Annotated in this window: 51 protein-coding genes and 1 pseudogene; 30 read left to right on the plus strand and 22 right to left on the minus strand. The window is 73.0% G+C overall.

Translation table 11 applies throughout. The features are described from left to right. Positions 1-81 precede the first annotated feature (81 nt). Positions 82-1,296, minus strand: a pseudogene (locus ACFWVC_RS23070) (PP2C family protein-serine/threonine phosphatase). Between the two features lie 452 nt (positions 1,297-1,748). Here ACFWVC_RS23070 and ACFWVC_RS23075 point away from each other — a divergent pair. The 4 genes from ACFWVC_RS23075 (at position 1,749) to lexA (ending at position 5,446) form a co-directional block, all read left to right on the plus strand. After that, positions 1,749-2,144, plus strand: a complete 396-nt coding sequence (locus ACFWVC_RS23075; RefSeq protein ID WP_384289074.1) for a DUF2267 domain-containing protein — start codon at positions 1,749-1,751, stop codon at positions 2,142-2,144. Positions 2,145-2,312: 168 nt separating this feature from the next. After that, complete coding sequence (locus tag ACFWVC_RS23080) at positions 2,313-3,437, plus strand: MFS transporter (RefSeq protein WP_384289323.1); 1,125 nt, start codon at positions 2,313-2,315, stop codon at positions 3,435-3,437. Between the two features lie 122 nt (positions 3,438-3,559). Then, entirely contained in the window at positions 3,560-4,591 is a 1,032-nt protein-coding gene (locus ACFWVC_RS23085) for a questin oxidase family protein (protein ID WP_384289080.1), read from the plus strand. A 168-nt stretch (positions 4,592-4,759) separates the two neighbouring features. After that, entirely contained in the window at positions 4,760-5,446 is a 687-nt protein-coding gene (gene lexA / locus ACFWVC_RS23090; RefSeq protein WP_384289083.1) for a transcriptional repressor LexA, read from the plus strand. A gap of 13 nt (positions 5,447-5,459) precedes the next feature. On the opposite strand, the gene ACFWVC_RS23095 is transcribed toward lexA, so the two are convergent. Then, positions 5,460-6,266 carry a DUF427 domain-containing protein gene (locus ACFWVC_RS23095; RefSeq protein WP_384289088.1) on the minus strand — a complete coding sequence of 269 codons (807 nt, stop codon included), beginning with the start codon at positions 6,264-6,266 and terminating at the stop codon, positions 5,460-5,462. A 187-nt stretch (positions 6,267-6,453) separates the two neighbouring features. Here ACFWVC_RS23095 and ACFWVC_RS23100 point away from each other — a divergent pair, with 187 nt between their 5' ends. Then, positions 6,454-7,281, plus strand: a complete 828-nt coding sequence (locus tag ACFWVC_RS23100; RefSeq protein WP_384289090.1) for an aldo/keto reductase — start codon at positions 6,454-6,456, stop codon at positions 7,279-7,281. 46 nt (positions 7,282-7,327) lie between these two features. Here ACFWVC_RS23100 and ACFWVC_RS23105 read toward each other — a convergent pair whose 3' ends face one another. Further along, positions 7,328-7,909: a TetR/AcrR family transcriptional regulator gene (locus tag ACFWVC_RS23105; protein WP_384289092.1), complete on the minus strand. Its 582-nt coding sequence runs from the start codon at positions 7,907-7,909 to the stop codon at positions 7,328-7,330. 56 nt (positions 7,910-7,965) lie between these two features. After that, positions 7,966-8,454: a lipocalin-like domain-containing protein gene (locus ACFWVC_RS23110; RefSeq protein WP_384289094.1), complete on the minus strand. Its 489-nt coding sequence runs from the start codon at positions 8,452-8,454 to the stop codon at positions 7,966-7,968. Positions 8,455-8,595: 141 nt separating this feature from the next. Between ACFWVC_RS23110 and ACFWVC_RS23115 the strand changes: the two genes are divergently transcribed. The 4 genes from ACFWVC_RS23115 (at position 8,596) to ACFWVC_RS23130 (ending at position 12,584) form a co-directional block, all read left to right on the plus strand. Further along, on the plus strand, positions 8,596-9,234 hold the full coding sequence (locus ACFWVC_RS23115; protein WP_384289097.1) for an isochorismatase family cysteine hydrolase: 639 nt from the start codon (positions 8,596-8,598) through the stop codon (positions 9,232-9,234). Further along, entirely contained in the window at positions 9,227-10,840 is a 1,614-nt protein-coding gene (locus ACFWVC_RS23120; RefSeq protein WP_384289099.1) for an aldehyde dehydrogenase (NADP(+)), read from the plus strand. The genes ACFWVC_RS23115 and ACFWVC_RS23120 overlap by 8 nt, the downstream gene beginning before the upstream one ends. A gap of 99 nt (positions 10,841-10,939) precedes the next feature. Then, on the plus strand, positions 10,940-11,731 hold the full coding sequence (locus tag ACFWVC_RS23125) for a MerR family transcriptional regulator (protein ID WP_384289102.1): 792 nt from the start codon (positions 10,940-10,942) through the stop codon (positions 11,729-11,731). Positions 11,732-11,840: 109 nt separating this feature from the next. Continuing rightward, positions 11,841-12,584 (plus strand): hypothetical protein, encoded by a 744-nt coding sequence (locus ACFWVC_RS23130; protein WP_384289104.1) that lies wholly within the window; start codon positions 11,841-11,843, stop codon positions 12,582-12,584. Here the strand turns inward: ACFWVC_RS23130 and ACFWVC_RS23135 are convergent. The 6 genes from ACFWVC_RS23135 to ACFWVC_RS23160 all read right to left on the minus strand — a co-directional run bounded on the left by ACFWVC_RS23135 (position 12,574) and on the right by ACFWVC_RS23160 (position 19,028). Further along, positions 12,574-13,200 (minus strand): hypothetical protein, encoded by a 627-nt coding sequence (locus ACFWVC_RS23135; protein ID WP_384289106.1) that lies wholly within the window; start codon positions 13,198-13,200, stop codon positions 12,574-12,576. The two genes, ACFWVC_RS23130 and ACFWVC_RS23135, sit on opposite strands and share 11 nt — an antisense overlap. A 180-nt stretch (positions 13,201-13,380) precedes the next feature. Continuing rightward, complete coding sequence (locus ACFWVC_RS23140) at positions 13,381-14,184, minus strand: HEAT repeat domain-containing protein (protein ID WP_384289109.1); 804 nt, start codon at positions 14,182-14,184, stop codon at positions 13,381-13,383. A gap of 152 nt (positions 14,185-14,336) precedes the next feature. Next, a complete protein-coding gene (locus ACFWVC_RS23145) occupies positions 14,337-14,930 on the minus strand; it encodes a DinB family protein (RefSeq protein WP_384289112.1) in 594 nt (197 codons plus the stop codon). Positions 14,931-15,056: 126 nt separating this feature from the next. Then, entirely contained in the window at positions 15,057-15,659 is a 603-nt protein-coding gene (locus ACFWVC_RS23150; protein WP_384289114.1) for an HD domain-containing protein, read from the minus strand. Between the two features lie 140 nt (positions 15,660-15,799). Beyond that, positions 15,800-17,422: a flavin monoamine oxidase family protein gene (locus ACFWVC_RS23155; RefSeq protein WP_384289116.1), complete on the minus strand. Its 1,623-nt coding sequence runs from the start codon at positions 17,420-17,422 to the stop codon at positions 15,800-15,802. A gap of 376 nt (positions 17,423-17,798) precedes the next feature. After that, the gene (locus tag ACFWVC_RS23160) at positions 17,799-19,028 is read right to left on the minus strand and encodes a serine hydrolase domain-containing protein (RefSeq protein ID WP_384289119.1); all 1,230 of its coding nucleotides are present in this window, start codon (positions 19,026-19,028) and stop codon (positions 17,799-17,801) included. A 242-nt stretch (positions 19,029-19,270) separates the two neighbouring features. On the opposite strand from ACFWVC_RS23160, the gene ACFWVC_RS23165 reads away from it, so the two are divergent. Continuing rightward, positions 19,271-20,218: a LysR family transcriptional regulator gene (locus ACFWVC_RS23165; protein WP_384289121.1), complete on the plus strand. Its 948-nt coding sequence runs from the start codon at positions 19,271-19,273 to the stop codon at positions 20,216-20,218. Positions 20,219-20,417: 199 nt separating this feature from the next. Here ACFWVC_RS23165 and ACFWVC_RS23170 read toward each other — a convergent pair whose 3' ends face one another. Beyond that, positions 20,418-20,861, minus strand: a complete 444-nt coding sequence (locus ACFWVC_RS23170) for an ArsI/CadI family heavy metal resistance metalloenzyme (protein WP_384289123.1) — start codon at positions 20,859-20,861, stop codon at positions 20,418-20,420. Between the two features lie 96 nt (positions 20,862-20,957). Between ACFWVC_RS23170 and ACFWVC_RS23175 the strand changes: the two genes are divergently transcribed. The 6 genes from ACFWVC_RS23175 to ACFWVC_RS23200 all read left to right on the plus strand — a co-directional run bounded on the left by ACFWVC_RS23175 (position 20,958) and on the right by ACFWVC_RS23200 (position 24,968). Further along, positions 20,958-21,356 carry an ArsR/SmtB family transcription factor gene (locus tag ACFWVC_RS23175; protein ID WP_384289125.1) on the plus strand — a complete coding sequence of 133 codons (399 nt, stop codon included), beginning with the start codon at positions 20,958-20,960 and terminating at the stop codon, positions 21,354-21,356. Further along, a complete protein-coding gene (locus ACFWVC_RS23180) occupies positions 21,353-22,099 on the plus strand; it encodes an aquaporin (RefSeq protein ID WP_384289127.1) in 747 nt (248 codons plus the stop codon). The genes ACFWVC_RS23175 and ACFWVC_RS23180 overlap by 4 nt, the downstream gene beginning before the upstream one ends. Before the next feature lie 13 nt (positions 22,100-22,112). Beyond that, on the plus strand, positions 22,113-22,571 hold the full coding sequence (locus ACFWVC_RS23185) for an arsenate reductase ArsC (protein WP_384289129.1): 459 nt from the start codon (positions 22,113-22,115) through the stop codon (positions 22,569-22,571). A 169-nt stretch (positions 22,572-22,740) separates the two neighbouring features. Beyond that, the gene (locus ACFWVC_RS23190; RefSeq protein WP_384289131.1) at positions 22,741-23,436 is read left to right on the plus strand and encodes a TetR/AcrR family transcriptional regulator; all 696 of its coding nucleotides are present in this window, start codon (positions 22,741-22,743) and stop codon (positions 23,434-23,436) included. Positions 23,437-23,477: 41 nt separating this feature from the next. After that, positions 23,478-24,689, plus strand: a complete 1,212-nt coding sequence (locus tag ACFWVC_RS23195; protein ID WP_384289133.1) for a cytochrome P450 — start codon at positions 23,478-23,480, stop codon at positions 24,687-24,689. A gap of 57 nt (positions 24,690-24,746) precedes the next feature. After that, on the plus strand, positions 24,747-24,968 hold the full coding sequence (locus ACFWVC_RS23200) for a ferredoxin (RefSeq protein ID WP_384289136.1): 222 nt from the start codon (positions 24,747-24,749) through the stop codon (positions 24,966-24,968). On the opposite strand, the gene ACFWVC_RS23205 is transcribed toward ACFWVC_RS23200, so the two are convergent. The 6 genes from ACFWVC_RS23205 to ACFWVC_RS23230 form a co-directional block, all read right to left on the minus strand. Then, positions 24,937-25,488 (minus strand): hypothetical protein, encoded by a 552-nt coding sequence (locus ACFWVC_RS23205; RefSeq protein WP_384289138.1) that lies wholly within the window; start codon positions 25,486-25,488, stop codon positions 24,937-24,939. The genes ACFWVC_RS23200 and ACFWVC_RS23205 overlap by 32 nt on opposite strands. Positions 25,489-25,536: 48 nt before the next feature. Beyond that, a complete protein-coding gene (locus ACFWVC_RS23210; RefSeq protein ID WP_384289140.1) occupies positions 25,537-26,034 on the minus strand; it encodes a hypothetical protein in 498 nt (165 codons plus the stop codon). A gap of 159 nt (positions 26,035-26,193) precedes the next feature. Then, positions 26,194-26,490 (minus strand): hypothetical protein, encoded by a 297-nt coding sequence (locus ACFWVC_RS23215; protein ID WP_384289142.1) that lies wholly within the window; start codon positions 26,488-26,490, stop codon positions 26,194-26,196. Positions 26,491-26,626: 136 nt separating this feature from the next. Beyond that, positions 26,627-29,026 carry a SpoIIE family protein phosphatase gene (locus ACFWVC_RS23220; RefSeq protein ID WP_384289144.1) on the minus strand — a complete coding sequence of 800 codons (2,400 nt, stop codon included), beginning with the start codon at positions 29,024-29,026 and terminating at the stop codon, positions 26,627-26,629. Positions 29,027-29,060: 34 nt separating this feature from the next. Beyond that, positions 29,061-33,134, minus strand: a complete 4,074-nt coding sequence (locus ACFWVC_RS23225) for a HAMP domain-containing protein (RefSeq protein WP_384289147.1) — start codon at positions 33,132-33,134, stop codon at positions 29,061-29,063. A 216-nt stretch (positions 33,135-33,350) separates the two neighbouring features. Beyond that, entirely contained in the window at positions 33,351-33,821 is a 471-nt protein-coding gene (locus tag ACFWVC_RS23230; protein ID WP_384289149.1) for an SPW repeat protein, read from the minus strand. Positions 33,822-34,197: 376 nt separating this feature from the next. Between ACFWVC_RS23230 and ACFWVC_RS23235 the strand changes: the two genes are divergently transcribed. Beyond that, positions 34,198-34,881, plus strand: coding sequence for a 1,4-alpha-glucan branching protein (locus tag ACFWVC_RS23235; RefSeq protein WP_384289151.1), 684 nt, complete (start codon positions 34,198-34,200; stop codon positions 34,879-34,881). A 10-nt stretch (positions 34,882-34,891) separates the two neighbouring features. Here ACFWVC_RS23235 and ACFWVC_RS23240 read toward each other — a convergent pair whose 3' ends face one another. Further along, positions 34,892-35,257, minus strand: a complete 366-nt coding sequence (locus ACFWVC_RS23240; RefSeq protein WP_384289154.1) for a membrane dipeptidase — start codon at positions 35,255-35,257, stop codon at positions 34,892-34,894. A 39-nt stretch (positions 35,258-35,296) separates the two neighbouring features. After that, positions 35,297-36,610 (minus strand): amidohydrolase family protein, encoded by a 1,314-nt coding sequence (locus ACFWVC_RS23245; protein ID WP_384289157.1) that lies wholly within the window; start codon positions 36,608-36,610, stop codon positions 35,297-35,299. Between the two features lie 129 nt (positions 36,611-36,739). On the opposite strand from ACFWVC_RS23245, the gene ACFWVC_RS23250 reads away from it, so the two are divergent. The 12 genes from ACFWVC_RS23250 (at position 36,740) to ACFWVC_RS23305 (ending at position 48,971) form a co-directional block, all read left to right on the plus strand. Next, positions 36,740-37,498, plus strand: coding sequence for an IclR family transcriptional regulator (locus ACFWVC_RS23250; protein ID WP_384289160.1), 759 nt, complete (start codon positions 36,740-36,742; stop codon positions 37,496-37,498). Further along, the gene (locus ACFWVC_RS23255; protein WP_384289163.1) at positions 37,495-38,466 is read left to right on the plus strand and encodes an ornithine cyclodeaminase family protein; all 972 of its coding nucleotides are present in this window, start codon (positions 37,495-37,497) and stop codon (positions 38,464-38,466) included. The genes ACFWVC_RS23250 and ACFWVC_RS23255 overlap by 4 nt, the downstream gene beginning before the upstream one ends. A gap of 169 nt (positions 38,467-38,635) precedes the next feature. Beyond that, positions 38,636-39,802 (plus strand): glycogen synthase, encoded by a 1,167-nt coding sequence (glgA, locus tag ACFWVC_RS23260; RefSeq protein ID WP_384289165.1) that lies wholly within the window; start codon positions 38,636-38,638, stop codon positions 39,800-39,802. A 53-nt stretch (positions 39,803-39,855) separates the two neighbouring features. Then, positions 39,856-41,073, plus strand: a complete 1,218-nt coding sequence (gene glgC / locus ACFWVC_RS23265) for a glucose-1-phosphate adenylyltransferase (RefSeq protein WP_384289167.1) — start codon at positions 39,856-39,858, stop codon at positions 41,071-41,073. Positions 41,074-41,191: 118 nt separating this feature from the next. Further along, entirely contained in the window at positions 41,192-42,148 is a 957-nt protein-coding gene (locus ACFWVC_RS23270) for a DMT family transporter (protein WP_384289169.1), read from the plus strand. Between the two features lie 96 nt (positions 42,149-42,244). Next, positions 42,245-42,742 (plus strand): hypothetical protein, encoded by a 498-nt coding sequence (locus ACFWVC_RS23275; protein ID WP_384289172.1) that lies wholly within the window; start codon positions 42,245-42,247, stop codon positions 42,740-42,742. 148 nt (positions 42,743-42,890) lie between these two features. Then, positions 42,891-43,364 (plus strand): ATP-binding protein, encoded by a 474-nt coding sequence (locus ACFWVC_RS23280; protein ID WP_384289175.1) that lies wholly within the window; start codon positions 42,891-42,893, stop codon positions 43,362-43,364. Between the two features lie 248 nt (positions 43,365-43,612). After that, the gene (locus ACFWVC_RS23285) at positions 43,613-45,721 is read left to right on the plus strand and encodes a SpoIIE family protein phosphatase (protein WP_384289180.1); all 2,109 of its coding nucleotides are present in this window, start codon (positions 43,613-43,615) and stop codon (positions 45,719-45,721) included. A 24-nt stretch (positions 45,722-45,745) separates the two neighbouring features. After that, positions 45,746-46,054: a hypothetical protein gene (locus ACFWVC_RS23290; protein ID WP_384289186.1), complete on the plus strand. Its 309-nt coding sequence runs from the start codon at positions 45,746-45,748 to the stop codon at positions 46,052-46,054. Between the two features lie 395 nt (positions 46,055-46,449). Continuing rightward, the gene (locus ACFWVC_RS23295) at positions 46,450-46,788 is read left to right on the plus strand and encodes an STAS domain-containing protein (protein ID WP_384289190.1); all 339 of its coding nucleotides are present in this window, start codon (positions 46,450-46,452) and stop codon (positions 46,786-46,788) included. Positions 46,789-47,031: 243 nt separating this feature from the next. Then, positions 47,032-47,652, plus strand: coding sequence for a D-glycero-alpha-D-manno-heptose-1,7-bisphosphate 7-phosphatase (locus ACFWVC_RS23300; RefSeq protein WP_384289195.1), 621 nt, complete (start codon positions 47,032-47,034; stop codon positions 47,650-47,652). A 56-nt stretch (positions 47,653-47,708) separates the two neighbouring features. Next, positions 47,709-48,971: a glycosyltransferase gene (locus ACFWVC_RS23305; protein ID WP_384289325.1), complete on the plus strand. Its 1,263-nt coding sequence runs from the start codon at positions 47,709-47,711 to the stop codon at positions 48,969-48,971. A gap of 67 nt (positions 48,972-49,038) precedes the next feature. Here ACFWVC_RS23305 and ACFWVC_RS23310 read toward each other — a convergent pair whose 3' ends face one another. The 3 genes from ACFWVC_RS23310 to ACFWVC_RS23320 form a co-directional block, all read right to left on the minus strand. Next, on the minus strand, positions 49,039-49,914 hold the full coding sequence (locus ACFWVC_RS23310) for an NAD-dependent epimerase/dehydratase family protein (protein WP_384289198.1): 876 nt from the start codon (positions 49,912-49,914) through the stop codon (positions 49,039-49,041). 128 nt (positions 49,915-50,042) lie between these two features. After that, a complete protein-coding gene (locus ACFWVC_RS23315) occupies positions 50,043-50,879 on the minus strand; it encodes an MIP/aquaporin family protein (RefSeq protein WP_384289204.1) in 837 nt (278 codons plus the stop codon). A 79-nt stretch (positions 50,880-50,958) separates the two neighbouring features. Next, positions 50,959-51,459, minus strand: coding sequence for a carboxymuconolactone decarboxylase family protein (locus ACFWVC_RS23320; protein ID WP_384289207.1), 501 nt, complete (start codon positions 51,457-51,459; stop codon positions 50,959-50,961). Between the two features lie 47 nt (positions 51,460-51,506). Here ACFWVC_RS23320 and ACFWVC_RS23325 point away from each other — a divergent pair, with 47 nt between their 5' ends. Continuing rightward, positions 51,507-52,961: a PLP-dependent aminotransferase family protein gene (locus ACFWVC_RS23325; protein WP_384289211.1), complete on the plus strand. Its 1,455-nt coding sequence runs from the start codon at positions 51,507-51,509 to the stop codon at positions 52,959-52,961. The last annotated feature ends 97 nt before the right edge of the window (positions 52,962-53,058 follow it).

Consider the following 53,058-nt stretch of genomic DNA (forward strand, 5'->3'; position numbering starts at 1 on the left):
CCGCCCCCTAACCTGGGCCCGCCGGGACCCGCGTCAGGGGCGCCGGTGCCTGCCGCGACCCCGTGGGAGGGGGTCGGAGATTCAGAGACGGACGACGACCACGGCGGTGTCGTCCGTGGAGGCGCTGAGCGTCATCAAGAGGTCCGCGAGATCCTCGACGTCGTCGTCGCGGTGGCGGGCGAGGCGGTCCGAGAGGCGGCCGAGACCCAGGTCGATGTCCTCGCCCCGGCGCTCGATCAGTCCGTCCGTGTACAGGACGAGGACCGCGCCCTCGCAGTACCTTCTCGTCGCCTACGAGCGGTGCCTGTGCTCGGGCGCGGCGCCCAGCGGAGGTTCCGTGGCCCGGTCCAGGAAGGCCACCGTCCCGTCCGGGTCGACCAGCGCGGGTGGCGGGTGGCCGGCGCTGCTGTAGACGAGACGGTGTTCGGCCCAGGCGACGACGATCTGCACCGCGGTCGTGGACAGGGCGCCCTCGACGCAGCGTGCGTACAGGTCGAGCCCGTCGAGCGCCGCCGCGGGCCCTCCGACCAGCCGGACGGAGGCGGTCAGGGCGCTGCGCAACTGCCCCATGACACCGGCGGCCGCGAGGCCGTGGCCGACGACGTCACCGACCGCGACGGCGTACTTGCCGTCCGGCAGCAGTGTCACGTCGTACCAGTCGCCGCAGACGTTGAGGCTGTTCACGGCGGGCCGGTAGCGCACGGCGCAGGCGTGGCGGCCGAGCGGCTGGGGCGGCGGCATCATCGCCTGCTGGAGGGCGAGCGCCACGTGCCGCTCCTGGGCGTTGGCGCGGCGCAGCCGCTCGTTGATCCGCTGGAGCTGACGGGAGCGGGAGTACAGCTCCACTTCCATCCGGCGGTGGCGCTCGTCCGTGGCGAGGCCGCCGTCGCGGACGAGATCGGTGATCTCCGCCAGGCGGTGCACGATCAGTGTCACCTCGCCGTCCGCGTCCAGGACGGGGGCGTTCACGGGGCTCCAGTAGCGCTCTGTGTACACCCCCGGACGATCGGGTTCCTCCACGTCGTAGCGGTAGGGGCCGGCGACGTCCTGCGCGCCGGTCTCCAGCACCCGGCGCAGAGACGCGCGCAGGGCCTTCAGCCCACCCCCTTCGGGATCTCCGGGATTGCCGGGGTAGACATCGAAGACGTACCTGCCGACGAGCTGGTCCAGGCGGCGGTTGAGCAGATCCCGGTAGGCCGCGTTCGCGTCCGTGATCACGAGCGCGGGGGTGAGGAGCAGCATCGCGCTGGGCGACGCCTCGAAGACGGCCGCGTAGTCGGTGTCCACGGCACTCACCCGGCTTCCCGCACACGACGGGGTGATCGGGGGTCCGTCCCGGTCCCCGTTTTCTCAGTATGCGCGCCGGGCCCCGTGGCGCCCGGCGTACGGCCCGTCGCCTGCGCCCGCCGGAATCGCGACAGCCCTTTCGGGTGAAATGTCATGAGAGCCCGGGGCCACGGCCCCTGCGACCAGACCCATGGCACAGGCGCCGGCGCGGACGGCGTCGGCTGACATCCCGCCGTTGGACACCGGGTTGTAACGCGGCGTTACCCGCCCGTGCCGTGGGCGGGGAACGATGGGGGGACGAGGTCGTCGCGTGACGTTTTTCCACCGAATGCGGCAGGGCCGTCATACTCGCCGGGATCGGGGGTAGACGCGCGCCGGAGGGCCGGACACCGGCCCACGAACGACCGCCGCGGAGGTTCCTGATGTTCCCCCAGCCTCAAACGGGACGGCCCGCTGTGGCCATGACGTTCCACCAGATGCTGGAAAGGGTGCGGTACGACGGCGCCCACCCCACCCTGGAGCGGGCCGAGCCGGCCGTACGCACCGTGCTCGCCGCCCTCGGCCGGCAGCTGACCGGTGACGAACGCGTCGACCTGGCCGCCTGCCTGCCCGTCGAGGCCGCCCTCGTCTTCGCCGCCGAGATCCCCGCCACCGTGCCGCTCACCGGGGACGGCTTCGTCCGCGACCTCGCCGCGCGCACCGACGGCACACCCGCCACCGCGCGCTGGAACACCTGCACCGTCCTCGCCGTCGTCGCCCGGCTGGCGGGCGCCGCGCTGGTCACCCGCATCCTCGAACAGCTCCCCGACGGCTACGCCTTGCTGTTCGGCCGTACCGAGCTGGCGCCGGCGGCCTGATCACGTTCCGTGACCGCCCTGGAGGAGGACACGGGAGCAGGTCTCGCCGTGCCACGCCCCGGCGCGAGCGGGTCGCCCGGCTAGATTGGCCGCGTGATCAAGCACGTCGCCGGGGCACCTCGCCGCCGGGGTTCGTACGTCGCGGCCGCCGGGGTGTTCGCGGTCGGCATGGCGGGGACGACTCTGCCCACGCCGCTGTACGGGCTCTACCGGGAACAGATCGGGTTCTCGGAGCTCATGGTCACCGTGGTTTTCGCGGTCTACGCGATCGGCGTGATCACCGCGCTGCTGGTCGCCGGCGACTTCTCTGACGTGCTGGGCCGGCGGCCGGTGCTGCTGTCCGCGCTCGGGCTGTCGCTTCTGAGCGCGGTGTGCTTCCTGTTCGAGAGCGGGCTGCCGCTGCTGTTCGTCGGACGGCTGCTCTCGGGATTCTCCGCCGGTCTGCTCAGTGGGGCCGCGACGGCCGCCGTCCTGGAACTCGCGCCTCCCCATCTGCGCGCACGGGCGGGATTCGCGGCCACCGCCGCCAACATGGGCGGCCTGGGTTGCGGACCGCTGCTCTCGGGAATCCTGGCCCAGTACGCGCCCTGGCCGCTCCGGCTGCCCTTCCTCGTGCACATCGCCCTGCTGGTGGCGGCCGTCGCCGTCACGAGCACGCTGCCCGAGACGGTGGCGCGCAGCACTCCGCACCGCCCGCTGCGCCCTCAGGGCATGGTCGTGCCGCCGGAGTCGCGCGCGGCATTCGTACCGGCCGGGCTGGCCGCGTTCGCCGGCTTCTCCATGCTCGGACTGTTCACCGCGGTGGCGCCGAGCTTCCTCGCCCAGACGCTGGCCGAGCGGAACCTGGCCGCCACCGGCGCGGTCGTCTTCTCCGTGTTCGGCTCCTCCACCATCGGTCAGTTGCTGACGGGCCGCCTGGGCGCGCGGCGCGCACTGCCGGCCGGGTGTCTGGTGCTCACCGCGGGCATGGCAGTCGTGGCGTCCTCACTGCTGGTGGAGTCCCTGCCGGTGCTGGTGGTGGGCGCCATGGTCGGCGGCCTCGGTCAGGGCATGTCCTTCCGCGCGGGCCTCGCCGACGTGAGTGCGGCGGCTCCGGAGGAGCACCGGGGCGCAACGATCTCGGCCTTCTTCGTCGTGGCCTATGTCGGAATCTCGGTGCCGGTGGTCGGAGTCGGCGCCCTCGCGCTCGCCCTGGGTCTGCGGGACGCGGGAATGCTCTTCGCCCTGTACGTCGTCCTGTTGTCCGCCGCCGTGGGCGCCTTCCTGCTGCGCAGGACCTCGCGCGCCGACTGACAGAGCCGCCGCCGCAACGTGGTTGCCTGACGGGCGAGTCGGAGCGCGCGGGGGCACGGGCCCGTGGACCTACGACCTGCGCCGGTTACGCCGCGCGGCGGCACGCCCTAATGTCGGCCCACGTGGATCGGACAGGGATACTCGACGAAGCACTCGAACGGCTGCACAGGACCGGGCCCGAGCGCCTGGGGCGGCTCAGCAACCACGCGCCGATGGCGGTGGAGGCACTGGCGTCGCACGGGCAGGCCGGCGGAGTGCACCGCTGGCTCGACCGGTACGCGCCGAAGCTGGAGGAGTTCCCCTCGGGCACCGCGCCCGTGACGGCCTCCGACTGGCGGGAGGCGCTGGGCGACCCGCGCCGGCTGGCCGACTGGATCGCCTTCTTCGGGCGGGAGGTCGCCGAACGCCCGTGGCGGGACGTGCTCGGCCAGTGGTGGCCGCGCCTGCTGCCCGGGATGTACGGCGGGTCGACACATCCGGTGATCAGGGCCGGTCACGCCGTGCGGACACTGCTCTCCGGGGAGGAGACCGGGCCGCGGCTCGGCGAACTCGCCCAGGGCCTGGGCTACTGGGCCGCACGCCACCGGCCCGTGACGGGGCTCGGGGTGCTGCCGGCCGGGACGGCCGGTGCGGCGGGAGCGGACACCGCCGATGCCGCCCTCGACGCGGTACCACCCCTCACCGAGCGCACCGGCGGCTTCCCGGACCGGCTGGCCCGTGTGACCGCCGTGCCCGCGTGGGCCGACGGCGTGACGGACCCGCAGACCGCGCGCCGGCGGCTCGCCGAACTCGTGCGGGCCGCCACCCACCGGTACGCCACCCACGGGCATGGCGAGGAGACGATGCTCGTCCACGCGGCCACCGCGCCCAACGCCGTCCTGCGCACCCTGCCCGCGCTGCCCGAGTCCCTGTGGCTGCCGAGCCTGCGCGCCGCGTGGGTGGCCTCCGCGGCGGTGACCGCGATGTACGCGCCCGACACAGCCGTCCCCTGGTCCCCGCCCGGTGACATCGCGCCGGAGGAGATCGTGCAGCGGGCGCTGGCCCACGGGGACGAGCACGTCATCAAGCTCACCGACACCGCCTTGGACGTCGGCGACGAGCGGGCCCTGGCGGCGGCACTGCGCTGCGTCGAACTGAGCGAGCCGCTGACGTAGGCGTCGCGTGCCGTCGCATGCCATCGCATGCCGTCGCATGCCGTCGCATGGCGTCGTGCCCCTCTCGTGCCGCCGCCCGGGGCAAATCCCCGCACCCCGTTCCGTCCCGGCAGGTCAGCGGGGTACGGTGGCACAACGGTCAAGATCGGCACACGTGGAGGAACCGGCATGGACGCGACCAGCGGCGCGGGGCCTGGCCGCCCGCCCGGCGACAGAGTGCGCCCGGACGGCCTGACCACCCGCCAGGCCCGCATCGTCGAGGCCGTCCTTCAGTCGGTGGCCCAGCGCGGCTACCCGCCGTCGATGCGGGAGATCGGCCAGGCCGTCGGGCTCGCCAGCACCTCGTCCGTCGCCCACCAAGTGGGCGCCTTGCAGCGCAAGGGCGTGCTGGAGCAGGACCCGCACCGGCCGCGGGCATACCGGGTGCGGTCCGAGCGGCCGGACGGGCAGGCCGGCGCCGAGACCGCGGAGCTGCCCGAGCCCGCGTACGTACCGGTGGTCGGGCGGATCGCCGCGGGCGCGCCGATCCTGGCCGAGGAGGTCGTCGAGGACGTCTTCGCCCTGCCGCGCGAAGTGGTCGGCGAGGGCGAGCTGTTCGCGCTGGAGGTGGCGGGCGACTCCATGATCGGCGCCGCGATCTGCGACGGCGACTGGGTGACGGTGCGACGGCAGCCCACCGCGGAGAACGGCGACATCGTCGCCGCCATGCTCGACGGCGAGGCGACCGTCAAGCGCCTCAAGCAGCAGGAGGACGGCCCCGTCTGGCTGCTCCCGGAGAACGCCGCGTACGCGCCGATCCCCGGGGAGAACGCGACGATCCTCGGCAAGGTCGTCGCGGTGCTCCGGACCTTGTGAGACGCCCGGCCGGTCAGTGCTGCTGCCGGCCGCGCTGCCAGGCCTCGCGCGAGACCGGGGCGGGGCGCGGCAGGAGGGAGCCGTCGACGGAGAGGTCGACGTGCTCGTTGTAGAAGGCGACCATTCCGGCGATCGCCGCGACCTGTGGCGTGGGGAAGTCGTAGGCCCAGGCGAGGTCGGTGTGGGTGGCGGCCTCCGAGGTGAACGACCAGTAGCCGGTGGTCGTCCCCTTGTAAGGGCAGGCCGTCACCGTGGCCGTGGGGCGGAGCCGGGTCCAGTCGACGTAGGGGCGTTCCACGTAGTAGCGGGTCGGCAGGCCCGTCTCGAACAGGAGCACCGCGTGCGGGGCGTCCGCCAGCACGACGCCGTCCACCTCCACGCGGACGCTGCTGGAGGAGCGAAGGGCGTCCACGCGGGTGTAGGGGCTGCGCGGGTGCACGAAGACCTGCTCGTCCTCCTCGTACCAGGCGTCGATCGCGTCCCACCGGAAGCGGGCCGTGCCGAGCAGCCGCTCAGGGGCCCCCTCGTCCCACACCCACGCCGCGCCCTCGCGGACCTGCGATCCGACGTGGAGCGCGTGCCGTCGCGCGGGCCCCGGGCTGAGCTTTCCCCTGCGGCCCTCGTCGGTGAGGGCGCCCTCGGCGACGTCCCGCACCGGAATGCTGTACTGCGGATAGCCGGGCCACTCCCACACGTACAGCGCGTTCCTGGTGTCGAGGACCGTCCGGCCGTCGACCGTGCCCCGAATGCGCCGTGGGACGGGCTCCACGTGTCCGACCGGGACGATGAGCCCCGGGTGGTTCGCTCGCGCTTCCGACATGGACGTCCTCCTCGGCCGGTGTTCCCTCTCCTCCAGCATGGGCCGCCGTCCGCGATGCCGCCGCACGCGCCGGGGCGTCGAGTTGCATCCGCCCGGCGGCGGTGGTGGCCTGAGAGTGGCCGGGTGCGCACGGGCGGGGCGCCGGCGGCCGCGGTGCCGTACTCGACGCGGGAACGGGGGCAGGGACATGCGGACCGTGCGGTTCCCCTGCCGGGACGTCCCGGCGCTCGGGCAGGGCACCTGGTACCTGGGGGACGCCCCGGACCGCCGGGACGAGGAGATCGCCGCACTGCGGCTGGGCCTGGACCTGGGCATGACGCTCGTGGACACGGCGGAGATGTACGGCGACGGCGCCGCCGAGGAGCTGGTCGGGCAGGCGATCGCCGGACGCCGCGAAGAGGTCTTCCTGGTCAGCAAGGTGCTGCCCGCCCACGCCGACCGCCGCGGCACGGTCGCCGCCTGCGAGGCGAGTCTGCGCCGGCTCGGCACGGACGTCCTCGACCTGTACCTGCTGCACTGGCGCGGCCGCCATCCCCTGGCCGAGACCGTCGCCGGATTCGCCGACCTGATGTCCGCGGGCAAGATCCGCTCCTGGGGTGTGAGCAACCTCGACGTCGACGACATGACCGAGCTGGCCGAACTGCCCGGAGGCGAGGCGGTCTCGGCGGACCAGGTGCTCTACAACCTCACGCGCCGCGGCATCGAAGGGGACCTCCTCCCCTGGTGCCGGCGCAGCGGTGTGGCCGTCATGGCCTACTCCCCCATCGAGCAGGGCCGGTTGCTGCGGTACGAGCCCTTGCGTGCCGTCGCCCGTGAACTGGGCGCCACTCCGGCCCAGGTGGCGCTGGCCTGGCTGCTGGAACAGGACGTGGCCGCGATCCCCCGCACGGGACGGCCGGAACACGTCCGGGACAACCGGGCCGCCGCGGACCTGCGCCTGCCCGAGGACGTGCTCGCGCTGCTGGACGAGGCGTTCCCGCCGCCGGGCGGGCCCGTACCGCTGGAAGTCCTCTGACGTAGAGGGACGTTGCCGGCCCCGGGGCACTGTCCGGGATTGACGGTCAGACCGTGGGGGCCGGGTGCTTGAGCCGCTCGGCGACGGTCTTCAGCAGTTCGTCGGACAGCTGCGGATCGGCGACCGCCCGCGACATCAGGATCGCGCCGACCATGGCGCTCAGCGTGACCATGGCGTCGGCCCGCGTCTCCTCGGGGTCGTCGCCCTGCCCGGCCTCGCCGATGAGGTCCAGATAGCCGCGCACCTGCTTCTCGTACGCCTCCTTCATCTCGGTGGCGCCGCGGCCCGCCGCGGAACCGAGCGTCACCAGGGCGCACCCCGTTCCGGGCGCGTCCCGGTGGCGGGCGCTGAGATAGGCGTCGATCAGGCCGGTGCGGGGCTCATCGGGGTCGCGGCGCGCGGCCTCGGCCATCTTGGCCTCGCCGTCCTCCAGCGCCAGGGCCGCGGCCTGGACCATCAGTTCGTCGCGGGACGCGAAGTGCTTGTAGAACCCTCCATGGGTGAGGCCCGCCTCTTTCATGAGGTCCGCGACACCCGGGGCGGTCATGCCTTCCTCACGGATACGGCGGGCGGCGATCCGGAGGACCCGCTCGCGTGACTCCGCCTTGGCTGCCTGGGAGTGACCCATCTGAAGACCTCCCGGATGTCGTTCAGGCTGCACCGGTCAAACGTGGATGACGGGCATCATACACCCTGCCCACGAGCCCCATAAAGGGTTCCGCCATCCGGCACGCGCTCCCAGACGAGAACGCCGTCGCGTCGCGCGCCCCAGATCGGGGCCGGCTCACGCAACGCCAGCCGGAGCCGCGGGCCGTCCCAGCCGACGGCCCTGACCTGGGGCACGCCCACCCAGTTGGGAAACAGGCTCAGCTCGACGTGGTGGACCACGAGATCGTCCTCGGGCACCTCGTAGGTCCCCCCGTAGGCCATGTAGCCGAGTGCCGCCGCCGACAGCTCCTCGGGCAGGCCCCTCTCCAGGCGCCCCTCACGGAACGCGGGGCGGCCGGGGCGCATGATCTGGGCCGACATATGGCCGCTGGGGGTGTACATGATCAACCCTTGAGGTCGCGACCCGAAGGGTTCGACGACGTCGCCGCCCTCGACGGCGGTCGCCCTGTACGACACCAGGCGCCACGCGCCGAGCAGGGCCTTGCGCAGTTCATCGGGGTTCATGTCGCTCCTCGCTCGCCTCAATGTGGATGATGTCAATCATACAGAATCCCGCGCCACATCGCTTCGGCCTTGACGTTCTGGATTACGCGAGTAATCCTGAATGTGGATGACATTAATCCTCCACATATTGGAGTGGCACCCGTGACCACCACGTACGACCCCACCCGTACCGCCGTCCTCCTTGTCGACCCCTACAACGACTTCCTCTCCGCCGGCGGCAAGGTCTGGCCCCTCCTGGAGCCCGTGGCCACCGACGTCGGCCTGCTGGACAACCTGCGCGCCGTCGTCGTCGCCGGCCGCCGGGCGGACCTGCCGGTCTTCTTCGTCCCCCACCGCCGCTGGCAGGAGGGCGACTACGAGGGCTGGGACCATCCCAACCCCACCCAGCGCATCGTGCAGGAGCGCCACACCTTCGCGCTGGGCACCTGGGGCGGGGAGTTCCACCCGGACTTCCTGCCCGCCGATGGTGACGTGGTCGTCCAGGAGCACTGGGCGCAGAGCGGGTTCGCCAACACCGACCTGGACTTCCGGCTCAAGCAGCGCGGGATCACCCACGTCGTCGTGATCGGCCTGCTCGCCAACACGTGCATCGAGTCCACCGGCCGCTATGCCATGGAGCTCGGCTACCACGTCACCCTCGTCCGCGACGCCACCGCGGCCTTCCTCCCGGAGATGATGCACGCCGCCCACGAGCTGAACGGCCCCACATTCGCCCACGCCATCACCACCACCCAGGACCTGGTCCTGGCGCTGCAGGACGGAGCCCCCCGACATGGCTGACATTGCCGACATCGCCCACAAGGCTGACGTGGCACTGACCGGAGACATGCTGATCGGCTCGGCGTCCGTACCGGCGGCCGGCGCGACGATGCGCGCGCTGAACCCCGCGACCGGCCGCGAGATCGAGCCGCCCTTCGCACTGGGCGGCGCGGCCGAGGTGGACCGTGCCGCGCGCCTCGCCGACGAGGCCTTCGACAGCTACAACCGCACCGGCCTGGACGAGCGCGCCGCTTTCCTGGAGCTGATCGCGGACCGGCTGGACGCCGTCAACGGCGAACTGGCCGAGCGGACGGCGCTGGAGACCGGCCTGCCCGCCGCCCAGCTGTCGGCGGAGGCGGCCAAGGCCGCGGGCCAGTTCCGGCAGTTCGCCGACGTGGTCCGGCAGGGCCGCTTCCGGCACGCCACCGTCGACCCGGCGCAGCCCGAGCGGCAGCCCCGGCCGCGTACGGACCACCGCATGCAGAAGATCGCGATCGGCCCGGTCGCCGTCTTCGGCGCGAGCAACTTCCCCATCTCGTACTCCGTCGCCGGCGGTGACACCGCCTCCGCGCTGGCGGCGGGCGCTCCGGTGATCCTCAAGGCCCACAACGCGCACCCGGGCTCCTCCGAGCTGCAGGCCCGCGCCATCCGGTCCGCCGTCGCCGACAGCGGACTGCACGAAGGCGTCTTCTCCATGGTCCGCGGCGCGGGCAACGAGATCGGCGAAGCGCTGGTGGACCATCCGCTGATCAAGGCGGTCACCTTCACCGGCTCCGAAGCAGGCGGCATGGCGCTGTACCGGCGGGCCCAGCTGCGCCCCGATCCGATCCCGGTCTTCGCGGAGATGACCAGCGTCAACCCGACCTTCGTCCTGCCCTCGGCGCTCGCGGCCCGAGGTGCCGAGGTCGGCGACGGCTTCGCCGAGCGCATGCTCGTCAACGTCGGCCAGGCCTGTCTGAAGCCCGCGATCCTGCTAGCGATCGACGGCCCGGGCTACGCCGGGATGCGGGAGGCCGCCGTCGCGCGTGCGGGCGCGATGGACGCGCGGACGATGCTGACGCCCGGCATCCACGACGCCTACGAGCGCGGCGCCCGGCGGCTGCGCGACGCCGGGGCCGCGAGCCTGGTGGAAGGTCCGGAGCCGCGGGGCACCTGGGAGGGCCGCTCCCGGCTGCTCGAGGTCGACGGCGACCGCTTCCTCGCCGAACCCGCGCTGGCGGGAGAGGTGTTCGGGCCGTCCGCGCTCCTGGTCCGGCTGACCGGCATGGACCAGCTCCTGGAGGTGGCCCGGAGCTTCCGCGGCCAGCTCTCGGCGGCGATGCACATCGACGAGCCCGACCACGCGGACGCCGCGCGCCTGCTGCCGATCCTGGAGCGGCGGACCGGACGGATCGTCGTGAACGCCTTCGCCCACCCGCAGGAGGTCGCGCACGCCACCATCCACGGCGGCCCGTTCCCCGCCACGACCGACAGCCGCTTCACCTCGGTCGGCATGACCGCGATCGACCGCTTCCTGCGGCCGGTCACCTACCAGGGCTTCCCTGACGCGCTGCTGCCCGAGGCGCTGAGCGCCGGCAACCCCCTCGGCCTGTGGCGGCTGACCGACGGGTACCTGTCCCGCGACTGACCCCACGTCGACCCGGCGGGGCCCTCCTCCGGGAGGGCCCCGCGGTCGGCGCCCGGAGGGCTTGCCCCTCCCGTGACGGGAGGTCGTAGCGTTGCGGACGTGATCGGGAACGACACCACCGGACCCCGGTGGAGCATCGGCGAGCTGGCCAGGGCCGGCGGCGTCACCGTACGGACGCTGTACCACTACGACGAGATCGGCCTGGTGACCGCGAGCGAGCGCAACGGCTCGGGGCACCGCCGCTACACCGGGCACGACCTGCACCGCCTGTACCGCGTGCGGGCGCTGCGCTCCCTGGGGCTGTCCCTGGAGGAGATCGCGGACGTGGTGGACGGCGCGCCGGACGACCTGCCGGCGATGCGCGCGGTGCTGTCCGCCCAGCTGGACGAGCTCGACCGGCAGGGCGAACGGATCCGGAGGATCAGCAGGCAGGTCCGCGGACTCCTGCGGCAGCTCGACGGGGAATCGACGCCCGATCCGGACCAGTTCATGACGACCTTGGAGATGATCTCCGTGCTGGACGGCTACTTCACGCAGGAGCAGCAGGACCGACTCGCCCGGCGCAGGGCCGAGCTCGGCCCGGCGGCCGTCGACGCGGCGCGCACGCGGTGGACCGGCCTCGTCGAGGAACTCCTCGCCCATGTCGACTCCGGCACCGCGGTGGACGATCCCGGGGTGCAGCGGCTCGTCCGGGACTGGGACCAACTCGGGTCCGCCTTCCACACCGGCGGAGCCCGGGGAGACCGTGGAGACCGGGGAGACGGTACCGAGGAGGCCGCTCGGCGGATGTGGCAGGACCACGGCGCAGACCTCAGCCGTGGCCTGCCCTGGTCCGCGGAGCGGATGGCCGGCCTGGTCGGCTACCTGGAGCGGGCCAGGCAGGCGCGCTGACGGCCGTACGGCGCTCCGGGACGTCACCGGCGCCGGTCGCCGAATCGCCCAATCGCCCGGAAGGGGGGTCCGCTGCGGCTTTCCGTGGTCGCGGGCCCACACTGGCTCAGTGAACGATGAGTCGAGGGCCGTGCACGAGCGGCTGGCGCGGATCGAGGAACTGCTCACCAAGTCCCCGGAGGGGGCGGCCACGGTGCCGGCCTGGCGCCGCCGCACGCAAGTGGAGGGGCGAGGGGCGGTGTCGCTGGCGGTGCTGGTCGCCATCGTCCTTCAGTTGGTGCTGCCGGACCGCCTGGCCATTCATCCGCGGTGGCTCCTGCCGGGGCTGGAGTTCCTGCTGCTGGTGGCGCTGTTGCCGGCCACCCCCTCCCGCGCCCGGGAGATGGGCCCGCTCCTGCGTGCCGGGGGGCTGTCCCTGGCCTGCGCGGTCAGCGTGGCCAACGGCTGGTCGGCGCTGCGGCTGATCCAGCACCTGGTGCGCGGGACCGCGGGGAGCGACGCACACGCGCTCCTGCTGGGCGCGGCGTCCATCTGGATCACCAATGTCATCGTCTTCGCGCTGTGGTACTGGGAGTGGGACCGGGGCGGACCCGTCGCCCGCGCCTCGGGGGAGGATGACACCCCGGACTTCCTCTTCCCGCAGATGCAGAGCCCGGACCCGGTGCACCACGAGTGGGAGCCGGACTTCGCCGACTACCTCTATGTGTCGTTCACCGACGCGACCGCCTTCAGCCCCACCGACACGATGCCGATGACCCGTTGGGCGAAGCTGCTGATGGCCTTTCAGGCCATGGTGTCGCTGCTGACCCTGGCCCTGGTGGTCGCCCGGTCGGTGAACATCCTCAAGGGGTGAGCCGCAGCCGTACGGCTTCGCACCGGCCTTGCGGTCCGCGTGCCGCGGCACTCCCGGAACGGATGCCGGGGGCAAGGCCCTTGAGGACCGCCGTCGCGACCAGCGCGTACGCGACGTGCGGGACGATGTCGGCGACCCAGTCCGACGCGGACCAGGTGCGGGGGTCGGTCACACGCAGGACGGTCATCGGGCCGTTGGTGCCGATCAGGGCCAGAACGCCCGCGGTCGCGGTCAGCGTGGCGTTGCCCGGCCGCCAGCCGGCGGCGGTGACCAGTCCCAGCGTGGCGCCCATGCCGACGCCGGCGGCGGAACCGGTGAGCGGGCCCAGGCCGGCGATACGGTTCCGGCGGGCCTCGGGTGAACCCGGGATCGGCACGTGCACGGCCTGCGACAGCCGCTCGACCGTGACCTCCGGGGTGCTGCTGGCGCCGCGGCCCCGGAAGACCATGTCCAGGTAGCCGACCGTGTTCAGAGCCGTGCACCCGGCGGCCCCCGCGGCCGCTCCCCGCAGGATGCCGCGCAGAAGCCGGCCGGCGGCCGGGGTCGCGGCGGCGCCCTGCCGTCCGCACGATCCGAATGTGCGGCGGACGAGGAACAAGGGGCAGGTGGCACGCATGTCATCCAGTAAGGCACCGAACCATGCCGCACGCCACCGGGCCCGGGCCGGGGCGGCCCGCGTTCCGCACCTGGCCTGCGATGACGCCGTGCGCGGCCCGGCGAGCCCACGCCGAAGGGTGCCGCGGCCGAAGGGCGCCGCGGCCGGAACGCGCGATCCGCGGCTCCTGACGTGCGTGGTTCAGTCGTCGTCCATGACCGCTTCCACGGCCTCGCGGACCTCCGGATGCGGGTCGCCCGCGAGGCCGTCGAGCAGTTCGGCGACCCCGGGGGTGCTCCAGCGGGCGACGGCCCACACCAGGTCCTCCCGCACCCCCGGGTCGGGGTGCGCGGCGAGCCGGCGCAGTTGGAGGAGGGGGCCGCGCCGGCGCATCCCGAACCAGTGCAGCGCCTCCCGCAGGACGGCCGGGTCACCGGGATCGCCCGCGGCCGCGACCCTGGCCAGCAGGACAGGGACCGGCGGCGCCGGGCCGTCCAGCGGGTGGGGCATCCGTTCGCGCAGGCGGCGCGACCCGTACTCGCCGCGCACCCGGCAGCCGAAACAGGTACAGGGGCGCGTCCCGTGTGCGTCCGGCCGGTAGCGCCAGCCCGTCACCTGGGGCGCGGCGCGCGTACGGTGCACCTCGCGCGGGCGGATCGCCCGGGGCACGAACACCTCCCACCCCCGCGGGTCCGCGAGCGTGGCGACCCGGCGCACCGCCTCCGCCGCAGTGACGGCGGCCTCCACGCCCCGCGCCCGGTCCGCGTAGTGCCCGACCAGTACCGGCTGGTCGTCGTCCAGGCGGATGTGGACGGCTGCCAGTCCTCCCCGGGTCCCGAACCGGGCCAGTTCCCGCAGCCATTGGTGGGTGAGGGTGTACGACGCCAGTACCGGGAAGCAGTACACCCCCCGCGCGCCGCCCCGGCCGCCGCCGGCCGCGCGGATCCCCGACCGCCGGATGCGGGGCGCGTTCGCCGCCGAGGTCAGGTGCACGAACATCGCCATGAGGGGAAATGCTAGTTCGCGGCGCACGGCGGCCGCCGTGCGCACGGTGGAGGGGGATTCAGCCGCCCGCGGCGAGGGCGCCGCCCTTGCGCGCGGGATCGCGCCGCCCACGATCCGTCAAGCGCCCCTGCCGTGGCCGATTCGTACGCCGTCTACGCCGTGCCGGATGCCTCCCGGGCGACCCGCTCCAGCCGGCTGCGGTGGTCCCGCCACCACGGCTCGTCGCCCTGCGCCATGCTGCTGTTGCCCTCGTTCATCCCCACGGCGCCGTCGATGAGTTCGCGGACGATGTCGGCGTGCCCGGCGTGCCGGTGCGTGTCGGCGATCACCCGCACCAGGACGTGGAGCAGCGTCACCTCGTCGCGGCCGGCCGGCCACCACGGCACCCTGCCGGTCGCGTCCAGCGCCAGCGCGTCGATGGTGGCGTCCGCGTGCGCCCACGCCCGGCGGTAGCCCTCGACGATCTGCTCACGGGACTCGTCGGCGGTGGCCCACATGTCCGCGTTGGGTTCGGCCCCCTCCTCCAGCCACGACGCGGGCTCGCCGGAGGGCCGCCCGAAGGTGTCGCCGAGATACCCCTGCTCGATTCCGGTCACGTGCTTCACCAGGCCGAGCAGGTTGGTGCCGGTCGGTGTCAGCGGCCGGCGGATGTCGTACTCGGAGAGCCCTTCCAGCTTCCACAGCAAGGCGTCACGGGCGAGTTGCAGATACAGGCGCAGGTCGGCCTTGGGATCCGAAGTGGTCATGGCACCAGTCTGCCGTTCCCACGCCGGCACGCCGGGCCGGGCCGCTCCGGTCCCTTCGATCAGCGGGCGCCGGTTGTCGAGGCGAACGTCGTGCGTCCTACCAAGCGGAGATGACGGGCAACACCCTCACGGCACCAGCGCCTGCCCGTACGCCACCGTGAGCGGCAGGAGATCGGGTTCGCCGAACTCGGTGCGCAGGGCGTGGAAGGCGGCCACCTTGTCCTCGCCGAACCGGCGGACCTCCCGGGCGTAGGCGGGGAAGGAGAGGAAGCACGGCGGCGACGCCTTGGTGTGGAACTTGTCCGCGTACATCACCAGCCTCTCCTCCCGCGTCACCGCCACGTAGTCCGCCGGAGGCAGGGGCAGCCCCTGTTCCAGCACGTCGGCCGAGGTGATGCCGACGCCGGTGTGGCAGGAGCAGAACCGGCACAGCACCTCGGGCATGCCTTCGGCGGCGAGGAGTTCATGGCCGAGGAGACCGTGGCGCACGTAGCCCGCGTGGCCCAGGCGGCCGGTGTCGTCGAAGAGCCGGTAGACGCCGATGTCGTGGAGCAGGCATCCCGCGCGTACCAGTTCCTCGTCGACGGCGACGCCACCCGGCGCGCGCATGAGCTGCTCGGCGATGCTCCACACGATCTCGCAGTGCGTGAACACCAGGGCGAAGGCCTCGGCGCTGGGCGCGTGCTTCTCGTGCAGGGCGCGGATCTCCGCGGGGCTGGGGATCGGCATTCCCGGAGCCTAGTGGTCGTGGGCGGCCATGATCCCGGTGGGCACGCGATCCCGGGGTGGCGGTCGGTGCGGGGGTGGCGGTGCGGGGGGGGCGGCCGGTAGCGGCCGGTACGCCCCCCGCACCGCGAAACCGCGGGCCGTCAGGCCTTCAGGGCCCGGCTGTGCAGGGCGGTGACGGCCTTGCGGGCCGAGAGGATCGCGCCGTGCTGCCAGGCGTCCATGTAGGACAGCCAGTCGCCGGCGAAGAGCACCCGTCCGGCCGGCTCGTTGAGCGGCTTGTACACGGCGGCGTCGGTGCCGCCGGGGATGCTGTGCCAGGCACCCTCGAGGTGGCGTACCCGCTTCCAGGCGATGGAGAAGGAACTGGCCAGCTCCGTGCGGTACTTCTCGCCGTGGATCTTCACGCCCTGCAGGACCGCGCGGGCCTCACGATCGGCCGGGGTCAGGGCCGCGTAGGCGTCGGCGTTGGCCCCCGTGTTGTAGTAGCCGACGATGACGCCGCGTCTGCCGTGGTGGCCGTAGGACGGGTACCAGATGTGGGAGAGGTCCAGGTCGGTCTCGGTGATACCGCCGTAGATCCGGTGATCGGTCTCCCACCAGCGGCTGCGGTACTCCAGACCGATCTTCCCTGCCGAGGAGGGACGGATGGTGGTGAGCGCGGTCTGCACGTCGGAGCCGAGGTTGTGCGGCAGCTTGGCGAGCAGGTGCGGCGGCATGGCCGCGACGCAGTAGTCCGCCTCCAACTGCTTCGGCCGGCCGTGCGGATCGGTGTAACCGACGGTCACGCCCTTGGCCGACTGGACGAGCGAGGTGGCCTGGCAGCCGTACCGGAACCGGTGGGACCCGATGGCCCGGGCAAAAGCCTTGGGTATCTGGTCCATGCCGCCGACCGGCTGGAACATCAGCATCGCCTGGTCGAACTCGAACTCGAAGGCGAAGTGCCGTCCGACGCCGGAGGCGAAGACCTCCGAGGCCGTGGGCACGCCGCCGAGCAGGGCTCCGGGGGTGCCGGCCGCGCCGGGCCAGGTGGTGTAGCCGCGGTTGGCGCCCCCGGCGTACGCCCAGCCTTCGCTCCGCCCGCCGATCTCCCCGTAGCCCTCCAGGAAGGACAGCAGGCGCTCCTTGTCGTCGGCGGTCAGCTCCTTGTCGAGCGCGCCCTGGTCGGTGGCCTTGGCGAGCAGTTCGCTGACGTACCCGTAGGTGTCGGCCTTGGCGGTGCGGTACCGCACCGGCTCGCCCGGCCGCATGCCCGCCGACTCGTGGTAGATGTACGCGTCGGCATTGGCATTGGTGAAGACCTCGATGGGCACGCCGAGTTCACGGCAGTAGTCGAGCGTCACCATCCACTGGGCCAGCCGGGCCGGTCCGGCGTTGAGGTACTGGCCCTCGGAGAACCGGGCCGTCTGCGTGCGGCCGTCGAGGTCGGTGTGGGAGTCCCCGCCGCGCACCGTGTAGTTCCGGCCGCCGGGCCGGTCGCGCGGTTCGAGGATCGTACAGTCGTAGCCGGCCTTGCCCAGTTCGTACGCGGTCGTCAGGCCGGCCAGTCCGCCGCCCAGGACGACGACCTTGCCCGCGGACCGTCCGGTGAGGTGGAAGTCGGAGGCGTTCGGCGCCCGGAAGTCGGTGCCGCGGCCGGCTGCCTCCGCGGTCGGCGCCAGCCCCATCGCGCCCATGGTGGCGAACATCGCGCCCGCACCGCCGGTGATGCCGACGGCACGCAGAAATCCCCTGCGGTCGAGTCCTGTTGGCTGCCCCTGCGTCATGAGTCGCCCTCTCTCGATCTGCTGGTGTGCACGCTGATCTTGGAGGCAGGCTGTTACGGATGGCGTGGCCGAGGCGTCACGGGGTGATTTCCGGGGCCCTGCGCATGTGAACTCATGGAAAACGCCCCGGGGTTCACGCCTTCCCCCGGCGCGTGGGTCATCGGCCCGGACCGAACCCCGTCCGGTACGGAGCGTCCCCTCGCCGGCACGGAGCCTGACAGGACGGGAACGAGACGGACCGGGTCCCGGATGGTCCCGGCCGTCCGTCCCGTCAAGCGGCGTCGAGGGTTTCGGCGGATCTTGCGGAGCGTCTCGGCCATGGCGGGGCTGTGCTCGCCCTCGCGGGCCGGGGGACAGGGCCGAACGGCCCGGAGGGTCAGTCGTCGATCGACTGGTAGGCCGTGGTCCAGAAATCGTGGATGAGCCGCGCCGAATCCGGGGTGGACATGCCGACCTGGGTGAGCAGGATCCCGGTCAGCCGGTTGTCCGGGTCGGCGTAGGTCGAGGTGCCGCTTCCGCCGTCCCAGCCGAACTGGCCGATGGGCGCGTAGTCGCCGCGGTGGGTGCGCACCGCCATCCCGAAGCCCCAACCGCCGTGCTGTCCTTGGCCGAACGACACATGGACGTTGCCGCTGGCCATGGCGTGTCGGACGGCTTGCTGCTCGGGCGTGAGGCGGTTGGTGGTCATCAGCTGGACGGCCGGCCGGGACAGGATCCGTTCGGTTCCGTGCATCCCGTGGTTCAGCAGCATCCGGAAGTAGGTGTGGTAGTCGTCGGCGGTGGCGGAAAGCCCGAAGCCGCCGCCCTGGAACGCCGGAGGCCGGCTGTGGCGTCCGCCCTGGGCCTCGTCCCACACGAGGAATTCTCCGGTCTGCGGGTCGGGGGCGTAGAGGGGCGGCAGCCGGTCGATCTTGTCGGCCGGTACGTGGAAACCGGTGTCCTTCATGCCCAGGGGGTCGAAGATGCGTTCGCGCAGGAATGTCTCGAACGACTGGCCCGTGACCCTGGCGACGAGCACGCCGAGCAGGTCGTTGCTGATGTGGTACTGCCAGCGCTCCCCGGGCTGGTGCATCAGCGGAAGCGTGCCGAGGCGGCGCATCCACTCATCCGGCTCGGGCATCGGCTCCGGCAGATCGGGCGTGAGCGCCTGCTCGAAGATCGCGCCCATGATCGGCGTGCCCAGCGACGTCATATCCATGCCGAGGCCGAACGTGGAGGTCAGCAGGTCCCGTACGGTGATCGGCCGCCGCGCCGGCACGGTGTCGTCCAGCGGGCCGTCGATCCGCTTGAGCACCCGCCGGTCGGCGAGTTCCGGCAGCCACGTCTCCACCAGGTCGTCCAGCCGCAGCCTGCACTCGTCGAGCAGGATCATCGCCGCCGCGATCGCGACCGGCTTCGACGTCGAGGCCATCCGGAAGATCGTGTCCCGTCGCACCGGCGCGCCACCGTCGTGGCGCATCGTCCCCAGCGCTTCGACGTGCGTCTCACCGTTTCGGCTGAGGAGGGCGACGAGTCCGGGAATCCTCCCGGACTCGACATGCCCTGCCAGCACGTCGCGCATTCGGTGCAGCCCAGCTTTGGAGAAGCCGCTGTTGCCTTGTCCCATCATGAATCTCCTTGCGTACGGTGCTCGATCCGCGCGCCCCGTCCGGGCGTGGCGCTCAGCGCCTCGGTGCCCCCGCGCCGGCTCACCCCACGTGAGGGCGTGGCATCAGCGTGGCCGGGCAGGGCTGCCGCGAACAACGGCGAAGTCCGCAAGACAGCGTTGCCCGGCGGGTCATCGTTGCGCCTTGTGTCAACGCAGCGATGACCGCTAGGTTCACGATCAGGAGGGGCCATGGAGGGGTCATGGAACTGCGTGAGATCGAGATCTTTCTGACCCTGGCGGAGGAACTGCACTTCGGGCGCACCGCCGAGCGGCTGCACATCACCGCCTCCCGGGTCAGCCACGCCATCAAGAAGCAGGAACGGCGCATCGGTGCACCGCTGTTCGAGCGCACCTCCCGCACCGTTCGCCTCACCCCGGTCGGCGACCGGCTGTACCAGAGCCTGCAACCGGCCTACCGGCAGATCGTCGACGGGATCGAGGAAGTGGCGGCCGCCGCCCGTACCGGCGGCGGCACCCTCACCCTCGGCACCATGGGACCCCAGGGCTGGATGATCCACGACATCATCGAGCGGTTCCAGCGCCGCCATCCCGGCGTGCAGTTGGTCCATCGCGACCTCAACCCCGTGGATCCGCTCACCCCCCTGCGTTCGGGCGAGATCGACGTGGCCCACCTGTGGCTGCCGGTGCGCGAGCCCGACATCGTCGTCGGCCCGATCACCCACACCTCGCCCGTCGTACTGGCCATGGCCGTCACCCATCCCTACGCCGGCCGCGACTCGGTCTGTCTGGAGGACTACGGCGACCTGACGTTCGTGGCGCACCGGTCGCCGCTTCCAGCGTCCATGGAGGAGGCGTTCCAGCCCTTCCGCACCCCCTCGGGGCGCCTGGTCCCGCGCGGTCCCGTGGTCGCCAACTGGGACGACGAGCTCAAGGCGGCCACCGCCGGCCAGGCCGTCATCGCCTGCCCCGCGGAGGCCGCCCGCTTCTACCCCTGGCCCAACCTCGTCTATCTCCCCGTCCGCGACGCCCCGCCCGGCCGCTGGGCCTTCGCCTGGCACACCGCCAACGACAACCCCCTGATCCGCGCCCTCACCGCCGCGACCGATCCGGAGGACGTCGGGACTGTTGCCGACCCCGCCATGCCCGACCACGTCAGGGCGCTTGGGGAGCAGGACCCGCCCGGCTGAACGACGGGGATCAACTGCCCCTGGCAACCCGTGCTGCTGAGCCGCGTCCCCGCCGGGCGCCGAAGACTCTCTCGGGCCCGGCCGGGCCGGCTTGCCTCGCGTGCAGCCTGCTGCCCGCCCCGATCACCGCAGGTGTCGTCGGGGCCGGCGCGGGCCGACGTGGGCCGGCATCGGACGGCCCCAACCGTCTCCGCCTGACCTACGGGACAGGCGTGACGTCCGCGCCGGAGGTGCAGCAGGCGGCCGGCGCGCTGTCCGTGGTCTTGCCCAGGGTGCCGGCGTCGGCCTTGACGACGTAGACCTCCCAGGCTTCCTTGCCGGGGCCGGTGACCCAGACCTTGTCCTGGAGGGCGTAGCAGCAGGAGGTGTCGTTCTCCTCGAAGGTCGCGAGACCCGCTTCCCGGAGTCGGCCGGTGGCCGCCGTGACCTGGTCGGTGGACTCGACCTCGACGCCGAGGTGGTCGAGGCGGGTGTCCTGGCCCTCCTCGCCCTCGATCAGGACGAGCTTGAGCGGGGGCTCGGCGATGGCGAAGTTGGCGTAGCCGGGGCGGAGTTTGGCGGGTTCGACGCCGAAGAGCCTGGAGTAGAACGCGATGGACCCTTCGAGGTCGGCGACGCGCAGGGCGAGCTGAACGCGGGACATGACGGTCTCCCTCATCCGGTTCTGTATCGATATCCATCGATACAGCTTGACGAACCCGAGGTTGCCACTTGAATCGAGAGGCGTCAACATAGACGCATGTCGAAATCAGAGTTGCGGGTCCTCGGGCAGGACGATCAGGACGTCGCGTGCTGCTCGCCGATGGTCCGTGAACCGCTGGGCGAGGCCGACGCCGTCGACCTGGCGCGCATGTTCAAGGCGCTGTCGGACCCCGTGCGGCTGCGGCTGCTGTCGCTGATCGCCTCATATGAGGGCGGCGAGGCGTGCGTGTGTGATCTGACCGGGCCGTTCGACGTGTCGCAGCCGACCATCTCCCATCATCTGAAGGTGCTGCGGGAGGCGGGGCTGGTCGGCTCCGAGCGGCGCGGGACCTGGGTCTACTACTGGGTGCTGCCGCCCGCACTCGCCCGGCTCTCCTCCCTCCTCCAGACGCCGGCCGAACCGGCCGAACCGGCTGCCGCCGGCGTCTGCGGATGACCGCCGCCGCCCCGCTCGGCCGTCGTGCCGCCGCAGAGTTCACCGGCACGGCCGCCCTGGTCACGGTCGTGGTCGGATCCGGCATTCAGGCCACCGAGCTGTCCCGCGACGTGGGCGTGCAATTGCTCGCCAACTCACTGGCGACGGTGTTCGGCCTGGGTGTGCTGATCGCCCTGCTCGGCCCGGTCTCCGGCGCGCACTTCAACCCGGTCGTGACCCTCGCCGCCTGGTGGACCGGCCGCCTGACCGGCGACGGACCGAGCCCGCGCGAGGTCGCGGCCTACGTCCCCGCCCAGGTCGCCGGCGCCATCGGTGGTGCGGTCCTGGCCAACGCCATGTTCGCCGAACCGCTGGTGCGATGGTCGGCGCACGACCGGTCCGCCGCGCATCTGTGGCTGGGCGAGGTCGCCGCCACCGCGGGCCTGGTCCTGCTCATCCTCGGGCTCGGCCGCACGGGGCAGCAGCGCCTCGGCCCGGTCGCGGTCGCCTCGTACATCGGCGCGGCCTACTGGTTCACCTCTTCCACCAGCTTCGCCAACCCGGCCGTGACCATCGGCCGCACCTTCTCCGACACCTTCGCCGGCATCGCTCCCGTTTCCGTGGCGCCCTTCATCGCCGCACAGCTCGTGGGCGCCGTCGTCGGCCTCGCCCTGGTCGCCGTTCTCTTCGGCCGCCCTGTCCCGGCGACCGCGACCGTCCCCGTGTCCCCCGGTGAGCCCGGACTCGCCGCCACCAGCCACTGACCAAGGAAGACCCGTGAGCACTCCCACCACTCCGTCCGTGCTGTTCGTCTGTGTCCACAACGCAGGCCGCTCCCAGATGGCCGCGGCCTTCCTCACCCACCTCGCCGGGGACCGCGTCGAGGTCCGCTCGGCAGGCTCCGCCCCCGCGGACACCGTCAACCCGGCCGTGGTCGACGCCATGAAGGAGGTGGGCATCGACATCTCCGCCGAGGTCCCCAAGGTCCTCACCACGGAGGCCGTGCAGTCCTCGGACGTGGTGATCACGATGGGCTGCGGCGACACCTGCCCCTTCTTCCCCGGCAAGCGCTACCTCGACTGGACGCTTGACGACCCCGCCGGCCAGGGCGTCGACGCCGTGCGCCCGATCCGCGACGCGATCGAGCAGCGCATCAACGGCCTGCTCACCGAACTCGGCATCGACACGGCCGCGCGCTCCGGCACGGCTTCGCGGGACGCCGTCGAGGGGAGCTAACGCATCGGGGCCCGGCACCGCTCGACAGGCGCGTGGGACAGTCCGGCCCCGACCTCGGGGGTCATGGGCCCACAGAAAGCGACGACCTCGCGGCACTCTCCCTCAGGGCCTCTCCCCGATCGGCGCTGCACAAAATGTCAAGGGTTGCGGCATTTTGTAGGCTTATCTCATGGAGCGTCGCAAGCAGGCCGCCGCCCGTTCCACGACCGCGCTGGACGCCCCGCGTCCGGGCGGCCGTGGGGCGCGGGTGAGCCTGCGCGAGCAGCAGCGGGATCTGACCCGCAACCGGGTGCTGGACGGGGCGATCGCCGTGTTCACCCGGACGTCGTTCGTGCACGCGACGATGGAGGACATCGCCGCGGCGAGCGGCGTCACGAGGGCCACGGTGTACGCGCACTTCGGCGGCAAGGCCGCGATCATCGTCGCGCTGTCCGACCGGGTGTACGCCGTAGCCGACGCGCTGTACGTGGATCTCGCCGCCGTCCCGGAGTGGACCCGCGCCGCCGTCCGGGCGTGGCTGGACCGCGCGGCGGCGGACTGGCGGGCGCTGGCACCGACGATCAGGGTGCTGTTCGCGGCCACGCCTGCGGCGGCCGGTGACGACGGAAGCGTCAAGGACCGCTACGTGGCCGCGCACGAGCGGTACATGGACCTGCTGACGGACGACGCCCGCCGGTGGCGGGGCGTGACCCGCGAGGAGGCCCGGCAGCGGGCGCTGATGGCGGCCCTCCAGACGGGGTCGTTCCTGACGACGTGGATCGCCGGCGGTCTGCCGCTGGGCACCCCCGATCCGCTGGACCTGCTCGCGGACGACCTCTGCCATCTGCTCGGCCCGGCGCTGCATCCGCCGCCCCGACTGCCGTGAGCCCCCACACACACAGCACCCCCTTCCCCTCAGGAGTCGCCATGGCCGTCACCGAACCGAGGACGTATCCCTTCACCGAGCCCGACCGGCTGACCGTGGACCCGGTCTTCGCCGAACTGCGCGACAGCGAGCCGATGGTCCGGGTCCGTTTCCCGTACGGGGAGGCGGCCTGGCTCGTCACGCGGTACGAGGACGTCAAGACCGTCCTGGGCGATCCGCGGTTCAGCCGGGCCGAGGCCGCCCGCCGCGACGAGCCGCGCCTGCGGCCAGGACGGGGCCTGCCCGGCAACATCCTGGAACTCGACCCGCCGGACCACACCCGGGTGCGCAGGGTCGTGGCGAAGGCGTTCACCGCACGCCACGTGGAGCGGCTGCGGCCCCGCACCGAGCAGATCGCCGGTGAACTGCTCGACGCGATGGTCGCCGAGGGTGCCCCCGCCGACCTCGTGGAGGACTTCGCCCTGCCGCTGCCGATCACCGTCATCTGCGAACTGCTCGGCGTGCCCTACGAGGACCGCGCCGCGTTCCGGAGGTGGTCGGACGCGCTGCTGTCCACGACGAAGTTCACCGCGGAACAGGTCGAGGACTGCACGCGGCAGCTCATGGAGTACATGGCCGGTCTCATCGCCCGGCGCCGCGGCGCGCCCGCGCCCGGGGACGACCTGCTCAGCTCGCTCGTCGCGGCCCGGGACGAGGAGGACCGGCTCTCGGAGCAGGAGTTGGTGGTCCTGGCGATCGCGCTGCTCGTCGCGGGCCACGAGACGACGGCCACGCAGATCCCCAACTTCGTCTACACCCTCCTCACCCACCCCCGGCAACTGGCGGCGCTGCGCGCGGACCTCGGCCTGGTGCCACAGGCCGTCGAGGAGCTGATGCGCTACGTCCCCCTGGGCAACGGCGCCGGCATGCCGCGCTATGCGACGGAGGACGTCGAGCTGAGCTGCGGCACCGTGCGGGCCGGGGAGGCGGTCGTCGTGGCCGCCGTCTCCGCCAACCGCGACGCGTCGGTCTACACCGACCCCGACCGGCTCGACCTCCGCCGCGACGAAGCCTCGCACGTCGGCTTCGGGCACGGACCGCACCACTGCCTCGGTGCCCAACTGGCCCGGATGGAGCTGCAGGTGGCCCTGCACTCCCTGCTGGAGCGGCTGCCCGGTCTGCGGTTCGCGGACCGGGAGGAGGCCGTCGTGTGGAAGTCCGGCGTGGCCCTGCGCGGTCCGGAGCACATGCCCGTCACCTGGGACGGTCCCTGACCAGCCCCCCCATACCCGCACCCGAACCCGCACCACGTACCGACCGAGGACCCGATCATGACCTGGCAGATCAACGTCGACGAACACACCTGCATGGGCACCGGCGCCTGCGCCGGCATCGCCCCCGAGCACTTCCGACTCCGGGACGGGGTCTCGCACCCCCTGCACCCGCAGACCGAACCGGCGAACGTCCTCATCGACGCCGCCGAGTCCTGCCCGGTCGAGGCGATCATGATCCGGGACGCCGTCACCGGCGAGGTCGTGGCGCCCGAGGAGTAGGGTCGCCGCCCCCGCGCGAGCCGGGCAGCCACGCGGCCAGCACGGCGAAGTCCCGTTCCGTCAGGCCCTGCCGTGGGTCGACGCGGTGCAGCAGGGCTCGTACGCCCTGGGCGGCGACCCAGTCCCGGTCGGCGCCGGTGATCTCGTCGTCTGCCCAGGCGAAGGGCCGTCCGGCGGCATGGGCCACCAGCGTCCGTGTCTTCCAGTGCAGGCCCGCCCGCTCGTCGCGCGCGTCGTCGGCGGCGCACGGTTCCGGCCAGGTCACCGCCGGGAGGGCCGGCAGTCCGAGGCGGGGTGCCACGGACGCGTTGGCGTCCTCGGCCGTCCAGGACGTCGCCCACACCAGCTCGCAGGGCAGCGCGGCCAGCTTCGGACCGAGCGCGGGATCGATCCGGTCCAGCAGCGGGTTCGCGGCCTCCCCCGGGGACGCGAGAACCGCGGGGAACGCCGGGTGGCCGGCCGGGGAGCCGAAGGGGATGAGCGGTCCGTCGATGTCGAGAAAGAGCAGCGGGCGGGGCATCCGGGCAGGCTAACGGCGGGCCGGCGGCCCCGTCACGCGGTCACCCCGTCACGAACACCCGGTGCCGAGCGGGGTGATGGTGAGCCGGTCGCCCTTGTCGGTGTTCGTGGCGGTGTCGTAGGTGGCGGCGTCCACCCGGTACCAGACGTCGTCGAGGCGTACGCACCAGCGCTCGGTGCGGATGACCCGGTGGTAAGTCTCCGTGCCGCGACGGACCTTGTGGCAGTCCCGGTAGTGCTCGGTGGTGTACCAGCTGCGGGTGGTCGTGCGCTTGCCGGAGTGGCTGGAGGACGTGTGCCGCACCCGGCGTGTGCGGTCGGTGCACGCGTCGACCATGCGGGCCCGCGTGGCGGGGACCGTCTTGCGGGGGTCGTGGCGGTAGGTGTCGAGCACGCCGGCGACGGTGTCGTCCGGGGCCTGTTGCGCGTCGGCGGAGCCGCCGGAGCCGCCCTGGGCGACCATCGGATCGGTGGAGCCGGAGGCGCCGGACCCCGACGGGGTGCCGGCGCACGCGCCCAGCAGGGCGGCCAGGATGAGGGCTGCCACAGCGGTGGCGCCCGGTCGGAGACGTCTGTGCACGGGTGTCGCGTGTCCTCTTCGTGACGGGCCGCCCGGCTCGGGCGGCGCCGTCATTCATACACCCTGTGCAGGCACCTCCGGCGCCGCCGAATGCCGATGACCCGTCAGACCTTGTACGGGCAGCCGTCAGTGGTCGTCCCAGTGCCCCTCGTGCGCCGCGTGGCGGTGCCCGTCGTGGACGTAGTCGGTGTGGTCGCCGTGCCGTACGGCGACATGGCCGCAGCCGTCGCCGTGCTGGTGGGAGTGCTCCCCGTGGGTGACGTGGGCGGTCGTGTCGCACTCGTCGACGTGGCCCTCGTGGGAGCGGTGGACGTGTCCGTCATGGGCGTAGTCGGTGTGGTCGCCGTGCCGGAAGGCGGCGTGGCCGCAGTTCTCGCCGTGGACGTGCTCGTGGCTGTCGTGGGGGTGGTGCGGGCTTGCCATGGTGGACTCCTGGTTCCTCTCTCTCGTCCGCCGGCCGGGCGGCGGACCGCGATCCGGCGGTGACACTAACCCGCCCCTGTTCATGTCGTTATGTCCGACACGGCCTCCTCGTCGGCCCACCCGCCCGGACGGCGCGTCAGATCACGCGGATGCCGATGACGCAGGCGTCGTCGTCGGTGTCGGACCGGCTGTCGGCGAGGAGCCGGTCGAGGCGCTGCTCCAGGGAGGACGACGGGTCGGCGCCGCGGGCGGTCGCCAGCAGATGGGCCACCGAGTCGGTCACCGAACTGTCGCGGCGCTCGATCAGGCCGTCGGTGTACATCAGCAGCGTGTCCCCCGGTCGCAGGCGGACCTCCTGCTCCTCGTACCCGGTCGCGGGAACCGCGCCGATCAGCATGCCCCGCCCCGGCGACAGGGTGCTCGCCTCATCCCCCCGCAGCAGGGCCGGGGGCAGGTGGCCGGCCCGCGCCCAGCGCAGCGTGCGCGTCGCGGGGATGTACAGGCCGCAGACGACGGTGGCCGTGATCCGGTCGGTCAGGTGGTACGCCACGACGTTGAGCCAGGAGAGCAGTTGCCCGGGGCCCGCGCCGGTGACGGCGAGCCCGCGCAGGGCGTTGCGCAGGACGACCATGCTCGTCGCGGCCTCGATCCCGTGCCCCGCGACGTCGCCGACGCACAGCAGGACATGGTCCGAGGGCAGCACGACCGCGTCGTACCAGTCCCCGCCGACCAGGGACTCCGTCTCCGCGGGGCGGTACCGCACGGCCACCTCCAGGCCGGGGGCGTCCAGCGGTCCGCGCGTGGGAGGCATGATGGCGTGCTGCAACTGCAGGGCCAGCCGGTCGCGTTCGGCGGCCTGCTCCTCGGAGTGCGCGAGCCGGTCCTGGGTCGCGGCGAGCGCCACCTCCGTCCAGTGCTGGGAGGAGACGTCCTGGTAGGCCCCGTGTACGGCGAGCAGCCGGCCGTCGGCGTCCAGCACCGGTTCGGCGAAGACGCGGATGTGCCGGGTGACGCCGTCGGGGCGCCGCAGCCGGAACGCGACGGAGGCGGGCCGGTGGCGGCGCGAGACGGTACGCAGGAACCGGCCGATCGCCGCGGCGTCGTCGGCGTGGGCGTGCAGACGCAGGTCCTCCAGCGGCACCGGCGCGGAGTGCTCGTTCCTGCCGTACAGGGTGAACAGCTCGCTGTTCCAGGTGATCTCGCCGGTGCGGACGTTCTCCTCGAAACCCCCGAGCCCCCCGAGCCGCTGGGCGGGCTGCAGGAGGCCGGCCGGCCGGGCCGTCTCGTCCTCGACACGCCAGATCAGCAGCAGGTGCGGACCGTGCCGGCTGAGGCCCACCTCGGCGACGACGGTCAGCGGCACGTGCTCGACGAGCGAGCTGAAGGCCACGTGCCGGGCGCGGAAGGGTTCGCCGGTGGCGTGGACGTGCACGGCCTTGTCGAAGGGGTTGCCGTCCGCCGCGGCCGAGGGGTAGGCCTCCAGCAGGGTGGCCCCGCTGACGGCGCCACGCGGGCGGCCGGCAGGATCCACGAAGTGCTCGTTGGTGTGGCGGATGCGGAAGTCGGTCACGCTGCCGTCGGCGCCGGTGAGCGGCGTGAGCACCAGTGCGGGAGCGGGGACCGCGTCGCAGATGTCGATCAGTTCGTCGACGGGCAGCGGGCCCTGTGCGGCGGGGACCGCGACCAGGGTGTGGGCGGACAGGTCGGCCAGGGCGCCGATCTGCCGCAGGAGCGCAGGGGAGAGCGGGGGCGGCGCGTCCGGCCAGCAGATCTCCAGGACGACATCCACGCGGCCGCCCGCGCCCGCCGGCACCGCGATGCGGCCGCCGGCGCCGCCCTCCGGCCGGATCGAGGGAACCGCTTCCGGTACGGGGGAAACGGGGAACGAGCACGCCCGGCGCTCGTCCATGGCGCGGTGGGCGACGGTCGCCACGGCGGGCGGCACGTACCGCCAGCGCTGTGCCTCCGCCTCGGTGAATCCGGCATGGCCGGCCAGCGTGAGGGAGGCGTCGGGTCCGGCCGCCCAGATCGCCACCGCGCAGGCGCCCAGCGGGGCCAGGGCGTGCTCCAGCAGCGATGCCGCGACGGTCTGGGTGTCCGTGGCGGCCAGGGCGCCGCTCTCCGCCGTGCGCAGGCGCACTCCGGGCGGGGAGCCGCCGGCGCCCGCCTGTCCCGCCGCGGGTCCGCGCGCCGCCACGTCGCCGACCGCCACGTCGCCAACCGCCACGTCGCCAACCGCCTCGGCGATGCGGTCGTGCGCCGCGTCGTTGACCACGTCCGCCGCCAGTTCCAGCCGCGAGACGCCCGCCGCGTCGGCGAGTCGCGTCAGCTGGCGGGCCGCCTCGGCGGGGCCGCAGCCCAGCCGCGCCACGAGCACCCCTTTGGCCAGTTCGACCAGGGCCCGGCCGTCCGCCACGGCCTGCGCCTCCTGCAACTCGCGCCGCAGACGTTCCACGGTGGCGGCGAGCCGCTCCACGACGGCCGCGGACGGCGCCGCCTCCGGCCGGACGGGCTCCGGGGCGTCGGGGGCGGTCACGGCGCCGGCGGTCCCTCGGACGGTGCGGGCCGCGTCATGGGGCCATCCAGTAGCGCACCCGGGCGATCAGGTCGTCGGCGTCGAAGGGCTTGGTGACGTAGTCGCTCGCCCCCGCGGCCAGGTTCTTCTCGCGGTCGCCCGGCATCGCCTTGGCGGTGACGGCGATGATGGGCAGCCCGGCGTACTCGGGCATGCCGCGGATCTCGGCGGTCGCCGTGTAGCCGTCCATCTCCGGCATCATCACGTCCATCAGGACGAGGCCGACCTCGGGGTGGGCGAGGAGTGTCTCGATGCCGCTGCGGCCGTTGTCCGCGCGCAGCACGCGGATGCCCTGCAGTTCCAGAATGCCGGTGATGGCGAACATGTTGCGGGCGTCGTCGTCCACCACCAGGACCGTCCGGCCGGCCAGGGACGGCGGGGCGGGCTCGTCGGACTCGGTCTGTTGCGGCGCCTCCTGCCGCGTCGCCTCCCGCGGCCGGGGCGCGAGCGGTACGTCCGCGGACCGCCGGGCGGACAGGTGCGCGGCGATGCGCTCGCGCAGTTCGTCGAGGCCGGTGAGCAGTTCCACCCGCCGCGCGCCGGCCTGGGCCCGCAGGACCGGGTCCGCCGCGGTGTCGCCTGAGCCGCCGCGGTAGGCCAGGACGGGAACGGACGCCAGCACCTCGTGCTGCCGCATCTCCCGGACGATGCGGGAGGCCTCGTCCGGCAGGCCGAGGTCGAGCACGACACACTCGACGAGCCCGGTGGGTTCGGCGGCGAGCACGGCGGCCGCCTCCGGGGCGCCCACGGCGGTGACGATGGCGACGGCCTCCTCCGGCGGCGGCGTGCCGGGGCCGGTCACCAGCTCGGCGAGCGCGCTCTCGGCGACCAGCGAGAGCAGCCCGCGGGGACGCGGTTCGACCACCAGCAGCAGGCGTTCCGGCCGGGGCGCCCTGTCGTCCGTGACCGCGCCGGTGACCGCGCCGGTGTTGGCGTCGGCGGTCGCGCCGTCGTCGCAGCAGGGCTCCATGGCCGCGGCGCGGCCGAGGGCCGGTTCCGGCTCCGCCGACGGCGGCTGCCCTGGTGCGGCGCGGGGTGTACGCGCGACGGGCAGATAGAGGGTGAAGGTGCTGCCGCTGCCGAGCGTGCTGCGGGCCGTGACGGCGCCGCCCAGCAGGGTGGCGATCTCGCGGCTGATGGACAGGCCGAGGCCGGTGCCGCCGTACTTGCGGCTGGTGGTGCCGTCGGCCTGCTGGAACGCGCCGAAGATCGTCTCCAGTTGCCGGTCGGCGATGCCGATCCCGGTGTCCGTGACGCGGAACGCGATCGCCCCGTCCTCCGCGTCGACGACGGGGGGCGGTTCGCCGGCCGCCGCCGGCTCGACGCGCAGCTGCACCTGTCCCTCCTCGGTGAACTTCACCGCGTTGGAGAGCAGGTTGCGCAGCACCTGCCGCAGCCGGGCCTCGTCGGTGCGGAGTTCGCCCGGTACCCCGGGCCCGGCCACGACGTCGAACGCGAGCCCCTTCTCTGTGGTCATCGGCCGGAACGTCGCCTCGATGTACTCCACGATGCGCCGCAGCGGGATCCGTTCGACGTTGACGTCCATCTTCCCGGCCTCGATCTTGGACAGGTCGAGGATGTCGTTGATCAGCTGCAGCAGATCCGAGCCGGCCGAGTGGATGATGCCCGCGTACTCGACCTGCTTGGGCGTCAGATTGCGGGTCGCGTTCTGCGCCAGCAACTGGGCCAGGACGAGGAGGCTGTTGAGCGGCGTGCGCAGTTCGTGGCTCATGTTTGCCAGGAACTCGGACTTGTACGTCGAGGCGAGGTCCAGCTCGCGGGCACGGGTCTCCAGTTCCTGGCGGGCCTGCTCGATCTCCAGGTTCTTGATCTCGATGTCGCGGTTCTGGGCGGCCAGCAGTGTGGCCTTCTCCTCCAGCTCGGCGTTGGAGCGCTGCAACTCGTCCTGCTGCACCTGCAGTTCCTCGGAGCGGGCGCGCAGTTCCCCGGCCAGGCGCTGGGACTCCTCCAGCAGTTCGTCGGTGCGGGCGTTGGCCAGGATGGTGCTGACGTTGACGCCGATGGTCTCCCTCAGCTGCTCCAGGAAGTCGAGGTGCACGGGCGTGAAGCCCGAGAAGGAGGCCAGTTCGATCACGCCGAGCACCTGGTCCTCGGCCACGACCGGCAGCACGACGAGGCCGGTGGGGGCCGCCGCCCCCAGTCCGGAGGAGATGACGTAGCCCGCGGGCACCTCGTCGACGGCGATCGTGCGGCGGCTGCGCGCGACCTGGCCGACCAGGGACTCGCCCAGCCCGAAGCGCTCCCCCGCGCCGGGCCCGGCCGGCCGTCCGTAGGAGCCGACCAGCCGCAGGACGGTGGCGTCGGCGGTCTCCTCGGCGAGGTAGAAGGCGCCGTACTGGGCGTCGACGAGGGGCGTCAGCTCGTCCATGACGAGTTCCGCCACCACGTCCAGCTCCCGGTGGCCCTGGAGCAGTCCGGAGATGCGCGCCAGGTTCGACTTCAGCCAGTCCTGCTCGCGGTTGGCGCGGGTGCTCTCGCGCAGGGAGCCGACCATGGCGTTGATGTTGTCCTTGAGTTCGGCGACCTCCCCGGAGGCGTCCACGGTGATCGAGCGGGTGAGGTCCCCCTCGGCGACCGCGCTGGCGACCTCGGCGATCGCCCGCACCTGCCGGGTCAGATTGCCCGCGAGTTCGTTGACGTTCTCCGTGAGGCGCTTCCAGGTGCCGGACACGCCTTCCACCTCGGCCTGTCCGCCGAGCCGCCCTTCGCTGCCGACCTCGCGGGCGACCCGGGTGACCTCGGCGGCGAAGGCGGAGAGCTGGTCGACCATGGTGTTGATGGTGGTCTTCAGCTCCAGGATCTCGCCCCGCGCGTCCACGTCGATCTTCCGCGACAGGTCTCCCCTGGCGACCGCGGTGGTGACCTGGGCGATGTTCCGCACCTGACCGGTCAGGTTGTTCGCCATGGAGTTGACGTTGTCGGTCAGGTCCTTCCAGGTCCCGGCCACGTTGGGCACCCGGGCCTGACCGCCGAGCCGTCCCTCGGTCCCGACCTCGCGGGCAACCCGGGTCACCTCGCCGGCGAACGCGGAGAGCGTGTCGACCATGGTGTTGATGACCCCGGCCAGGGCGGCCACCTCGCCCTTCGCCTCGACCGTGATCTTCTGCGACAGGTCGCCGCGGGCCACCGCGGTGGCCACCTGGGCGATGGAGCGGACCTGGCCGGTGAGGTTGGACGCCATCACGTTGACGTTGTCGGTGAGGTCCTTCCACGTGCCGGACACGCCGCGCACGGTGGCCTGGCCGCCGAGGTTCCCCTCGGTGCCGACGTCCCGGGCCACCCGCGTCACCTCGTCCGCGAAGGCCGACAGCTGGTCGACCATCGTGTTGACGGTCTCCTTCAGCTCCAGGATCTCGCCCCGCGCGTCCACCCTGATCTTCTGCGACAGGTCGCCCCCGGCGACCGCCGTGGCCACCTGCGCGATGTTGCGCACCTGGGCGGTCAGATTGCCCGCCATGGAGTTCACGGAGTCCGTCAGGTCCCGCCAGGTGCCGGAGACGCCCTGCACGTCGGCCTGGCCACCGAGGTTCCCCTCGGTCCCGACCTCCCTGGCCACCCGCGTCACCTCGTCCGCGAACGAGGAGAGCTGGTCGACCATCGTATTGACGGTCTCCTTCAGCTCCAGGATCTCGCCCCGCGCGTCCACGTCGATCTTCTGGGACAGGTCGCCCCTGGCGACCGCGGTGGTGACCTGCGCGATGTTCCGCACCTGGGCGGTCAGATTGCCCGCCATCGCGTTGACGGAGTCCGTCAGGTCCGCCCACGTCCCCGACACGGCGGGCACGTCCGCCTGGCCGCCCAGCGTGCCCTCGGTGCCGACCTCCCGGGCCACCCGGGTCACCTCGGAGGTGAACAGCGACAGCTGGTCGACCATGCCGTTGAACACCGTGGCGATCTCCGCCAGCAGACCGTCACCGCCACCGGGCAGGCGCGTTCCGAAGTCGCCGTCGCGCACCGCGGTCAGACCCGCGAGCAGTTGCCGCAGTTCCGGCTCCTCCACCGACATGCCGGCCTCGTTCCCGTCGCCTACTGGGTGCGTGTGGCACATGAGCGGCTCATGTGGTCGCCACCCCCGCCCGGTCGCTGCGGGGCGGACGATCGGCAGGGCCACTTCCCAGTAGACCGCCGGGGAGGCGTGAGTGCTACGTCAGTGCCGAGGCCGTGGCGGAGGGCGGCACCGGCAGGCGGTGCCGCCCTCCGCCGTTCCCGTCCCGTCCGGCGGTCCGCGCGTGGACCCACCGGGGGGCTTCCGGCGGGGCGTCGCTCAGACGCGGCGGCCCGGCGTGGGGTGGTCGGGCATCTCGCGTCGCATGCGGCTCACGCCGGGGCGCATCGTGGCCGCCGCCAGCGCGAGTGCCAGCATGATCACGCCGACGATCACATTGTTGATGATCGTGCGGGTCGTGGCGACGCCTCCCGCGATGCACCACGGCGAGATGATCGTCCACAGACCGATGATCGCCGCGGCCCACGCCATGGAGTGCGTGCGCTCGAACGCCCGGCCCACGCCGCCCATCAGCATGGCGTACGCGACGCCGGCGATCAGATTGGCGACCGCTATCGTCGACAGGCCGTTGAAGCCGACGATCCATGGAGACGCGGCCAGGTAGGTGCCTGTGACAAGGCCCATGGCCTCGATCGCCTGCCCCCGGTTGGTCGCCGTCGTCCGCTCGTACTCGGCGCGGAGCTCAAGAAGGTCCGGGTGCTCCTCGATGCTCGGTCGCGTGTAGGCCATCGAAACCATCTCCGCTCATTTCGGGCTTTTCGACCATCCAATACCCCTGTTGGGGCAATTGAGTCGTCCGAATCGACATGGATTGGCGTGGGCACGGCGGCGTCGGGTCAAGTTAAGGCCAACGATCACGAAAGGCTCCTCCGAGACCACGGACAGTCACCGGATTCGCGGGGTCAGGGGCGTCGCCCCGCGCATCCGGGATCTGCGACGCGGGCGCCGCGTCCTGGGCCGACGGGCCGCCTTCGCCGCATTCGTCGCAGCGGTCCACAAGGCCCTCACCAGGGGCTGAACCCACCTTCCCTCCCGGGCCCGCGGCACGGAGGGCACGGATGGCACGATGGGCGGGCAGGCTCGCCGAGGGGAAGGCTCCACAGCAATGTCCTTGATCCACCGCACCACGCTGTCGCCCACCAAGCTGGAACTGCTCACCCAGTGGCTCCCCGGGCAGCCCTGGTACGCGGGCGCCGGCTCGGGCCGGCAGCCGGAGCCGGCCAAGGCCGGTGGCTTCCGTCTGGACGATCCCCAGGGCGAGGTCGGCCTGGAGTTCATGGTGGTGACCGACGGCAGCGGTGAGACTGCGGTGGCGTACCACGTGCCCCTCGCCTACCGGGCGGCCCCGCTGACCGGGGCCGAGCACGCCCTGATCGGCACGACCGAGCACGGCGTGCTGGGGAAGCGCTGGGTGTACGACGGTGCCCACGACCCGGTGCTCGTGGCCCAGTTGACGGCCTTCGTCCGTGGTGAGGCGCGGGCACAGGCGCAAAGCGTGAGCGACACCCCCGATCCCACGGTCGGCCGCTCCTGGACCGGGCCCGCGCAGGCCCCCGCCTTCGGCTCCGGCACCGTGGTGGACGGCCCGGCCGGCACCACCGACGTTGTCCTGGACGGCGGCCCGGACGGGCGGCTGGTCCTGCGGGTGGTGCGCGCGCTGCGGCCGGGCACGCACGCCGCGGCGGAGGGCGGCGTACTCGGACACGTCGACGGCCGTTGGCAGCAGCCTGACGGCAGCGAGGTCCGGGCCGTCCTCGCCACCCTCCACGGCGGGGAGCCCACCGCCTGACGGCGGCCCGTCACGGCGCCCAGACGCGGGCCGCGTAGTCCAGGAAATTGCGGCCGAGGATCTTCTCGATCCGCTCCGAGCGGTAGCCGCGGCGTTCCAGGAGCCGGATCAGTTCCCGGAACTGGTCGACTCCGCGCAGGTCGACCGCGAAGGGGTAGGTGTCGGCGCGCTCCCCCGCGGCGCCGACGCCGGCCTCGCGCCGCCGGCCGACGTGCTCTGCGAGTACGGCGCGGTAGGCGTCGAGGTCGTCGATCGCGGTGATCGTGCCGTCGGTGCCGATACCGACGTGGTCCTCACCGCAGACGTTGACGGCGTGGTCGATGTGCTCGACGACGTCGGCGGCGCGGGCGTGTCCCGACGGACTGAGGAAAGGCATGAATTGACATCCTCTCCGCCCTAAAGGACGGAGATTCGGTCATCGGCCTTCCTCGAACTCGGCGCGGTCGAAGCGGTGGCCACGCTTGACGGTCAGGGTGACGCTGCGCAGATTGCCGATGTCGCGCAGCGGATCCTCCTCCAGGACCGCGAAGCAGGCCAGTTTCCCCGCCTCGACGCTGCCCATGGTCGCCTCGGTGCCGGCGGCCCGTGCGCCGGTCAGCGTCGCCGAACGCAGCACGTCCTCGGGCGGGATGCCGCAGTGCCGTACGAGGAAGGCCAGTTCCTCGTGGAGGGCGGGGAACGGGTCCGCCGCGGGCGTCTCGTAGTCGGTGCCGGTCGAGATGGCCACGCCGGCCCGGTGGGCCTGCGCGGTGACGGCCGCGGCCAGCGCGGAGTCGGCGCGGGCCCGTTCGGCGGACTCCGGGGTGTCACCGGCCAGTTCGGCGCTCGCCCACATGCCGGCGGTCGCGTCCAGCACGGTCCCGCGCCGGCGCATCAGGGCGAACAGTTCGGCCAGTCGCGGGTCGTCGCCCGCGGCGAACCGGGCGCGGTCGACGGGCGGTTTGTCCTTGTAGCTGGTCAGCGTTCCCGCGGCGGCGCCCTCATGGGCGAGCAGGGTGACGTGGGAGACGCTGTCCACGCCGGCCGCGACGACCTGGCCGGGCGTGGCCGGGAAGACCGTGGCGTGGGCCCAGACGGCGAGGTTCTGGCGATGGGCCTCGGCGGTGACGGCGGCGACCAGGGTCTCGTCCAGATCGGCGTAGATCTTGATCGCGGCGGCGTGGGTGCCGCGCGCCACGGCCACGGCCAGCCGCAGGTCGGTGCGCGAGGTGATCGCCTGCATCCATGGCACCTCACCGGGCACCGCGCCCCGGGAGACCTGGTGGGTGCGCGGGTCGTCGAAGAACCCGGGGCCCGCCATCAGGGCGGCGTAGCGGATGTCCGGGCCGGGGATCTCGCCGACCAGGGTGGCCCTGGCCAGGTCGCCCACCTGACGCAGGTCGTCGGCCATGTCCCGGACCGCGGTGACTCCGCCGTAGACCTGCCGGCGCAGTGCCGCCTCGGCGACGGCGCGGTCCGGCGGGGTGGCCAGGTGCTGGTGGGTGTCGATGAGACCGGGGATCACGAAGCGCCCGTCGAGGTCGAACACCTCCGCGTCGGCGGGGAGGCCGCCGGTCATCGCCGCGTCACGGCCCACGGCCCGGATGGTGCCGCCGTCGGTGACGATCGTCGTCCCGGGCCGGGGAGGACTGCCGGCGCCGTCGAAGAGGGTCGCGCCGCGGTACACCGCGACCGTGCCCGGGGGCGGTGGGGCATGGGGTGTGGGGGCGCCCGGGGGCTCGTCGGTCATGACCGTTCCACCTCTCCTCCGCTCTATCGTGTTACGGTGGATGCAACAGCTGTATCGTGATGGGAAACAGCCGGTACTGTACCCCCATCGCGCGTCAGCGCCGCGGGAACCCCGGAGGAGTGGCCGCGTATGTCCGACACCCCCCGCTCGGCGGTCGACAAGGCGCTCGACCTGGTCGAGGCCGTCGCCCGGGCGCCGCATCCTGCGCGTCTCACGGACCTGGCCGGCGAAGTGGGCCTGCACCGGGCGACCGCCTACCGGATCCTGCTGGACCTGGTGCGCCGCGGCTGGGTCCTGCGGGCCGGGGACCGCTACCTGCCCGGGACCGCCGTGCTGCGGATGTCCTCGGCCGCCGCGGGCAACTCCCTGACCGCGCTGGCCCGTCCCGTGCTGCGGGACCTGTCCGGCCGTACGGGCATGATGGCCAACCTCCAGGTACTGGAGACCGACCGCGCGCGCGTGGTCGACGTCGTCCGCCCCGACCGGCTCGCCATGATCAGCCACCTGAGGGACGAACTGCTGCCGGCGCACCGCTTCGCCGGGCCCCTGGCTCTGGTCGCCGCCCTCGAACCGGCGGCCCGCGCCGCGTACTTGCGTCCCGCCGAGGCCGACGGGCATCCCCTCGACGGGGAGGACGGGCTGCTGGCCGACATCGCGCGGATCGAGCGGACGGGCTTCGCCGTCGAACGGGGCCGCACCGACAAACTCGTCGCCTCGATCAGCCGGGTGGTGGTGCCGACGCCCGGCGCGCCCGTCTGCGCGCTGACCCTCGTCGGCCCTGACGCGGAGTTCGAGGCCGCGGGACCGGACCGGCTGTGCGGGCAACTGCGCGACGCCGCCGAGGAACTGGGGCGCATCCTGACCGCACCACGAGAGGGCACGCCATGAGCGGCACGAGCGCCACGAACGACGGAGTCCTGGTCCTGGACCGCGCGCGGACCCGCGCCGCGCTCGACACGCGCCGTGTGATGGAGGCCGTCGAAGCGGCGCTGATCGCCATCGGGCGTGGTGAGGTGTCCGCGCCGCCGCGGATCGCCGCACACACCCCGGCCGGGCTGCTGGGCGCCATGCCCGGCTGGGTCCCCGGGCTCGGCCTCGCGGCGAAGCTCGTCACGGTGACGGGCGACCCCGCCCGGCCGGGACGCAGCTCCCACCGCGGCATGGTGGCCCTGTTCGACGAGCACGACGGACGGCCCCTGGCGCTGATGGACGCGGAATCGCTCACCGCCGTACGCACCGCCGCGGCCGCCACGCACAGCGCGTGGGCGCTGGCCCGGCCCGGCGCCCGGCGGTTCACCGTCGTCGGCACCGGCGCGCAGGCCCGCGCCCAGATCGCACTGCTGGCCGAACTGCGGCCGGACGCCGAGGTCGTGGTGGCCGGGCGCGACCCGCTGCGGGCCCGGGAGGCCGCCGCCCTGCACCCCGCCGCCCACGTCGGGGACGGCATCGAGGCCGCCGTCCGCCGGGCCGACGTCGTCTTCTGCTGCACCGGCGCGACCAGCCCGGTGGTACGCCGCGCGTGGCTCGCGCCCGGCACGCACGTCAGCTCCGTGGGCGGCTCCCACGGCCCGGAGCTGGACGCCGACACGGTGCGGGACGCGACGCTCTTCGCCGAGTGGCCCGGCGCCGCCGTCTCCGCTCCCCCGGCCGGCGCGCACGAACTGCAGCGACTCTCCCCCGGCCGGCCCGTGGCCCTGCTCGGGTCCGTCCTGTCCGGCGACCACCCCGGCCGCGGCGACGGCGCCGGACTGACCGTCTTCAAGTCCACCGGCCACGCCGCCCTCGACGTCGCGGCGGCCCACGTGGCCCACGCCGTCGCGCGCTCCGCGGGATGGGGCACGATCGTGGACCTGTGATCCGCGGCCCGCGGTCCGGCACGGTTTCCGCCGACGACGCGGGCCCGTGCGGCGGTTGAAGCACGTGCGGCCCCCTCCACAGATCGACGACGGCGGCGCACAATGCGGATCGAACTACGTTCCGCGGGGCATGGATGTCCCGACACGGCGACGCAATCGGGAGGCGCCCGTGAAGGTGGCCCTGCTCACTCGTGAATACCCGCCGGACGTCTACGGCGGTGCCGGCGTCCATGTCGAGTTCCTCGCCCGTGAGCTACGGGCCCTGACGGACCTTCAGGTCCACTGCTGGGCCGGTGCGGAGGCGGACGACCCGGCCGGGGTGTTCCGGCACGCCGCGGACGGCGGCCTCGCCGGGTCCAACGAGGCGCTGCGGAGCCTGTCGGTCGACCTGTCGATGGCCGCCGCGCTGACCGGCCGCGACCTGGTCCACTCGCACACCTGGTACGCCAACCTCGGCGGCCACCTCGGCAAGCTCCTGCACGGCATCCCGCACGTGATGACCGCCCACTCGCTCGAGCCCCTGCGCCCCTGGAAGGCCGAGCAACTCGGCGGCGGCTACGCCCTGTCCGGCTGGGCCGAGCGCACCGCGATCGAGGCGGCCGACGCCGTCGTCGCCGTCTCGCACGGCATGCGTACGGACATCCTGGAGTCCTACCCGGCGCTGGACCCGTCCCGCGTGCACGTCGTGCACAACGGCATCGACACGCGGCTGTACCGGCCGGACCCGGACGAGTCCGTCCTGCACGCACAGGGCATCGACCCCGGCCGTCCGTACGCCCTGTTCGTCGGGCGCATCACCCGGCAGAAGGGCGTTCCCCATCTGCTGCGCGCCGCCCGCCGCCTGGACCCGGACATCCAGTTGGTGATGGCCGCCGGGGCTCCCGACACGCCCGCCATCGACGCGGAGTTCCGCGAGCTGGTGGAGCAACTGCGCGAGACGCGCAGCGGCGTGATCTGGATCCCGGGCATGCTGCCGCGCCCGGAGGTGGTGCAACTCCTCACCCACGCGGCGGTGTTCGTGTGCCCTTCGGTGTACGAGCCGCTGGGCATCGTGAACCTGGAGGCGATGGCCTGCGGCACCGCGGTCGTCGCCTCGGCCGTCGGCGGCATCCCCGAGGTGGTGCGGGACGGCGTCACCGGGGTACTCGTGCCGTACGAGGAGAAGGACCCGGCCGCCTTCGAGGAGGGCCTGGCGGCCGCCGTCAACGCCGTCGTGGGCGACTCCGCCACGGCCGCCCGGATGGGTGCGGCGGGCCGGGAGCGCGCGGTGGCCGAGTTCGGCTGGGACGCGGTGGCCCGCCGCACCGTGGACGTGTACGAGCGGGCCCTCGGGTGAGCGGGCGCGCGAAGGACCCGAGAACAGCGACGGACCAGGGGTAGGGGGCAGCGATGCGCGGCGGACCTTCAGTGCTCGGAATCGTTCTCGCGGGCGGGGAGGGGAAGCGGCTCATGCCGCTCACCGCCGACCGCGCCAAACCGGCGGTGCCCTTCGGCGGCGCCTACCGGCTGGTGGACTTCGTCCTGTCCAATCTCGTCAACGGCGACATCATGCGCATCTGCGTGCTGACGCAGTACAAGTCGCACTCCCTGGACCGGCACATCACCACCACCTGGCGGATGTCCAATCTGCTGGGCAACTACGTCACCCCGGTCCCGGCGCAGCAGCGCCTGGGACCGCGGTGGTTCCTCGGCAGCGCGGACGCCATCTTCCAGTCGCTGAACCTCGTGTACGACGAGCAGCCGGACTACATCGTCGTCTTCGGCGCCGACCACGTGTACCGGATGGACCCCCGCCAGATGCTGCGCCAGCACATCGAGAACGGCGCCGGCGCCACGGTCGCCGGGATACGCGTCCCGCGCGACCAGGCGTCGTCCTTCGGCATCATCACCCCGGCCGCGGGCGGCATCCGCGTCGAGTCGTTCCTGGAGAAGCCGGCCGACCCGCCCGGTCTGCCGGGCGATCCCGACCACGTCTACGCCTCCATGGGCAACTACATCTTCACCACGAAGGTCCTGCTGGACGCCCTCCACCAGGACGCCGAGGACGACGACTCGGTCCACGACATGGGCGGCAGCATCATCCCCCTGCTCACGGACAAGGGCCAGGTGCAGGTCTACGACTTCGACGACAACCACGTCCCCGGCGAGACCGCCCGCGACCACGGCTACTGGCGGGACGTCGGCACCCTGGACGCCTACTACGAGTCCCACCTGGACCTGATCTCGATCAACCCGGTCTTCAACCTCTACAACAACCAGTGGCCGCTGTACACGCACTCACTGCGGCTGCCGCCCGCCAAGTTCGTCGCCGGGGGCATCGCGAGCGAGTCCATGGTCAGCCCGGGCTGCATCATCTCCGGCCAGGTCACCCAGTCCGTCCTGTCGCCGGGCGTCGTGGTGGAGGAGGGCGCCGTCGTCCAGGGGTCGGTGCTCCACGACAACGTCCGCATAGGCCGCGGGGCGGTGGTCCGCCGGGCCATCCTCGACAAGAACATCACCGTGCCGCCGGGTGCCACCATCGGCGTCAATCCCGAGCGGGACCGCGAGCTGTACCACGCCTCGGCGGGTGGCGTCATCGCCCTCGGCAAGGGGCAGCGCGTCCTCTGACCCTGCTCGGAAGGTGTTCCGATCCGCGTGCTGCGGCCGACGCGTCGCGCGCGTGCCGGACGGAAGTCACCGATTAGTTTGGGATCGACGTGGGAGGTGAGGCAAAGGAGATCCCCGAGTGCAGACCATCCTTGCCGTGCTGTTCGCCCTCCTCGCGGCTCTCAGCAACGCGCTGGCCACCGTTCTGCAGCGCTACGCCGCCCGTACGGTGCCGCTCGCGGCGGGGCTGCGGCTCGCACTGATCGGGGAACTGCTGCGCAAGCCCGTGTGGCTCGCCGGCTTCGGCGCGGTGATCGCCGCGGCCGCCTTCCAGGCCCTGGCCCTGCTCAACGGCGAGTTGTCGCTCGTCCAGCCGCTCTTCGTCCTGGAGCTGCCCTTCGCGCTGTTCCTCGCCGGAATCGTGCTGCACCGGCGGCTGCCGCCGCGCGGATGGGCCGCCGTCGGCTGCATGGTCGTGGGGCTGGGATTGGGACTGTGGGCGGCGTCGCCCAGCGGCGGGGTGAACCGGCCGCATGCGGCCCTGTGGGCGGCGGCCCTGCCGGCCTGCGGCGCCGCCGTCTTCCTCCTCATCGCGGTCGCCGTCCGCCGCCCGGAAGGTCGGGTCCGCGCCATGTGCTTCGGAATGGGCGCGGCCATCTGCTACGCGCTGACGGCGGGGCTGCTGAAGGACGCCACCCAGGCGTGGAACGACGACGGCCCCACGGCGTTCTTCACCGCCTGGCAGACGTACGGCTTCGCGCTCGTCGGCGTCGCCGCGGTCTTCCTTCTGGAGAACGCCATGCAGTCGGGTCCCCTGGTCGCCTCACAGCCCGCGCTCACCCTCGGAGACGCGACGGTGAGCCTCGCGCTGGGCGTCACCGTCTTCGAGGAGCGGCTGCGGGGCGGCTGGTACACCGTGCCGATGCTGCTCGGCGCGCTCCTGGTGGTGTGCGGCGCACTGGTCCTCGTCCGCGTCCCGCTCATCCACACGCTGGTCGGCCCGAAGGACGGCAAGGACAGCAAGAGCGGCAAGAGCGGCAAGGACGGGAAGGGCGGGAAGGGCGGGGTGGACGCGAAGGACGCCGGGGCCCCCTGACGGCCGACAGGACGTCCGGGTCACCGTGCATGAAAATGGGACAGACGTCCATACCCCCCACCTGTCGCCCTCGGGCGATGTGCAGGAGGGAGCATCATGTCCGTGGTGAACCGTCCCCCGGTCCGGCCCCTCGCGGAGCCGCACTACGACGCATCGCTCATCGACATCCGGGACTCGCTGCTCTCCGCGCCACTGCTGCTGATCGGCGGTTGGCTCTTCGCGGCGGGCTGGCCGCTGGCCTACCCCAACACCCCGATCGCCAACGGCGCGCGCATGGTGGATCTGGTCTTCGCCACCATCGTGATCCTCAACGGGTGCTTCCGTGTGACGAAGACACGCGACGAGAGCAGCGACATCGTGACCATCGTGTGCGGTGCCTGCCTGGTCGCCGCGCCCTTCGTGTTCGGCTATTTCGGCGAGGACTCGGGGGCGGGGCTCGCGTACCTCAGCCAGATCGTGACCGGCGCCGCCCTCATGGTGCTCGGCCTCGCCAGCATGGCCCTCTTCCGGCGTGGCCGCGCCATGGCCCAGCGCGCCGCGGCGGGCGCGGCACGCGCCGGCGACCGGACCACCGCCCGGACCGGGGCCCGCTGACCGGACCGGGTCGGCCGGCGGCCGTGACCGGGGCGGACGGCCGCCGGACGGTGTCCCGGAACCGCACCGCGATTCGCGAGGTGTGATCGGGCCCGGTCGGGGGCACACGCATCGAAGCGGATGTGGAAGCGGCACGAAGGCGGACTGGATGTACGAGGCTGTACAGGGTGGGGACCGGACGTATCCGGACACGCGACCGATCGCGGTCACGGCGGCGTACGAGGGCAGCGAGCAGATCGCCGACGCCCGAGACCTCGCGCGCGACTTCCTCACCGATGTGCAGGCGGTCCACGGTCTGCCGGTCTCGGACCGCGTGATGGTCACGGTGCAGCTGGTGGTCAGCGAGCTGGTGACCAATGCCCGCAAGTACGCCCCCGGCCCGTGCCTGCTGACCCTGCAGATCAGCGAGGGCACGGTCGAGGTGACCGTGTGGGACAGCGACACGACGCTTCCGGTGGCGCGGGCCGCGGACGCCGACCGCGTCGGTCAGCACGGCCTGGAGATCATCATGGCCGTCTGCCAGAGCTTCGAGGTGCACCGGCAGCCGGTGGGCAAGCGCATCACCGCGCGCGTCGTCCTGGCCGACGACCCGGACGGGGACCCCGCGGGCCGCCACCCCTGACCGGCGCCGACGGGCGCCGACCGGCTCAGCCGGGCCCGTGCCGGGACCCGGCGGACGCGGTCCGGAACCCCTCCCGTGCGGAGATGACTCAGGCGGACGGCCCGCGGGTAGGCGATTGCGAAGAGGTCATCGGCACCTACGCCGACGCGCGCCCAGGGGTCTTCGCGCACGGTGGCGGGCGGCAGCCGCATGACGGCCGGCTCCGGTCCGCGGCCGCCGCTCGGGCTGGGGCGAAAGGAGAGCCCGCGATGAGCGAAGTGGATCACAAGCCGCTCGACGTGGGCAGGCCCGAGGCCCCGGCACTGGGGCCGAGCGGGCTCATGGACATGCTCGGCGTCGCGACGGTCCTCCTGGAGGCCGACGGCCGCATCGACATGTGGAGCCCCCAGGCCGAGGAGCTGTTCGGTTACACGGCGGACGAGGCCGTCGGGCAGTACGCCGCGCCGCTGCTCGTGGACTCCCGGCAGCGGGACGCGGCGATCCGGCTGTTCGCCGAGGTGATGGAGACCGGCCGCAGCTGGGCCGGTGCCTTCCCGATCCGCTGCAAGGACGGCAGCACACGGCTGGTCGAGTTCCGCAACGTACGGCTGACGGACAGCCTCGGCGGCCGTCACGCGCTCGGGCTGGCCACCGACCGGCCGCGGCTGCAGACGATGGAGCGGGGCCTCGCCCTGGCCTACCAGCTGGTCGCGCAGTCACCGATCGGCCTGGCGGTCATGGACAGCGGCCTGCGGTATCTGTCCGTCAACCCGGCACTGGCCCGGATGCACGGCCTCCCGGAGGACGACCACATCGGCCGCCCCTTCCGCGAGGTGCTGCCCGGGGCCGAGTTCGGCCAGGCGGAAGACGCCTTGTGGCAGGTCCTGGAGACGGGCGTCCCCGTCGTCGACCGCTATGTCGTCGGCCGCACCGCCGCGGACCCGGACACCGACCACGCCTGGTCCGTCTCGTTCTACCGGCTGGAGGACCAGAACGGGCTCGTACTCGGCGTCGCGTGCTCCGTGGTCGATGTCACCGACCGGCACAGCACCGCGCTGGAGGCCGACCGGGCCCGCCGCCGGCTCGCCCTGATCGCGGACGGTTCGGCACGACTCGGCACCACCTTGGACGTGGCGCATACCGCGAGGGAACTGGCGGACGTCGTCGTGCCGGAACCGGCCGACATGGCCGCGGTGGACATCCTCGGCGCCGTCCTCGAAGAGGAGGGCGCCGCCGAGCCGGGCGAGGACGCCCCCGTCTTCCGGGCCCTGGCGTCCAAGACCACGCATCCGACGCGGGCGGCGCGCGTGACCTGCGGACCGGAGGTCGTCGTGGCATACCCGCCCGGCCATCTCGCGGCACTCTGCGTCCGCACCGGCCGTCCGCAACTGATCACGCACGCCGGTGAGAAGGACCTTCTGCGCATCGGCCGCGACGAGGACGCGGCGGCGGACCTCGCCGAGGCCGGGGTCCACACGGCCATGGCGGTGCCCCTCATCGCCCGCGGCCGCGTCCTCGGAGTGCTCGGGCTCGCGCGGGCACGGGACCCCCAGCCCTTCGACGAGGACGATGTGACCGTCGCCTGGGAGCTGGCCTCCCGCGCCGCGGTGTGCATCGACAACGCCCGCCTGCACCAGCGGCTGCGCAGCACCGCGGAGACCCTGCAGCGCAGCCTCCTCCCGCAGTTGCGCCCCGGCCACCCTTGTCTGGAGCTCGCCGCCCGCTACCGTCCGGCACAGGCCAGCAGCGAGGTCGGCGGCGACTGGTACGACGTCATCACCCTGGAGGACGGCAAGGCGGTCCTCGTCGTCGGCGACGTCATGGGCAGCGGGGTCCCGGCGGCCACGACCATGGGCCGGCTCCGGACCGCCGCCTCGGCGCTCGCCGCCCTCAACCTCGAACCGGCCCGGATCCTGGGCGAGCTGGACAAGATCATCCAGGGCCGGGAACACGCCGGGCACTCCATCGCCACCTGTGTCCTGGCGGTCTTCGACCCGGAACGGGCCGAGTGCCGCGTCGCCAACGCCGGGCACCTCCCGCCGATCGTCGTACGGGCCGGCGAACGGCCCGAACTCCTCGACCTGCCGACCGGGACCCCGCTCGGGGTGGGCGGTGTGCCGTTCCAGAACACCGTGGTCCACCTGGGTCTCGGCGACGCGCTCGTCCTGTACACCGACGGGCTCGTCGAGACGCGCGACCAGTCCATCGACGAACGCCTTTCCGTGCTGGTCGACCTCCTGTGCGCCGAGGACCGCTCGGTCGAGGAGACCTGCGACCGCCTGCTCGCCGAACTGCGCCTCCCCGGGTGCCGCGACGATGTCGCCCTCCTCATCGCCCGCTCGCGGCCCCGCACGCCCGCCGCGCCACCGGCGGGCTGAGACCCGGACCCCTTTGCACCCGTCGTGGAGGTGTCTGTGCGGGAGGACTGCGCGCTCAGCGTCGAGGAAGTCCGTGCTCTGAAGGGGATCGAGGGCCTGCTGGGGCGGGACCGGGAGCTCGCCCGGCGCCTGCGTGCGATACGGCGCCTGCGCACGCGGCGGCGGGACGCACTTCTGGTGACCCTTCTGGGCGGGAGCAGCCTCGCTCTGCTGCCGGCGGCCGCGATGACCAAGAACTCACCTCTGCTGTGGGCCTTCGCGGTCTCGTGGGCGGCCACCCTGCTCTCCGCGACGCGCTCGCAGCGTCTGCCGGGCAGGATGCGGCGCGCTTGACGGTGCCCTCGCTGATCGACCGCACCGGTTACGGACGATGCGTGGCGGCGGCGTGTGGGAAATGTGCCCGTCCACCGAAGGAGGCACGGCGTCCGGTACGGCGTCGGTGTCGATGAACCCGCAGGTGGGGGGGCGTGCGGACGGTCGCTCCCCGGCCCGGGGCGGGCGGTTCCCGCGGACCGCCGCCCTGGCCTGCCCGTTCCCGTTGTGGGACGGTGAGGGGACATCAGCCTGGTTTGGTACGCGTCCCGCGCCGTCCTCCCGGCCGCACTCCGGGCGGCGGAACGGTACGGGGCCACTACCGGATTCCGCGCGCGCCGATATGCGCACGGGTGGCGGCAGTCGACCCGACAGTTGCCGCGATGGGCTCCGGCTCCCCTGAAGGAGCGGGAACCATGACCACCGACCTGATCGTGGCACCCGAGCGTCACGCCGATCGCCTCACCCTCAGCCTCACCGGCGAGATGGACACCGACAACTGCTCGCGCGTCGACGAAGCACTCGACCTCGAGGGCTGCACCTCCGTCGTCCTGGATCTGGCCGGACTGACCTTCATGGACTCCTCCGGCGTCAACCTCGTCCTCCGCCTGCGGCACCGGCTCGGCCCCGAGGGCGTCCGTCTCGCCCTCCACGGGGTCCAGGGCCAGCCGCGCCGCGTCGTCGACCTCGTCGGCCTGGACGAGGTCGTGGACGTCGAGTCGCCGGCCCAGGCCGTTCCCGCCGCGGCGCGCTGAGCAGGCTCCCCCGCCCAGCGCCGACGACGTTCACCCGATCGGCGTATGCGGAGGTGCCCCCGGACAGGCGGAGCCGGATCGTGTGGAGAGGCTTCCGCCACGTGTGACCGGTATCCGCCCGACGGGAGGAGATCGAATGACACGCCCTTCCCCGTTTCCCGCGAACCACATCGCCTTTCCGGCGGGTGCCGGGCCGGCCCCCGCCGATGTCCGCACCACTCCCCGTCCGCAAGTGGTCAGGCCGTGACCAGCCGCTTCGGCACCTGGTCCACCCATGGCCCCCCGCTTCCCTGCCCCGGGCCGTGGCTGTTCCCGGGGGCCGTGCCCCCGGAACCGCCGGTCGGGTTCCCGCAGGCGGTGCTCTTCGACCGCGACGGGACCCTGGTGGTGGATGTGCCCTACAACGGCGACCCGGCACGGGTGGTCCCCATGCCGTCCGCCCGGGAGGCCATCGAGGCCGTACGCGCCCAAGGGATACCGGTGGGCGTGGTGAGCGACCAGTCCGGAGTGGGACGCGGGGTTCTGACGTGGCGTCAGGTCGTCGCGGTGCAGCGGCGCGTGGAGGATCTGCTCGGGCCGTTCGCGCTGTGGGCGGTCTGCCCGCACTGGGACGAGGTCTGCGACTGCCGCAAGCCCGCGCCGGGCCTGCTGCTCGCCGCATGCGACTGGCTCGGCGTGCCCCCCGAACAGACCGCAGTCATCGGCGACATCGGCGCCGACACGGCCGCCGCCCGGGCCGCCGGGGCGCGCGGGGTGCTCGTCCCCACCCCGGTGACCCGCCCCGAGGAGGTCCGGGAGGCCGAGGTCCTCGCCTCCGACCTGCTGGAGGCGGTACGCCTGGTGCTGCCGGAGCCCGCGCGGTGAGCACGCCTCGAAGCCCCCGGCCCGACCGCTTCCCGTACGACCCGGAGCGCCCGACGATGGGAGGTGCGCCTGTGAACGGTCGCAGCACCGCCGATTCCATGGCGATAGCGATCGTCTCCGAGCACGCGAACCCCCTGGCCACGCCGGGCGGAGCGGACGGCGGCGAACCCCACGTCCGGGTCGCACGACTGGCGGTCGCCCTGGCCGGACGGGGCCACCGGGTCACCGTCCACACCCGGCGCGACGCGCCCGGCCTGCCGGACGTCGTGCCGTTGTGCGAGGGCGTCGAGGTCCACCATGTCCCCGCGGGGCCGGCGTGCCCGCTGACCGAGGACGAACTGCTGCCCCACATGGCGGAGTTCGGGCGTCATCTGACACGGGTCTGGCGGATCCGGCAACCGGACATCGTGCACACGCACTTCTGGATGTCGGGCCTGGCCTCGTTGCGGGCCGCCGGCCAACTGGGGATTCCGCTGGTGCACACCTTCCATGCCCTGGGCACGGTCGCACGCCGGTACGAGGCGGCGGGCGGCGGCGCCCGTCCGGCCGATCTCGTCGTCCGCGAGACCGAAGTGGGCCTGGCCTGCGACCGGGTGATCGCCGTCTGCCGCGACGAGGTCGGGGAACTGGCGCTGATGGGCATTCCCGCGCACAAGATCAGCGTCGTTCCCCGCGGCGTGGACACCGACCGGTTCACGCCGCTCGGCCTCGCCGCGCAGCGCGGCCCGGCACGGTACCGGCTGCTCCAGGTGGGCCCGCTCGCGGCGCACAAGGGCATCGCGGTCTCCATCGACGCGCTGACCCGGCTTCCCGACACCGAACTCGTCGTCGTCGGCGGTCCCGCCGCGGGCCGCCTCGGGGACGACCCTGAGGTGCGCCGGCTGCTCGACCTGGCCCGGGACTCGGGAGTCGCCGACCGGGTCCGGTTCACCGGCGGGGTGCCGCCGGCCGCGGTGCCGCCGCTGATCCGCAGCGCGGACGTGGTCGTCTGTCCCGCCGACTACGAGCCGTTCGGCAGTGTGCCGTTGGAGGCCATGGCGTGTGGCAGGCCCGTGGTGGCCAGCGCGGTGGGCGGGCATCTGGACACGGTGGCCGACCCCGGCACGGGGCGCCTGGTGCCGCCGCACTCCCCCGCCGCCCTGGCGCACGCGGTCGGCGGGCTGCTCTCGTCCCCCGGCACCCGCAGGGACTGCGGGCTGAGCGGGCGCCGCCGCGCGCTGACCCGCTTCGCGTGGCCCCGCGTGGCGGCCATGACCGAGCAGGCCTACGAGGCCGTCCTGGTCCCCGGCGAGGTGGCACCGGCCGCGCTGCTCGTGTGACCGCCGGCGGGGCCCGACCCCCGCCGGACACCGGGCGCCTTGTCACGGCCGGGGCGACGCCGCGGCGTCACGCCTCCTGCGCCGCGAAGCCGGTGCGCCACGTCGCGTGCCCGGGCCGCCAACCCCGGGCGCGGGCCAGCGCGTTGGACGCGCCCCGTGCCCAGTCCTGCCGTCCCGAACCGTCCTCGGGCGGCGCGGGCACGCCGAGGGCGGCTGCCAGGACCGGCAGCCACTCGCGGGCCTCCGCCGGCTCGTCGTCCACGATGTTGACCGGACCGGCCGGCCAGTCGAGGGCGGCGACGGCGGCCCGTGCGGCATCGGCGACGTGCAGGAACGAACTCACGGACCGATCCGCCTCGATGCTCCCGAGGAACCGAGCGGACGGATCGCCGGCCAGTGCCGCGGCCACGGCGCCACCCGGCGCGTACCAGGTGCCGGGGCCGTACAGGATGCCGTACCGCAGCAGCACCGCCGTGTCCATTTCGGCCGCCGTGTCCTCCAGTGCCCGGACGCCGTCCACCATCGCTCCGCGCGGCTGCGCCGCGCCGATGTCCAGTGGAACCGTCTCGTCGGCCGGACCCTCTCCCGGGACGTACACCCAGGAGATCGACTGGGCGACGATCCTTGTGACGCCGGCGGACCTGGCCGCGTCCACCAGGTGGCGCGTGCCCTCCCGGCGGAGCCGGTCGGTCGCCTCCCCGTCGGCGCCGGACAGATCGGTGAGCTGGTGGATTACCGCATCCGGCGCGGCCGCCGCCACAGCCTCCCGGAGACCGTCCCGGTCGAAGACATCGCCTTGAACGGCCGACGCGCCTTGGCGCCGTACGCGCTCGGTTCCCGCGGGCGTGCGGGAGATTCCCGTGACCTGGTGCCCCGCCTCGAGCAGCAGCGGCACGAGCAGCCGGCCGACCGCGCCGGTGGCACCCGCGACCAAGACGTGCATGACGGATCAGTCCTTTGTGTGGTCGGGGAGTCCGCCTCGCGGCGGACAGGAGCGAAGGTGGTGGCACATCGAGCATGCCTCCCTGAATGTGACACAGGGTGCCGGGCCGTGCGCGGCACCATCGGCTGTCAACGCCCTACGAGCGGGTCATGGGACACCGCGGCCGCGGGCCGCTCGGGCGGCGCCTCCCCCGCCGAGTCCGCCCGGCCGTCGGGCCGGTGCATGCGGAGCCGCCGGACGAGCAGATGGTGGACCGAGGCCCCGAGTGCCGCTCCGAGGACCGGCGCGACCAGGTAGATCCACAGATCGGTGGTCTGCCCGGAGAGCGCGGCGGGGCCGAACTGCCGGGCGGGGTTGATCGAGCCCCCGCTGCGGGGACCGAGGAGGGCGATCACCAGCCCGACGGACATCCCGATGACGTAGGGAACCCGGCGGGCACGGCCGGGACGGGTCATGAAGAATCCGACGACGAGGATCAGGACGATCATGCTGCCCGCCTCGGCGAGGAAGACGGAGGCGGGCTGCCAGGCGGGCGCCGGCCTGATCGCGGCGTGCGCGACCGAGGGGAGGGAGACCGCCCGGCCCCAGACCAGGCGCGCGAGGCCCGTCCCCGCGGCGGAGCCGGCGAGCTGGGCGAGTACGTAGGGCAGGACGCCGCGACCGGGGAAGGCGTCCATCAGCCACAGGGCGACCGTCACCGCCGGATTCGTGTGTCCTCCGCTGCGCCGGCCGGGCGGGCTGAGGATCAGTCCGGTGAGGATGATCCCGCTGATGACGCCGATGACGGCGAGCGCGACCCGCAGGTCGGCGATGTAGAGGGCGGAGCCCGGATCGCGCAGCCAGCGGACGACCGTCACCGCGAGGAACAGCAGGACCGTGGTGAGTGCGAACTCGTCGGCGACGGCACGCGCCAGGGCCGGGGGCGGCCGGAGGGGTGGGGCGGAAGCAGTGGTCACCGTGGTCACCGTGATCTCCTGGTGTCGGCCCGGCGGAGCGGGTCCGGTCGTCGCCGGCCGGCCCCGCCTGCGCCCGGATCGCCGGGGCTCAGACGCCGGGCGTGTAGTGGCCCGGGACCAGCCGGGTGGAGACCCCGAAGCGGTTCCACGCGTTGATCGTCGTGATCGCGACGATGAGGCGGGCCAGCTCGGTCTCGTCGAACACGTTCGCGGCCCTGGCGTACACCTCGTCCGGGACGTATCCGTCCGTGAGGACGGTGATCGCCTCGGTCAGCTCGATCGCCGCGATCTCCCGCGCCGTGTAGAAGTGCTTGGACTCCGTCCACGCGTCGAGCTGGATGACGCGTTCCGCCGACTCGCCGGCCGCCAGCGCGTCCTTGCTGTGCATGTCGAGACAGAAGGCGCAGTGGTTGATCTGGGACGCGCGGATCTTGACCAGATTGAGGAGGGCAGGTTCGACGCCCTGCCGCGCGGCCGTGTCGAGGCGGATCATCGCCTTGTAGGCCTCCGGGGCGAGCTTCGCCCAGTCCAGGCGGGGTGTGTGCTCGGGGAGGCGTGCGTCGGTCGTGGGTGCTTCGTTCGTTGTCATACCTGCCACGCTACGTACCCAGTGGCTCTGGAGTATGGTCCATTTCCATGACGGATCACCGGACCAATTCCGCCGCCGGACCGCCTTCCGCGTTCGGTTCGGACCTCCATCTGGAGCTACGCGGATCCGGGCTGCGCGCGGGGCTCACCCACGCCCTGCGGGAGGCCGTCCGCACCGGGCGCCTGGCGCCCGGCACCCGGTTGCCGGCGTCCCGTTCGCTCGCCGCGGATCTCGGCGTCTCCCGCAACACCGTGACCGAGGCGTACGCCGAACTGGTCGCCGAGGGCCGGCTCACCGCCCGGCAGGGCTCCGGGACCCGCGTGGCCGATCGGCCCGGACAGCCGCGCGGGGCCGCGCCCGCCGCTTCCCGGGCGACGCCGGCCCGGCCACTTCCCCGTCCCCGTCCCCGGTACGGTCTGCAGCCCGGTGCCCCGAACCTCGCCGACTTTCCCCGTACGCAGTGGCTCGCCGCGGCCCGCCGCGCCCTGACCGCGGCGCCGCACGACGCCTTGGGCTACGGAGACGCCCGCGGCCGGGTGGAGTTGCGCACCGCCCTCGCGGACTACCTCGCGCGGGCCCGCGGGGTGTACGCGGAGCCGGAGCGGGTCGTCGTCTGTTCCGGTTTCCATCACGGTCTGATGCTGATGGCACGGGCGCTCAGGGCGCGACGGGTGCCCGCGGTGGCCGTGGAGGCGTACGGCCTCGACATCTATCGCGACCTGCTGACCGACGCCGGCCTGCGCACGCCGCCCCTGGCCGTCGACGAACACGGCGTGCGCACCGATGACTTGGCACGGCTGCGCGGAGTGGGCGCGGTGCTGATGACCCCGGCGCACCAGTACCCGACGGGGGTCGCCCTGCGCCCGGACCGGCGTACGGCCGCGGTCGACTGGGCGCGGGCCGGCGGCGGGCTGATTCTGGAGGACGACTACGACGGGGAGTTCCGGTACGACCGTCAGCCGGTGGGCGCCCTCCAGGGCCTCGATCCGGAGCGGGTGGTGTACTTCGGCTCGGCGAGCAAGTCGCTGGCACCAGGGGTGCGGCTCGGCTGGATGGTGCTGCCGGAGGATCTGGTCCCGGAGATCGTGGCGGCCAAGGGGTACGGCGACTACATGTCGAGCGCTCTGGAGCAGCTGACGCTCGCGGAGTTCATCACCTCGGGCGGCTACGACCGGCATGTGCGCTCGATGCGGCTGCGCTACCGGCGCCGTCGCGACGAACTGGTCGCGGCCCTGGCGCGAAGGGCCCCGGACGTCCACGTGACCGGCATGGCCGCCGGGCTCCAGGCGGTCCTCGAACTCCCGCCCGGCACTGAGCGCTCGACCGTCGAGGCGGCGGCACGGCACGGCCTGGCGATCAGCGGGCTGACGGAGTTCCGCTACGAAACCGCCGACCCCGGAGGGCAGCTGCCGGAGCGGGACGCGCTGGTCGTCAACTACGCGGCACCCTCGCAGAGCGCCTGGGCGGGCGCGCTGGACGCGCTCTGCGAGGTGTTGCCGTAGGCACCCGCCCGCGGCCGCCGGGATGTCACCGTGCCCGGAGCGTGACCCCAGCGCTTTGCCGGGGACGGCGGGGCCCCTCGGACAGGTCGGGGAGACC

It is taken from the genome of Streptomyces sp. NPDC058691, assembly GCF_042714775.1.
Taxonomy (GTDB): Bacteria; Actinomycetota; Actinomycetes; order Streptomycetales; family Streptomycetaceae; genus Actinacidiphila.

What these genes read in the sequence shown, in the direction of transcription:
- ACFWVC_RS23215 (WP_384289142.1), bottom strand. Translation starts at nt 26,490, where the DNA reads ATGGCAAGCCCGCACCACCCCCACGACAGCCACGAGCACGTCCACGGC.
- ACFWVC_RS23190 (WP_384289131.1), top strand. Translation starts at nt 22,741, where the DNA reads ATGGAGCGTCGCAAGCAGGCCGCCGCCCGTTCCACGACCGCGCTGGAC.
- ACFWVC_RS23285 (WP_384289180.1), top strand. Translation starts at nt 43,613, where the DNA reads ATGAGCGAAGTGGATCACAAGCCGCTCGACGTGGGCAGGCCCGAGGCC.
- lexA (WP_384289083.1), top strand. Translation starts at nt 4,760, where the DNA reads ATGGACGCGACCAGCGGCGCGGGGCCTGGCCGCCCGCCCGGCGACAGA.
- ACFWVC_RS23170 (WP_384289123.1), bottom strand. Translation starts at nt 20,861, where the DNA reads ATGTCCCGCGTTCAGCTCGCCCTGCGCGTCGCCGACCTCGAAGGGTCC.
- ACFWVC_RS23075 (WP_384289074.1), top strand. Translation starts at nt 1,749, where the DNA reads ATGACGTTCCACCAGATGCTGGAAAGGGTGCGGTACGACGGCGCCCAC.
- ACFWVC_RS23245 (WP_384289157.1), bottom strand. Translation starts at nt 36,610, where the DNA reads ATGACCGACGAGCCCCCGGGCGCCCCCACACCCCATGCCCCACCGCCC.
- ACFWVC_RS23080 (WP_384289323.1), top strand. Translation starts at nt 2,313, where the DNA reads ATGGCGGGGACGACTCTGCCCACGCCGCTGTACGGGCTCTACCGGGAA.
- ACFWVC_RS23095 (WP_384289088.1), bottom strand. Translation starts at nt 6,266, where the DNA reads ATGTCGGAAGCGCGAGCGAACCACCCGGGGCTCATCGTCCCGGTCGGA.
- ACFWVC_RS23310 (WP_384289198.1), bottom strand. Translation starts at nt 49,914, where the DNA reads ATGCACGTCTTGGTCGCGGGTGCCACCGGCGCGGTCGGCCGGCTGCTC.
- ACFWVC_RS23195 (WP_384289133.1), top strand. Translation starts at nt 23,478, where the DNA reads ATGGCCGTCACCGAACCGAGGACGTATCCCTTCACCGAGCCCGACCGG.
- glgC (WP_384289167.1), top strand. Translation starts at nt 39,856, where the DNA reads ATGCGCGGCGGACCTTCAGTGCTCGGAATCGTTCTCGCGGGCGGGGAG.
- ACFWVC_RS23120 (WP_384289099.1), top strand. Translation starts at nt 9,227, where the DNA reads ATGGCTGACATTGCCGACATCGCCCACAAGGCTGACGTGGCACTGACC.
- ACFWVC_RS23160 (WP_384289119.1), bottom strand. Translation starts at nt 19,028, where the DNA reads ATGGGACAAGGCAACAGCGGCTTCTCCAAAGCTGGGCTGCACCGAATG.
- ACFWVC_RS23255 (WP_384289163.1), top strand. Translation starts at nt 37,495, where the DNA reads ATGAGCGGCACGAGCGCCACGAACGACGGAGTCCTGGTCCTGGACCGC.
- ACFWVC_RS23180 (WP_384289127.1), top strand. Translation starts at nt 21,353, where the DNA reads ATGACCGCCGCCGCCCCGCTCGGCCGTCGTGCCGCCGCAGAGTTCACC.
- ACFWVC_RS23280 (WP_384289175.1), top strand. Translation starts at nt 42,891, where the DNA reads ATGTACGAGGCTGTACAGGGTGGGGACCGGACGTATCCGGACACGCGA.
- ACFWVC_RS23205 (WP_384289138.1), bottom strand. Translation starts at nt 25,488, where the DNA reads ATGCCCCGCCCGCTGCTCTTTCTCGACATCGACGGACCGCTCATCCCC.
- ACFWVC_RS23230 (WP_384289149.1), bottom strand. Translation starts at nt 33,821, where the DNA reads ATGGCCTACACGCGACCGAGCATCGAGGAGCACCCGGACCTTCTTGAG.
- ACFWVC_RS23200 (WP_384289136.1), top strand. Translation starts at nt 24,747, where the DNA reads ATGACCTGGCAGATCAACGTCGACGAACACACCTGCATGGGCACCGGC.
- ACFWVC_RS23100 (WP_384289090.1), top strand. Translation starts at nt 6,454, where the DNA reads ATGCGGACCGTGCGGTTCCCCTGCCGGGACGTCCCGGCGCTCGGGCAG.
- ACFWVC_RS23320 (WP_384289207.1), bottom strand. Translation starts at nt 51,459, where the DNA reads ATGACAACGAACGAAGCACCCACGACCGACGCACGCCTCCCCGAGCAC.
- ACFWVC_RS23155 (WP_384289116.1), bottom strand. Translation starts at nt 17,422, where the DNA reads ATGACGCAGGGGCAGCCAACAGGACTCGACCGCAGGGGATTTCTGCGT.
- ACFWVC_RS23295 (WP_384289190.1), top strand. Translation starts at nt 46,450, where the DNA reads ATGACCACCGACCTGATCGTGGCACCCGAGCGTCACGCCGATCGCCTC.
- ACFWVC_RS23235 (WP_384289151.1), top strand. Translation starts at nt 34,198, where the DNA reads ATGTCCTTGATCCACCGCACCACGCTGTCGCCCACCAAGCTGGAACTG.
- ACFWVC_RS23145 (WP_384289112.1), bottom strand. Translation starts at nt 14,930, where the DNA reads ATGACCACTTCGGATCCCAAGGCCGACCTGCGCCTGTATCTGCAACTC.
- ACFWVC_RS23105 (WP_384289092.1), bottom strand. Translation starts at nt 7,909, where the DNA reads ATGGGTCACTCCCAGGCAGCCAAGGCGGAGTCACGCGAGCGGGTCCTC.
- ACFWVC_RS23305 (WP_384289325.1), top strand. Translation starts at nt 47,709, where the DNA reads ATGGGAGGTGCGCCTGTGAACGGTCGCAGCACCGCCGATTCCATGGCG.
- ACFWVC_RS23240 (WP_384289154.1), bottom strand. Translation starts at nt 35,257, where the DNA reads ATGCCTTTCCTCAGTCCGTCGGGACACGCCCGCGCCGCCGACGTCGTC.
- ACFWVC_RS23175 (WP_384289125.1), top strand. Translation starts at nt 20,958, where the DNA reads ATGTCGAAATCAGAGTTGCGGGTCCTCGGGCAGGACGATCAGGACGTC.
- ACFWVC_RS23325 (WP_384289211.1), top strand. Translation starts at nt 51,507, where the DNA reads ATGACGGATCACCGGACCAATTCCGCCGCCGGACCGCCTTCCGCGTTC.
- ACFWVC_RS23225 (WP_384289147.1), bottom strand. Translation starts at nt 33,134, where the DNA reads ATGTGCCACACGCACCCAGTAGGCGACGGGAACGAGGCCGGCATGTCG.
- ACFWVC_RS23150 (WP_384289114.1), bottom strand. Translation starts at nt 15,659, where the DNA reads ATGCCGATCCCCAGCCCCGCGGAGATCCGCGCCCTGCACGAGAAGCAC.
- ACFWVC_RS23250 (WP_384289160.1), top strand. Translation starts at nt 36,740, where the DNA reads ATGTCCGACACCCCCCGCTCGGCGGTCGACAAGGCGCTCGACCTGGTC.
- ACFWVC_RS23110 (WP_384289094.1), bottom strand. Translation starts at nt 8,454, where the DNA reads ATGAACCCCGATGAACTGCGCAAGGCCCTGCTCGGCGCGTGGCGCCTG.
- ACFWVC_RS23140 (WP_384289109.1), bottom strand. Translation starts at nt 14,184, where the DNA reads ATGGCGATGTTCGTGCACCTGACCTCGGCGGCGAACGCGCCCCGCATC.
- ACFWVC_RS23275 (WP_384289172.1), top strand. Translation starts at nt 42,245, where the DNA reads ATGTCCGTGGTGAACCGTCCCCCGGTCCGGCCCCTCGCGGAGCCGCAC.
- ACFWVC_RS23165 (WP_384289121.1), top strand. Translation starts at nt 19,271, where the DNA reads ATGGAACTGCGTGAGATCGAGATCTTTCTGACCCTGGCGGAGGAACTG.
- ACFWVC_RS23135 (WP_384289106.1), bottom strand. Translation starts at nt 13,200, where the DNA reads ATGCGTGCCACCTGCCCCTTGTTCCTCGTCCGCCGCACATTCGGATCG.